Origin of the sequence: Nonomuraea sp. NPDC049607 (assembly GCF_040675375.1) — a bacterium.
Taxonomy (GTDB): domain Bacteria; phylum Actinomycetota; class Actinomycetes; order Streptosporangiales; family Streptosporangiaceae; genus Nonomuraea.
In genome coordinates, this window is the sequence record NZ_JBFAOV010000047.1 from 1 (window position 1) to 55,874 (window position 55,874).

53 protein-coding genes are annotated in these 55,874 nt (G+C 73.4%); 28 read left to right on the plus strand and 25 right to left on the minus strand.

All coding sequences use genetic code 11. The annotated features are described in order from the left end of the window. Window positions 1-1,668: response regulator (locus AB0J97_RS46090; protein ID WP_364102153.1), on the plus strand; the 1,668-nt coding region annotated here is incomplete at its 5' end. A gap of 19 nt (window positions 1,669-1,687) precedes the next feature. Next, a complete protein-coding gene (locus AB0J97_RS46095) occupies window positions 1,688-3,946 on the plus strand; it encodes a SpoIIE family protein phosphatase (RefSeq protein ID WP_364102156.1) in 2,259 nt (752 codons plus the stop codon). Between the two features lie 69 nt (window positions 3,947-4,015). Here the strand turns inward: AB0J97_RS46095 and AB0J97_RS46100 are convergent, their stop codons facing one another. Beyond that, on the minus strand, window positions 4,016-4,609 hold the full coding sequence (locus AB0J97_RS46100) for a TetR family transcriptional regulator (protein ID WP_364102159.1): 594 nt from the start codon (window positions 4,607-4,609) through the stop codon (window positions 4,016-4,018). Between the two features lie 78 nt (window positions 4,610-4,687). Between AB0J97_RS46100 and AB0J97_RS46105 the strand changes: the two genes are divergently transcribed. Beyond that, window positions 4,688-5,641: a zinc-binding dehydrogenase gene (locus AB0J97_RS46105; protein ID WP_357708744.1), complete on the plus strand. Its 954-nt coding sequence runs from the start codon at window positions 4,688-4,690 to the stop codon at window positions 5,639-5,641. 6 nt (window positions 5,642-5,647) lie between these two features. Here AB0J97_RS46105 and AB0J97_RS46110 read toward each other — a convergent pair whose 3' ends face one another. Further along, window positions 5,648-6,820 (minus strand): acyltransferase, encoded by a 1,173-nt coding sequence (locus AB0J97_RS46110; protein ID WP_364102163.1) that lies wholly within the window; start codon window positions 6,818-6,820, stop codon window positions 5,648-5,650. Between the two features lie 118 nt (window positions 6,821-6,938). Continuing rightward, entirely contained in the window at window positions 6,939-7,808 is an 870-nt protein-coding gene (locus tag AB0J97_RS46115; protein ID WP_364102166.1) for a class I SAM-dependent methyltransferase, read from the minus strand. Between the two features lie 47 nt (window positions 7,809-7,855). On the opposite strand from AB0J97_RS46115, the gene AB0J97_RS46120 reads away from it, so the two are divergent. Continuing rightward, window positions 7,856-8,425 carry a helix-turn-helix transcriptional regulator gene (locus AB0J97_RS46120; RefSeq protein WP_357708737.1) on the plus strand — a complete coding sequence of 190 codons (570 nt, stop codon included), beginning with the start codon at window positions 7,856-7,858 and terminating at the stop codon, window positions 8,423-8,425. 7 nt (window positions 8,426-8,432) lie between these two features. Here AB0J97_RS46120 and AB0J97_RS46125 read toward each other — a convergent pair whose 3' ends face one another. Both AB0J97_RS46125 and AB0J97_RS46130 read right to left on the minus strand, forming a co-directional pair. Continuing rightward, the gene (locus AB0J97_RS46125) at window positions 8,433-8,558 is read right to left on the minus strand and encodes a hypothetical protein (RefSeq protein ID WP_364102169.1); all 126 of its coding nucleotides are present in this window, start codon (window positions 8,556-8,558) and stop codon (window positions 8,433-8,435) included. A gap of 130 nt (window positions 8,559-8,688) precedes the next feature. Continuing rightward, window positions 8,689-9,033: a hypothetical protein gene (locus AB0J97_RS46130; protein WP_364102172.1), complete on the minus strand. Its 345-nt coding sequence runs from the start codon at window positions 9,031-9,033 to the stop codon at window positions 8,689-8,691. Window positions 9,034-9,220: 187 nt separating this feature from the next. Here AB0J97_RS46130 and AB0J97_RS46135 point away from each other — a divergent pair, with 187 nt between their 5' ends. From AB0J97_RS46135 to AB0J97_RS46145, 3 genes are all read left to right on the plus strand, one after another. Continuing rightward, window positions 9,221-9,649 (plus strand): ATP-binding protein, encoded by a 429-nt coding sequence (locus AB0J97_RS46135; protein WP_364102175.1) that lies wholly within the window; start codon window positions 9,221-9,223, stop codon window positions 9,647-9,649. Between the two features lie 101 nt (window positions 9,650-9,750). After that, on the plus strand, window positions 9,751-10,086 hold the full coding sequence (locus AB0J97_RS46140) for a YciI family protein (RefSeq protein ID WP_357708731.1): 336 nt from the start codon (window positions 9,751-9,753) through the stop codon (window positions 10,084-10,086). Then, window positions 10,083-11,294: a sigma-70 family RNA polymerase sigma factor gene (locus tag AB0J97_RS46145; protein ID WP_364102178.1), complete on the plus strand. Its 1,212-nt coding sequence runs from the start codon at window positions 10,083-10,085 to the stop codon at window positions 11,292-11,294. Before AB0J97_RS46140 ends, AB0J97_RS46145 begins: the two co-directional genes overlap by 4 nt. Before the next feature lie 69 nt (window positions 11,295-11,363). Here the strand turns inward: AB0J97_RS46145 and AB0J97_RS46150 are convergent, their stop codons facing one another. Next, entirely contained in the window at window positions 11,364-12,095 is a 732-nt protein-coding gene (locus AB0J97_RS46150; protein ID WP_364102181.1) for an ankyrin repeat domain-containing protein, read from the minus strand. 614 nt (window positions 12,096-12,709) lie between these two features. Here AB0J97_RS46150 and AB0J97_RS46155 point away from each other — a divergent pair. Then, the gene (locus AB0J97_RS46155; RefSeq protein ID WP_357708723.1) at window positions 12,710-13,051 is read left to right on the plus strand and encodes an Lsr2 family protein; all 342 of its coding nucleotides are present in this window, start codon (window positions 12,710-12,712) and stop codon (window positions 13,049-13,051) included. On the opposite strand, the gene AB0J97_RS46160 is transcribed toward AB0J97_RS46155, so the two are convergent. Both AB0J97_RS46160 and AB0J97_RS46165 read right to left on the minus strand, forming a co-directional pair. After that, window positions 13,048-13,494, minus strand: a complete 447-nt coding sequence (locus tag AB0J97_RS46160; RefSeq protein ID WP_364102184.1) for a hypothetical protein — start codon at window positions 13,492-13,494, stop codon at window positions 13,048-13,050. The two genes, AB0J97_RS46155 and AB0J97_RS46160, sit on opposite strands and share 4 nt — an antisense overlap. A 171-nt stretch (window positions 13,495-13,665) precedes the next feature. Then, window positions 13,666-16,926, minus strand: coding sequence for a S8 family serine peptidase (locus tag AB0J97_RS46165; RefSeq protein WP_364102187.1), 3,261 nt, complete (start codon window positions 16,924-16,926; stop codon window positions 13,666-13,668). A gap of 464 nt (window positions 16,927-17,390) precedes the next feature. Here AB0J97_RS46165 and AB0J97_RS46170 point away from each other — a divergent pair, with 464 nt between their 5' ends. Then, complete coding sequence (locus AB0J97_RS46170; RefSeq protein ID WP_364102190.1) at window positions 17,391-19,514, plus strand: SpoIIE family protein phosphatase; 2,124 nt, start codon at window positions 17,391-17,393, stop codon at window positions 19,512-19,514. Between the two features lie 7 nt (window positions 19,515-19,521). On the opposite strand, the gene AB0J97_RS46175 is transcribed toward AB0J97_RS46170, so the two are convergent. Continuing rightward, a complete protein-coding gene (locus AB0J97_RS46175; RefSeq protein ID WP_364102193.1) occupies window positions 19,522-19,671 on the minus strand; it encodes a hypothetical protein in 150 nt (49 codons plus the stop codon). 76 nt (window positions 19,672-19,747) lie between these two features. On the opposite strand from AB0J97_RS46175, the gene AB0J97_RS46180 reads away from it, so the two are divergent. The 3 genes from AB0J97_RS46180 to AB0J97_RS46190 all read left to right on the plus strand — a co-directional run bounded on the left by AB0J97_RS46180 (window position 19,748) and on the right by AB0J97_RS46190 (window position 22,059). After that, complete coding sequence (locus AB0J97_RS46180) at window positions 19,748-20,617, plus strand: LysR family transcriptional regulator (RefSeq protein ID WP_357708714.1); 870 nt, start codon at window positions 19,748-19,750, stop codon at window positions 20,615-20,617. Window positions 20,618-20,666: 49 nt separating this feature from the next. Then, a complete protein-coding gene (locus tag AB0J97_RS46185; protein WP_364102197.1) occupies window positions 20,667-21,416 on the plus strand; it encodes a methyltransferase domain-containing protein in 750 nt (249 codons plus the stop codon). Window positions 21,417-21,558: 142 nt separating this feature from the next. After that, complete coding sequence (locus AB0J97_RS46190; protein ID WP_357708709.1) at window positions 21,559-22,059, plus strand: anthrone oxygenase family protein; 501 nt, start codon at window positions 21,559-21,561, stop codon at window positions 22,057-22,059. Here the strand turns inward: AB0J97_RS46190 and AB0J97_RS46195 are convergent. After that, complete coding sequence (locus AB0J97_RS46195) at window positions 22,037-22,591, minus strand: AAA family ATPase (RefSeq protein ID WP_364102200.1); 555 nt, start codon at window positions 22,589-22,591, stop codon at window positions 22,037-22,039. The genes AB0J97_RS46190 and AB0J97_RS46195 overlap by 23 nt on opposite strands. A gap of 172 nt (window positions 22,592-22,763) precedes the next feature. Between AB0J97_RS46195 and AB0J97_RS46200 the strand changes: the two genes are divergently transcribed. From AB0J97_RS46200 to AB0J97_RS46230, 7 genes are all read left to right on the plus strand, one after another. Continuing rightward, entirely contained in the window at window positions 22,764-23,561 is a 798-nt protein-coding gene (locus AB0J97_RS46200) for a hypothetical protein (protein WP_364102203.1), read from the plus strand. Further along, window positions 23,561-25,270, plus strand: a complete 1,710-nt coding sequence (locus tag AB0J97_RS46205; protein WP_364102206.1) for a peptidoglycan-binding protein — start codon at window positions 23,561-23,563, stop codon at window positions 25,268-25,270. The genes AB0J97_RS46200 and AB0J97_RS46205 overlap by 1 nt, the downstream gene beginning before the upstream one ends. Further along, the gene (locus AB0J97_RS46210) at window positions 25,263-25,937 is read left to right on the plus strand and encodes an ABC transporter ATP-binding protein (protein ID WP_357708701.1); all 675 of its coding nucleotides are present in this window, start codon (window positions 25,263-25,265) and stop codon (window positions 25,935-25,937) included. The genes AB0J97_RS46205 and AB0J97_RS46210 overlap by 8 nt, the downstream gene beginning before the upstream one ends. Before the next feature lie 2 nt (window positions 25,938-25,939). Then, entirely contained in the window at window positions 25,940-27,115 is a 1,176-nt protein-coding gene (locus AB0J97_RS46215) for an ABC transporter permease (protein WP_364102209.1), read from the plus strand. A gap of 15 nt (window positions 27,116-27,130) precedes the next feature. Continuing rightward, window positions 27,131-27,817 (plus strand): two-component system response regulator CseB, encoded by a 687-nt coding sequence (gene cseB, locus AB0J97_RS46220; protein WP_364102212.1) that lies wholly within the window; start codon window positions 27,131-27,133, stop codon window positions 27,815-27,817. Further along, entirely contained in the window at window positions 27,814-29,013 is a 1,200-nt protein-coding gene (locus AB0J97_RS46225; RefSeq protein ID WP_364102215.1) for a HAMP domain-containing sensor histidine kinase, read from the plus strand. The genes cseB and AB0J97_RS46225 overlap by 4 nt, the downstream gene beginning before the upstream one ends. A 220-nt stretch (window positions 29,014-29,233) precedes the next feature. After that, window positions 29,234-30,130 carry a serine hydrolase gene (locus tag AB0J97_RS46230; protein ID WP_364102267.1) on the plus strand — a complete coding sequence of 299 codons (897 nt, stop codon included), beginning with the start codon at window positions 29,234-29,236 and terminating at the stop codon, window positions 30,128-30,130. On the opposite strand, the gene AB0J97_RS46235 is transcribed toward AB0J97_RS46230, so the two are convergent. Further along, a complete protein-coding gene (locus AB0J97_RS46235) occupies window positions 30,099-30,707 on the minus strand; it encodes a TetR/AcrR family transcriptional regulator (protein WP_357708690.1) in 609 nt (202 codons plus the stop codon). The two genes, AB0J97_RS46230 and AB0J97_RS46235, sit on opposite strands and share 32 nt — an antisense overlap. Window positions 30,708-30,780: 73 nt before the next feature. On the opposite strand from AB0J97_RS46235, the gene AB0J97_RS46240 reads away from it, so the two are divergent. Together AB0J97_RS46240 and AB0J97_RS46245 are read left to right on the plus strand one after the other, a co-directional pair. Next, the gene (locus AB0J97_RS46240; RefSeq protein WP_364102218.1) at window positions 30,781-31,968 is read left to right on the plus strand and encodes a cytochrome P450; all 1,188 of its coding nucleotides are present in this window, start codon (window positions 30,781-30,783) and stop codon (window positions 31,966-31,968) included. A gap of 75 nt (window positions 31,969-32,043) precedes the next feature. Beyond that, window positions 32,044-32,481 carry a VOC family protein gene (locus tag AB0J97_RS46245; RefSeq protein WP_357708685.1) on the plus strand — a complete coding sequence of 146 codons (438 nt, stop codon included), beginning with the start codon at window positions 32,044-32,046 and terminating at the stop codon, window positions 32,479-32,481. A 17-nt stretch (window positions 32,482-32,498) separates the two neighbouring features. Here the strand turns inward: AB0J97_RS46245 and AB0J97_RS46250 are convergent, their stop codons facing one another. The 6 genes from AB0J97_RS46250 to AB0J97_RS46275 all read right to left on the minus strand — a co-directional run bounded on the left by AB0J97_RS46250 (window position 32,499) and on the right by AB0J97_RS46275 (window position 38,633). Next, complete coding sequence (locus AB0J97_RS46250) at window positions 32,499-33,722, minus strand: beta-ketoacyl-[acyl-carrier-protein] synthase family protein (protein WP_364102221.1); 1,224 nt, start codon at window positions 33,720-33,722, stop codon at window positions 32,499-32,501. Further along, window positions 33,722-33,973, minus strand: a complete 252-nt coding sequence (locus AB0J97_RS46255; RefSeq protein ID WP_357708679.1) for an acyl carrier protein — start codon at window positions 33,971-33,973, stop codon at window positions 33,722-33,724. The genes AB0J97_RS46250 and AB0J97_RS46255 overlap by 1 nt, the downstream gene beginning before the upstream one ends. Before the next feature lie 90 nt (window positions 33,974-34,063). Continuing rightward, window positions 34,064-34,918: a lysophospholipid acyltransferase family protein gene (locus AB0J97_RS46260; RefSeq protein ID WP_364102224.1), complete on the minus strand. Its 855-nt coding sequence runs from the start codon at window positions 34,916-34,918 to the stop codon at window positions 34,064-34,066. Beyond that, window positions 34,918-37,245, minus strand: a complete 2,328-nt coding sequence (locus AB0J97_RS46265) for an MMPL family transporter (protein ID WP_364102227.1) — start codon at window positions 37,243-37,245, stop codon at window positions 34,918-34,920. Before AB0J97_RS46265 ends, AB0J97_RS46260 begins: the two co-directional genes overlap by 1 nt. A gap of 77 nt (window positions 37,246-37,322) precedes the next feature. After that, window positions 37,323-38,192 (minus strand): lysophospholipid acyltransferase family protein, encoded by an 870-nt coding sequence (locus AB0J97_RS46270; protein ID WP_364102230.1) that lies wholly within the window; start codon window positions 38,190-38,192, stop codon window positions 37,323-37,325. A 144-nt stretch (window positions 38,193-38,336) separates the two neighbouring features. Continuing rightward, on the minus strand, window positions 38,337-38,633 hold the full coding sequence (locus tag AB0J97_RS46275; protein WP_364102233.1) for a hypothetical protein: 297 nt from the start codon (window positions 38,631-38,633) through the stop codon (window positions 38,337-38,339). 196 nt (window positions 38,634-38,829) lie between these two features. Here AB0J97_RS46275 and AB0J97_RS46280 point away from each other — a divergent pair, with 196 nt between their 5' ends. After that, complete coding sequence (locus AB0J97_RS46280; RefSeq protein ID WP_364102236.1) at window positions 38,830-39,717, plus strand: phosphotransferase; 888 nt, start codon at window positions 38,830-38,832, stop codon at window positions 39,715-39,717. Between the two features lie 46 nt (window positions 39,718-39,763). On the opposite strand, the gene AB0J97_RS46285 is transcribed toward AB0J97_RS46280, so the two are convergent. Beyond that, window positions 39,764-41,047, minus strand: coding sequence for an ArsB/NhaD family transporter (locus tag AB0J97_RS46285; protein WP_357708665.1), 1,284 nt, complete (start codon window positions 41,045-41,047; stop codon window positions 39,764-39,766). A gap of 5 nt (window positions 41,048-41,052) precedes the next feature. Then, the gene (locus tag AB0J97_RS46290; protein ID WP_357708663.1) at window positions 41,053-41,511 is read right to left on the minus strand and encodes a CBS domain-containing protein; all 459 of its coding nucleotides are present in this window, start codon (window positions 41,509-41,511) and stop codon (window positions 41,053-41,055) included. A 440-nt stretch (window positions 41,512-41,951) separates the two neighbouring features. Here AB0J97_RS46290 and AB0J97_RS46295 point away from each other — a divergent pair, with 440 nt between their 5' ends. The 3 genes from AB0J97_RS46295 (at window position 41,952) to AB0J97_RS46305 (ending at window position 44,726) form a co-directional block, all read left to right on the plus strand. Further along, window positions 41,952-42,956, plus strand: a complete 1,005-nt coding sequence (locus AB0J97_RS46295; RefSeq protein ID WP_357708660.1) for a histidine kinase — start codon at window positions 41,952-41,954, stop codon at window positions 42,954-42,956. Next, window positions 42,953-43,597 carry a response regulator transcription factor gene (locus AB0J97_RS46300; RefSeq protein WP_364102240.1) on the plus strand — a complete coding sequence of 215 codons (645 nt, stop codon included), beginning with the start codon at window positions 42,953-42,955 and terminating at the stop codon, window positions 43,595-43,597. Before AB0J97_RS46295 ends, AB0J97_RS46300 begins: the two co-directional genes overlap by 4 nt. A 205-nt stretch (window positions 43,598-43,802) precedes the next feature. Next, complete coding sequence (locus AB0J97_RS46305) at window positions 43,803-44,726, plus strand: hypothetical protein (protein ID WP_364102243.1); 924 nt, start codon at window positions 43,803-43,805, stop codon at window positions 44,724-44,726. Between the two features lie 55 nt (window positions 44,727-44,781). Here AB0J97_RS46305 and cydB read toward each other — a convergent pair whose 3' ends face one another. Both cydB and AB0J97_RS46315 read right to left on the minus strand, forming a co-directional pair. Beyond that, a complete protein-coding gene (gene cydB / locus AB0J97_RS46310; RefSeq protein ID WP_364102246.1) occupies window positions 44,782-45,747 on the minus strand; it encodes a cytochrome d ubiquinol oxidase subunit II in 966 nt (321 codons plus the stop codon). A 7-nt stretch (window positions 45,748-45,754) separates the two neighbouring features. Beyond that, on the minus strand, window positions 45,755-47,128 hold the full coding sequence (locus AB0J97_RS46315) for a cytochrome ubiquinol oxidase subunit I (protein WP_364102249.1): 1,374 nt from the start codon (window positions 47,126-47,128) through the stop codon (window positions 45,755-45,757). Between the two features lie 156 nt (window positions 47,129-47,284). Here AB0J97_RS46315 and AB0J97_RS46320 point away from each other — a divergent pair, with 156 nt between their 5' ends. Further along, window positions 47,285-47,932, plus strand: a complete 648-nt coding sequence (locus tag AB0J97_RS46320; protein ID WP_364102252.1) for a pyridoxamine 5'-phosphate oxidase family protein — start codon at window positions 47,285-47,287, stop codon at window positions 47,930-47,932. Window positions 47,933-47,934: 2 nt separating this feature from the next. On the opposite strand, the gene narI is transcribed toward AB0J97_RS46320, so the two are convergent. From narI to AB0J97_RS46340, 4 genes are read right to left on the minus strand one after another with little or no spacing between them, the layout of a single operon-like run. Beyond that, the gene (narI, locus tag AB0J97_RS46325; RefSeq protein WP_364102255.1) at window positions 47,935-48,621 is read right to left on the minus strand and encodes a respiratory nitrate reductase subunit gamma; all 687 of its coding nucleotides are present in this window, start codon (window positions 48,619-48,621) and stop codon (window positions 47,935-47,937) included. Beyond that, on the minus strand, window positions 48,618-49,244 hold the full coding sequence (gene narJ / locus AB0J97_RS46330) for a nitrate reductase molybdenum cofactor assembly chaperone (RefSeq protein WP_364102258.1): 627 nt from the start codon (window positions 49,242-49,244) through the stop codon (window positions 48,618-48,620). The genes narI and narJ overlap by 4 nt, the downstream gene beginning before the upstream one ends. Continuing rightward, window positions 49,241-50,791 carry a nitrate reductase subunit beta gene (narH, locus tag AB0J97_RS46335; RefSeq protein WP_364102261.1) on the minus strand — a complete coding sequence of 517 codons (1,551 nt, stop codon included), beginning with the start codon at window positions 50,789-50,791 and terminating at the stop codon, window positions 49,241-49,243. Before narH ends, narJ begins: the two co-directional genes overlap by 4 nt. Continuing rightward, complete coding sequence (locus tag AB0J97_RS46340; RefSeq protein WP_364102270.1) at window positions 50,791-54,459, minus strand: nitrate reductase subunit alpha; 3,669 nt, start codon at window positions 54,457-54,459, stop codon at window positions 50,791-50,793. Before AB0J97_RS46340 ends, narH begins: the two co-directional genes overlap by 1 nt. 170 nt (window positions 54,460-54,629) lie before the next feature. On the opposite strand from AB0J97_RS46340, the gene AB0J97_RS46345 reads away from it, so the two are divergent. Both AB0J97_RS46345 and AB0J97_RS46350 read left to right on the plus strand, forming a co-directional pair. Beyond that, on the plus strand, window positions 54,630-55,271 hold the full coding sequence (locus tag AB0J97_RS46345) for a response regulator transcription factor (protein ID WP_357708648.1): 642 nt from the start codon (window positions 54,630-54,632) through the stop codon (window positions 55,269-55,271). A gap of 65 nt (window positions 55,272-55,336) precedes the next feature. After that, on the plus strand, window positions 55,337-55,744 hold the full coding sequence (locus AB0J97_RS46350; RefSeq protein WP_364102264.1) for a pyridoxamine 5'-phosphate oxidase family protein: 408 nt from the start codon (window positions 55,337-55,339) through the stop codon (window positions 55,742-55,744). Window positions 55,745-55,874: the final 130 nt, after the last annotated feature.

Below are 55,874 nucleotides of genomic sequence, written 5' to 3' on the forward strand. Positions count from 1 at the left end.
CTGGAGGACCGCGCCCACCAGCTCACGCTGGCCTCGACGTACAAGAGCGAGTTCCTGGCGAACATGAGCCACGAGCTGCGCACCCCGCTCAACTCGCTGCTCATTCTGGCCCAGCTGCTGGCCCAGAACCACACGCGCAACCTGACCCCCAAGCAGGTCGAGTACGCCGGGATCATCCACTCCGCGGGCTCGGACCTGCTCCAGCTGATCAACGACATCCTCGACCTGTCGAAGGTCGAGGCGGGCAAGATGGACGTCAATCCCGAATGGGTGCCGTTGCGGCAGCTGCTCGACTACGTCGAGGCCACGTTCCGGCCGATGACCTCGCAGAAGAACCTCGGCTTCCGGATCACCACGGCGCCGGGCGTGCCCGCCGACCTGCTCACCGACGACTCGCGGCTGCGCCAGGTGCTGCGCAACCTGCTGTCGAACGCGGTCAAGTTCACCGAGACCGGAGGCGTCGACCTGCGCATCGAACCGGCCGCGCACGGCGAGCTGCCCGCCGCGGTACGCCCCCACGCCCCCGCCATCGCGCTGCGCGTCATGGACACCGGCGTCGGCATCCCCGAACAGCAGCTCGAAGCCATCTTCGGCGCGTTCCAGCAGGCCGACGGCACCACCAGCCGCAAGTACGGCGGCACCGGCCTCGGCCTGTCCATCAGCCGGGAGATCGCCTACCTGCTCGGCGGCGCGATCACCGTCCAGAGCACGCCCGGCCGGGGCAGCGTCTTCACCCTCTACCTGCCGGTCGCCCAGCCCGGCGCCGAGGGGCACGCGACGGGCGGCGCGCCCGCCGGGGCCGTCGCCCCGCCGGTGGCCGGTCAGCCGCGGCGGCTGCTGGTGATCGAGGGACGCCCGCACGGGCTCTTGTCACTGGTGGCCGAGAGCGTGGTGAACGGCCTGGCCGGGTCGCCCGACCCGCTCGGCGGGACCGTCCAGGTGGTCGAGGCGGCGGGCGCGGAGGAGGCGGCTAGCCTGCTGGCCGCCGAGCCGTGCCACTGCGTCGTGCTCGACCTCGACCTGCCCGACCTGGCCGCCTACAGCCTGCTGGAGGCCATGGACGGCGATCCTGGGCTGCACGGCGTGCCGGTGCTGGCGTACAACAACTGGCGCTCCAGCCCGTTGCAGGAGGCGCGGATCGGCGACCGGCCGCTGGAGCTGCTGTCCAGCCTCGACGAGCTGCGCGAGCGCATCGCCCTGCACCTGACCGCCGACCAGCCCGGCGACGTGCTGCCCCTGGCCAGGTCCAGGTCGGTGGGGGCGGCGTCGGGCCGGGAGATCGACGACACGCTGTCCGGGCGCACGGTCCTGGTGGTGGACGACGACGCGCGCAACCTGTTCGCCCTGACCAGCATGCTGGAGATCCACGGCATCGACGTGCTGCACGCCGACAACGGCCGCAAGGGCATCGACACGCTCGTCGCCCACCCGGAGACGGACCTGATCCTGATGGACGTGATGATGCCCGAGATGGATGGCTACACGGCGATCGAGACGATCCGCGGGATGCCCGGCTACGCCGACCTGCCGATCATCGCGGTCACGGCCAAGGCCATGCCGGGCGATCAGGAGAAGTCGCTGGCGGCCGGGGCCAGCGACTACGTGACCAAACCGGTCGACCCCGACCAACTGATCGAACGCATCCAGCACTGGATGGATCCGGCCTGACCCGGTGAGGAGTCGCGCCATGGGGAGTTCAGCCGAGGAGACGGGCCTGGCCAGGCTGGCCGCGACCGTCGAACGCCTGCGCGCCGAGCTGCACGAGGTCCGCCGCGCGGCCGACGACCGCGCGCTGGTCGAGCTGGCGAAGGGCATCCTGGTCGAGCGCCTGCGCTGCGCCCCGGCGCAGGCCGCCGACCAACTCGCCACGCTCGCGGCCCGGACCGGGCGGTCGCCGGCCGAGCTGGCGGCCGACGTCGTCAACCGGGCCGCCGGCGACCCCATCGCCGACGTCTCGCTGACCGGCGCCGACGAGCTCGACGGCGCTCCGGAGCCGCCCGCCGGGCAGGCGGGGGCGGCCGTGCGGCTGCGGACGGCCGAGAGCGCCGCGCTGGGCGCCACGGACGCGCAGGCGGCGGCCCACGCCGTGCTGGAGACGGCCCTGCTGCCGATCGGCGCGACGGCGGTCGCGGTGTGGGCGGCCGGGCCGGACAGCTCGCTCACGCTGGCCGGGCAGGCCGGTTTCAGCGCCGAGGAGGCCGGCCTCTGGCGGCAGGTCCCGCCGGGGCTGATCACGCCCGCCACCAGCACGCTGGTCGAGCGCCGCACGCTGTGGCACACCACGCCGGGGCCGGCGTCGATCGGCCGCCACCAGCTCACCGGCGGCCGCGTCACCGCCGTGGCCCGGCTGGGCGGGCGGGTGCTCGGCGTCCTGGAGATCTGCTGGCCGGACGATCCTCCGCAGGCCACGCCCAGGATGGAACGCCAGATCGAGGCGCTGGCCGACCTGTGCGCCCTCACCCTCAACTCCCCCGGCCCGACGGTGCGCGCCGGGGCCGAGCTGGCCGAGCTGGCCGCCCTGGCCGACTCCCTGTCCGACCCGGCGCTCGTCCTCCTGCCGCAGCTCGACCCGCAGGGCCACGTCGCCGACTTCCGCGTCCATCACGCCAACGAGCCGTCGGCGGTGCGGGCGGGCGGGTTGCTGCTGGAGGCGTACCCGTTCGCGGCCGGGGAGCTGCTGGCCCGGATCGAGCACGTGCACGCCACCGGCGAGCCGTTCCGCGCCGCCGACGTGCCCTTCACCGCGACCTCCACGGCCGAGGTGAGCATCACCCGCCACGGCGCGAGCGTGCTGCTCGTCCGGCGCGACCACGACCAGGCGCGCCTGCTGGAGCACGCCCAGCGCCTGGGCCGCATCGGCGGCTTCGAGGAGAACGCCCTCACCGGCGAGATCATGTGGAACGCCCAGATGTTCTCCCTGTACGGCCTGCCGCCGGACGCCCGGCCGGTCCCGCTGGAACGCCTGCGCGATCACGTGCACCGCGACGACGAGGTGGCCGTGGGCCTCTTCCTGCGCACGGTGCTGCATCACCGGCGTCCGGCCGCGACGGCGTTCCGGCTCGAACGCCCCGACGGGGTGGCCCGGCATCTGCGCGTGGTGGCCGAGCCGGTGTTCGCCCCGGACGGCCGGCTGACGGCGCTGCGGGGGGCCTACCAGGACGTCTCGCCGCAACACTGGACGGAGGTCGCGCTGGCCGTGACCCGCGACAGGCTGGCCCGCACCGAACGCCAGTCCGCCGCCCGCAACCGGCTGGCCCTGCAGCTCCAGCACGCCATCATGCCGCCCTCGCACGGCCGCATGGACTCCTTCGGGCTGCGCATCGCGGTGCGCTACCGTCCGGCGCAGAAGGAGGACCTGGTCGGCGGCGACTGGTACGACGCGGTCGTCCTGCCGTCCGGGTGCATCCTGCTGTCGGTGGGCGACGTGGCAGGGCACGGCGTCGAGGCCGCCACGGGGATGGTGGTGCTGCGCAACGCCCTGCGCGGCCTGGCCACCACCGGCGCGGGCCCGGCCCGGCTGCTGAGCTGGCTCAACCTGGTCGCCCGCCACCTCGCCGACCGCATGACCGCGACCGCGATCTGCGGCCTGTACGACCCCGCCACCCGCGTCCTGCGCTGGGGCCGGGCCGGGCACCTGCCGCCGATCCTGCTGCGCGGTTCGCGGGGCACCGAGCTGCCGATGGTCAAGGGCCCGCTGCTGGGCGCGTTCGCCGACGCCGCCTACGAGGAGGGGCGGCTCCAGCTGGAGGCCGACGACACGCTGCTGCTCTACACCGACGGCCTGATCGAGCGACGCGACCACAACCTGCGCCACGCCCAGGACCGGCTGCTGGCCGTCGCCTCGCGTACGGCCTCGACCCTCGACCACCGGCTCGACGACCTGCTCACCCACTGCAACTCCGACACCGACGACGACACCTGCCTGATCGGCGTGCACGTGCACTGAGCGGGGCTCTGAACGGGGCCTGGCGCCAGGGTCGGGGGCCGGGTCAGGGGTGCGGGCTCAGGCGGCAGGTCAGGCGGTGGGTGGGAGGAGGCCGAGGCGGTCGAAGGCCGCGGCCACGCTCGGGGTCAGCGCCGCCGGGTCGTCGCCGGCGACCGCGCGGCCGGCGGTGTAGCAGGCCAGCGCGAGCTGCGGGGCCAGGGCCGCCGTCTCGGCGGAGGCGCCGTGCTCGCGCAGGATCTCGGCCATCGTCTCGGCGAAGCGGCGCTGCTTGCGCGCCGTACGGTCGCCGAGCTCGGGGTGGTCGGCGATCAGCCGTTCGCGCAGGACGTGGCGGCCGGGATCGAGGGTGGCCCTGGCGCACAGGGCGAGGGTCAGCTCGCGCACCTGGGCGAGCGCCTCGGACAGGCCGGGCGGGCCGTCGCCGCGCAGGTTGCGGTGGTGGGCGGCCAGGTCGTCGAGCCAGTCCTGCTCCCCCGCGAAGACGACCTCCTGCTTGTCGCCGAAGTAGCGGAAGAACGTGGTGCGGCCCACCTCGGCGCGCTCGGCGATGTCGGCGACCGTCACCTCGTCGTAGCCGCGCTCGGCGAAGAGCCGGTAGGCGGCCTCGATGATCTCGTCACGGGCTCGCTGTCGCTTGCGGGCGCGCAGGGAGGGCTGGGTCACGCGCCCAGTCTAGCGCTTCTGGACTCCGTCCCTTATGGTACCGAGTACCAATTGGAACCAGATGCCATAGGAGTTGTCATGCGAGCCGTGCAGATCACCGAGTTCGGCGGTCCCGAGGTCGTGCGCGTCCGTGAGGTGGAGGAGCCGCGGCCCGGCCCGGGCCAGGTCGTCGTGGACGTCTCGCGCTGCGGCGTGAACTTCGCCGACACGCTGATGCGCGAGAACGCCTACCTGGCCGCGACCACGCTGCCGGTGATCCCGGGTGGCGAGGTCGTCGGCAGGACCGCCGACGGCCGCCGCCTGGCCGCCCTGGTGCAGCGGGGCGGGTACGCCGAGAGGGCGGCGATCCCGGAGGCGAGCGCCTTCACGGTGCCTGAGGATCTCGACGACGTCGCGGCGGTGGCCCTGCTGGCCCAGGGGCTGACCGCGTGGTGGCTGGTCCGTCACACCGGTCGCGTCCAGGCCGGGGAGAGCGTGGTCGTGCACGCGGCGGCGGGCGGCGTCGGCTCGCTGGCGGTGCAGCTCGCCAAGGCGGCGGGGGCCGGCCGGGTGATCGCCACGGCGAGCACGCCCGCCAAGCGGGAGCTGGCCCTGTCGCTGGGCGCGGACGCCGCCGTCGATCCGGCCGCCGACGACCTCACCGCGGAGCTGCGCGCGGCCAACGGCGGCGAGCCCGTGGACGTGGTCCTGGAGATGACCGGCGGCCGGGTCACCGACCAGAGCCTGGCGGCGCTGGCGCCGTTCGGCCGGCTCGCCTTCTACGGGATGGCGGGCGGCGTCGAGCCTCAGCCGGTCTCGCCGCGCGCCCTCCAGCCCCGCTCGGCGACCGTCAGCGGCTTCTGGCTGCTCAACGCCTTCGACCGGTTCGACGTCCTGGCCGGGGCGTACGCGGAGCTGGCGGCGCGGGTGACCGCGGGCGAGCTGCGGGTGGTCTCCGGCGGGGACCGTCCGATGTCGGAGGTGCGGCAGGTGCACGCGGAGCTGCGGGAGCGGCGTACGACCGGCAAGCTCGTCCTGGACCCGCGCCGGTAGGGCCCATTAGGCGGTCAGGCGGCGGCCGAGCCGCTGCATCGGGCGTTCGAGGAAGCGGTAGGTCAGCCGGCTGCCCGGCAGCACGACGGCCAGGAAGAGCACGCTGACGCCGATCTGGAGGGGGAGCGGCGACCAGCGCATCTCCCCCGCCACCTCCATCAGCACGATGAGCACCGGCAGGTGCACCAGGTAGAGGGAGTAGCTCATCAGCCCGAGCCAGGTGAGCACGGCGGGCACCCGGCGGCCCCGCCAGGCCAGACCGGCCGCGAACGTGAGCCCCGCCAGGGCGACGGTCGTGCCCCACACGTCCGGCTGCACCCACCACCATCCGGCGCTGAGCGCCCAGAAGGGGGCGACCGTCACCAGCGACCCGGCCAGGGCCACCGGCCACAGGGAGCCCTGGCCGCCCTCCCAGCGGCGGATCGCCGTGCCGGTGAACATGACCGCGAGGATCGCCGCCCCGAACCAGGGGACGCGGCTGCTCAGCAGGAGCAGGACCAGGGCCATGACGCCGAGCGCGCACGCCGCCGTGTTGCGCAGCCGTCCGGAGAGGAGACAGGCCAGCCCGGCGGCGAACACCGCGAACGACACCCACGCCAGCCAGCCGCCGGTCAGCGGCGCCGCGCTCAGTGCCAGGCCGGCCACGACCGCGGTCACGCCGAAGGCGACGGCGACCAGGCCGCGCCGGTCGCGTACGCCGGTCACGAACAGGGCGGTGACCATCAGGTAGAAGACCATCTCGTAGGAGAGCGTCCACATCGTGTTCATGACCCCGGCGACGCCGACGACGTCCAGCAGCATCGTGGCGTGCGCCGCGGCCGAGGAGGCGTCCCTGGGCACTTCCGCGCGTACCGGGATCCACCAGGACAGGGCCAGGACCACGGCGATGACGGCGAGGTAGAGCGGGTAGAGGCGGAAGGCGCGGCCGATCCAGAAGGCGCGCACGTCGCCGTGCCGTTCCAGTGACGACGGGATGATGTAGCCGCTGACCAGGAAGAACACCAGGACGCCGTACACGCCCAGGTTGAAGAAGGTCGGGCGCAGCCAGGGCATCGCCCAGGTCGTCAGGTGTTCGCCGACGACGGCGAGCGCGCCGATGCCGCGCAGGGCGTCCAGCCAGGCGAGCCTGGACGCCCCCGAACGAACGACCTGGGGGGTGCCAAACGGAACAGTCGTCACGCACCCCAACGTATCGGCCTGACGGGCAGGACCTGGGCACCTCACCCTCATTCGGGCGGGGCGGCGGCTCAGATGGGCGGCCGCCGGATCAGGGCCCGCGGGCCAGGTGGGCGGTGGGTCAGGGGCGGCGGGCGGCCCAGGCGGTCCGGGTGCCGCGTACGACGAGGTCGCGGCGCCCGAGGGACTCCGGGGAGTCGGCGGAGAGCAGCCGGTCGAGGGCCGCGAGGTCGGCGGCGGCCAGCTCCCCGTCGAGCCGCGACCGGTAACCGCCCAGCACGGCCTGCGCGTAGCGGACGGCGTTCGGCGGCGCCGGCCTCACCTCGATCGGGAAGTCACGCCGCGCGGCCACCTCGAACCCGGCCTCCTCCAGGAACGGCCCCCAGTCGGGGTACGGGTCCGGGCCCGTGGCCGCCACCGCCGCCCGGCAGCGCGCCTCCAGCGCCGCCCCGGCCTCGTCGGGCAGGAAGCGCGGCATGCCGTCCATCTCGACGACCGCCAGCGTCCCGCCGGGGTCCAGCGCGGCGTGGATCTCGCCGAGCAGCCGCGCCGGGTCCTTGACGTGGTGCAGCGACGCGGCCGCCCACACCAGGTCGGCCGCACCGATCGGGGGCAGGGCCTCGTCCAGGTCGGCCCGGACGACGCGCACCCGCTCCCCCAGCCCCTGGCCGAGCGCCGCCGAGCGCAGCCGGTCGAGCATCACCGGCGACTGGTCGACCGCGACGATCTCGGCGTCGGGGAACCGGCGGGCGAGGGCCAGCGTGCCGGTGCCGGTTCCGGCGCCCAGGTCGGCGACCGTCCGCGGGGTCCGTACGGCCTGTTCGGCGATCCAGGCGGTCAGCTCGTCCAGGTACGTCCCGAGCACGTCGGCGTCCAGGTCGAGCAGGTCCGCCAGCCGGGACTCGTCACCGTGGTGAGGAGAGCCGTGGTGAGAAGAGCCGTGGTGAGGAGAGCCGTGGTGATGGTGTCCGTGGTGGGAGTGTCCTTGCATGCCTTCACCGTAAGGCTCTCCTGCGCGTGAGACATACACTCTTGCTCATGACGCAAGAAGTCGACCTGGACGCCGTGGTCCGCCGGCGCATCCGCGGCCTGCGGCTGGCCCGCGGCTGGTCCCTCGACGCCCTGGCCGCGCGGTGCCGGCTGAGCCCGTCCAACCTGAGCCGCATCGAGACCGGCCACCGCCGGATCGCCCTCGACCAGCTCGTCCCCATCGCGCGGGCCCTCGGCACGACGCTCGACCAGCTCGTCGAGTCCACCGAGGACGAGGACGTGGTGATCCGGCCGCTCCCCTGCGACCATCCGGGGATGACCGTGTGGCTGCTGTCCCGGGAGCGTTCGCTGCACGGTGTCACGGTCGCCAAGATGCGCATCACCCCCGACCGTCCGCTCGACCTCCAGGTGCATCCTGGGCGCGAGTGGTTCACCGTCCTGTCCGGGACGGCCCGCCTGCTGCTGGGCGAGCGGACCGTCCTGGTGCCGGCGGGCGACGCGGCCGAGTTCTCGACCATGACCCCGCACGCCATCGGCGCCCACGAGGGGCCGGTGGAGCTCCTCACCATCTTCGACCACGACGGCGAGCGCTCCCACCTGCACGCGGGCCAGGCGTAGCCGCAGCTCAGGCGCAGGTGTACCCGGACGGGAGCGCGGTGTCGCCGTCCGGGCGGGTCGCCTGGAAGCCGAAGCCGGTGGTGGCGGCTCCGGGGGCCGTGCGCAAGGGGTACGTCGGCAAGCGCCCCCGCACGTAGCTCTTCCCTGACGCAGGAGGGGCGGCGTGCGCTGGCCGGGCACCTGGACGCGCTTTAGGCAATCGCCGAGACCGCCCGCCGCACCGCGGCCGCCCCCGGGGGGCCGGGATGACCCGGGCCGCCGGGTCAGCCGCCGCCGGTGCCGGCCGGGCCCATGCGGCCGCCGGGCCATGAGGTCTCCGGATGGGCCTGTCGCCAGGTCAGGAGTTGCCGGTCCAGCCGCTCCCGGTCGGTGAGGCGCGGCCTGGCGGGGCGCACGCCCGTACGTTCGAGCAGCCCGTGCGCGGCCTCCGCCAGCCGCAGCCGGGCCGGTGCGAACCGGCGTCGCAGCAGGTCGGCGGTCACCGCCGCGGTCAGCACCGAGGCCGGCCACAGCGCGGCCCTGCCCAAGCCGCCCCCGCTTCCCGTGATCTGCCCGTTCCCCTTGCGAAGGTCGATGCCCGTGCTCTGGTCGCCGTCGCCATGCCGCATTCGTCAGCCTCCGGGTTCGTCTCGGGACCGTGGGCGTGCCGGAAGATTCTGCACTTATGGCGCTACCCGGTCCGGCGTCCGTCATGCCGCCGACTTGCGAACCGCGACGGTACACGTTTGAGTGACCGCCGACGGGAAAGCTGGAGGAAGGCCCGCCACCCCACCCGACCCCGTACACGAGACGATCATGACCCTTCAGTTCGAGTTGCAGTGCCCCATCAGCACTGACCTTGCCCTCATCAGGGATCTGATCCGCGCGCACGGCCGCCACTGCGGACTGTCCGGCGACCGGCTCGAGGACCTGGTGGTGGCGGTCAACGAGGCCGTCACCAACGTGCTGGACCACGGCGGCAGCACGGGCATGGTGACCTCCCGCGCCGGCGCCGACGGCGTGATCGTCGAGGTCCTCGACCTCGCCGGCCGGCTCACCCACGAGCACCTGGCCGCGGCCCGCCTCGACCCGACCGCCTCCCACGGGTACGGCCTGTGGGTCATCCAGCAGCTCTGCGACGAGGTCGTCCTGGAGCAGACCGCGCTCGGCTCGCTGCTGACCCTGGACCTGCGCAGCCACCCCCGTCCCGCTTTCCTGGACGCGCGCCGCGTCATGTCCGCCTGACGCTTCTCCCGCCGCCCGGAAAGAATTTCCCGGGACGTTGTCCGGTTTCGTCGGTCCCGTTCGTCACCATGGTGAAACGCCGTCCGACCGAGGAGCGCGAGATGAAGTACATGATGTTCGTCTGCACCGACACCGAGCCCGACACCGACCAGGAGAACCTGCCCGACGTCGAGGCGTGGGTGGCCGAGAACGACGCCCGCGGGCGGCGGGTGCGCGGCGCGGTGCTGGCGCCGCAGTCGGCCGCGACCACCGTGCGCGTGCGGCGCGGCGAGCTGGTCCTGTCCGACGGGCCGTTCGCCGAGACCAAAGAGGTGATCGTGGGCTTCGACCTGCTCGAATGCGCCGACCTGGACGAGGCCGTCGAGGTCGCCCGCACCCACCCGATGGCCAGGCACGGACGGCTGGAGCTGCGGCCGTTCGCCGATTTCGAGCAGTGAGGCGACACCTGGAGGAGGCGGCGGCGGAGGCGTACCCGCGGATCGTCGCCGCCCTGATCCGGGTCACCGGCGACTGGACGCTGGCCGAGGACTGCGCGCAGGAGGCGCTGGCGCTGGCCGTGCGGCGGTGGCCGCAGGAAGGGGTGCCGTCCAACCCGGGCGGCTGGCTCATGACGGTGGCGCGCAACCGCGCCGTCGACGCGCTGCGCCGCGTCTCGGTGGAGCGCCGCAAGCTGGCCGAGCTGGCGGCGCTCGCCCTGACCGTCCAGGACGGGCCCGGCGACGGGCGGGAGGAGGAGGTCGTGGACGACCGGCTGCGGCTCGTCTTCACGTGCTGCCATCCGGCGCTGGCGCTGGAGTCGCGGGTGGCGCTGACCCTGCGGACGATCTGCGGGGTGCCGGCCGCCGACCTCGCTCGCGCCTTCCTGGTCACCGAGTCGGCGATGACCCGGCGGCTGACCAGGGCCAAGCGGAAGATCGCCGAGGCGGGCATCCCGTACCGGGTGCCGCGGGGGCCGGCGCTGGCCGAGCGGCTGCCGGGGGTGCTGGCCGTGCTCTACGTGCTGTTCACGCAGGGGTACGACGCCGGCGGCGAGCCCGCGTTCGCCGAGGAGGCGATCCGGCTGGCGCGGCTGCTCCGGCGGCTCATGCCGGAGCAGGAGGAGGTGACGGCGCTGCTGGCGCTGTTCCTCCTGCAGCACTCCCGCCGGGACGCCCGCCGCGACGCCGCCGGCGACCTGGTCCCCCTCGACCGGCAGGACCGCTCCCGCTGGGACCGGGCCGCGATCGGCGAAGGGCTCGCCCTGCTGGCCGCGATCGAGGGCGACGGCCCGTACGGGCTCCAGGCCCGCATCGCCGCCTGCCACGCCACGGCGTCCTCGCTGCCCGGCACGGACTGGTCGCGGATCGCCCGCTGCTACGACGAGCTGGCCCGGCTCCACCCCACACCGGTGGTGGAGCTGAACCGAGCGGTCGCGCACGGGTACGCCCACGGGCCGCGGGCCGGGCTCGCGCTGCTGGAGCGCTCCCGCGCCGAGCTCGACGGCCATCCGCTGGCCCTGGCCGCCGAGGCCGACCTCGTCGCCCGTGACGGCGACCGGGCCCGCGCGGCGGCCCTGTTCCGCCAGGCCGCCGCCGTCGCCCACAGCGCCCCGGAACGCCGCGCCCTCCTCACCCGCGCCACCGAAACCGCCGCCGACGACGCCTAGGCCGTCACTCGGGCACCCCACTGGAGACCGTGAACCGGACTGGGGCGCGGCGCGGGGGCCCGCGCGAAATCAGCCGGCGGGGTGGCGGGGGCCGGGTTCGGCGCCGCGGGACGTGAGCCAGGATGCCAACTCGTCGGCTCCGGCGCGGCGGGCGGCGTCCAGCGGGGTGAGATCGTCGTAGCCCACCCAGGTGAGGTCGCCGCCGCGCTCCAGGAGGAACGCGGCGGCCTCCGGCTGCCCGCCGTGGCAGGCCGCCCACAACCCCTGCGTCACCTCCGCGCGTGACGGCGTCCCGGCCGCGAACGCCGCCGCGACCCGGTCCATCAGCCCGAGGGCGGCGGCCTCCCACAGTTCGGCGGACGCGCCGCGCTCGACGAGGCGGCGGGCGGCGTGCCATTGGGCGAACGCGCACGCGTCCGACAGCGCCGTGCCGCCGCCGATCACCGCGCCGGTGGCCTCGACGTCGGCTCCGGCGTCCAGCAGGGCGTCGAGCACGGGGACGTCGTCGCAGCTCGCGGCCCACATCAGCGGCGTCTCGGCGTGCGGGCCGGCGAAGCGGGCGTCCACCTCGGCCCCGGCCGCCACCATCTCGCGTACGAGCGCCGGACCGCTCGGCACATGACCGGGCCAGTCGGTGAGGACGTGCAGCAGGGTGCGGGACACCCCGCCCGCCTCGCCCAGCCGTACGCGGGCCAGCTCGGGATGCCCGGCCAGCAGACGCCGTACGCCGTCGAGGTCGCCGAGCCGCACGGCCTCCGCCGCGCGCACCGCCAGCGGGTCCGCCGCGTCGAGGTAGTCCATCGGCTCATTGTCGCGGGACCCGGTCGGTCCCGCCAGGAACTCCCGGCGGGTCGCCGGAGTGGTTCGGCCGCCGCCGCCGATAAATCCGCCGGAAATAAAGGGACAGAACGCGGCGGGGCCCGTCCCATTCGCACTTGCACTTCTGCGGCCCGCCCGGAGTTGACGCCATAGGGCCCGGCCGGACCACCGCTGCCGCGGCGCCGGAAAACCGTGTGCCGCCGCGGGGAAGCGACGGCGGCGCGCACCCGGGACCCGCGCGCACACATTGAAGCACACCTTTGAATTCATCTTCGATAAGATGTGCGCCGCCGCGGCGTCCGCCTTCCCGCCCCTCCCCCGTCCGCGTGCGCACGCCCGGTGGCCCGCCGCGCACCCTGCCCGTCCGCCCGTGCCGCGACCAGGAACGTGACATGGTCATTCCCAGGTGAGAAACGCAAGGCGGCCTCCGTGACAGCCCGGGCACACGCGGTGCGGGCCGCGTTTGAAATGCCTTTGACAGTCGGTGCGCCCGGCGAGTTCTCCTCGTTCACCGGCGCCGGGCCGAGGTAAGTTGCCCGCACGCTACTGAAGAGCGCTACAGTACGCAACAACCGTATCGAACATGGAGTGCCACCATGGCTAAGCAGATTCAAGAGATTCTCATCGACGATGTAGACGGTGGGGAGGCTCATGAGACCGTCGTCTTTGCACTCGATGGCAGCAGCTACGAGATTGACCTTCATGAGGAGAAGGCGGACTCGCTGCGGAAAGCACTGGCGCCCTTCATCGTGAAGGCGCGTCCTGTTCGCGTGGATCGCGGTGGGCGCGGGCGCCGGGCGGCCGTCGGCGGCAGCCGCGCGTTGAGCCGGGAGAAGTCTTCGGAGATCCGGCAGTGGGCCAAGTCCAATGGTCTGCCGGTCAGCGAGCGCGGCCGGATCGCGGCCTCCGTGGTCGAGAAGTACGAGGCGGCCCACTAGGAGTGTCGTGAGGCGCGCGCGGGCCGGCGGAGCAGTCCGGCGAGCCTGGGCGCCGCCATGACGGCCACCGCGAGGTGCGCCGAGACCAGGGCGATCTGGTAGATCCGCTGCCCGGCCGTGAGCTCGGCGGCGTACCCGCCGTCGTAGAACCCCGACACGAAGGCCAGCACCCCCGCGACCGCCAGCAGCACGGCGGACGGGACCGCGACGCCACGGCGGCTCCGGGTCGCCCCCACAGCCAGCACGACCTGCGCGACCATCATCGGGATCGGCGCGGACAACCGCGCCTGGGGGCCGAGGGCGTCCAGGAACGTCGGGTTCAGCCCGGCGGCCACCGCCATGAGGGCGCCGATCACGTCCATGGCGAGCAGTACGCCGACCCCGCCGAGCAGCGCCGAGTTGAGCGCCCGGCCGGCGGGGACCGCGGTGGTGGATGACGACATGTCCGTCTCCTGTCAGAGTCGTCCGAGATCGGGTGGTGTCTTCGATACTCGGCGAACGCCCTTGGCGACGACCTGGGAACGACTTGGCGCCGACCTGGACCACCGCGGCCGTCCCGCGGTAAGCCCCCCTGTGGCCGCGGATGACCTACGCCACCCGCGGCCACCGGCGGATCACTGGACGGTGATCTTGTCCACTTCGACGGTGATGCCCTTCACCTGCGGGGTCGAGGTGGCGGTCGTGATCCTGCCGACCCCCGCGCTGACCCCCTTGACCTTCATCGAGTACGTCAGGCTGCCGCCGGGCGCCCCCGGCGTGCTGCTGACGACCAGGTCCTGGGTGGGCGGCCCGGAGATCTGGGCGCCCGCGGTGCCCTCGGCGTTCTCGGCGCCGACCGTCAGGCCGTAGACGGCGGGCGGCGCGCCGGGCAGGTTGCCCGGGTCATAGGCGTAGCTGATGTCCTCCACGCCGTTGAGGCCGATCCACTGCTGGAACACCTTCAGGTCGGTGGTGCCGTAGAGGTTCAGCCGCCACTCCACCACCAGCCAGTCGTTGACCCCGTCGGTGAGGATCGTGGCCAGGACGCCCGGCGCGGCGGTGCCGTCGAGGTCGGTCCAGTAGGGGGCGAGCACGCCGTTGGGCCGAGCCGGGTCGGGCAGCGTCTGCGGCGTCGGTGAGACGTCGCCCCCGGTGGCCCCGCCCGCGACGCTGTAGCCGTCGGAGGTCACGCCGAGCCTGGTGTAGGCGCGTCCGGCGAACTGGAAGGCGGGCACGGTGAAGTTGAGCGCCTGCTCGTCGCCGATCGGGGTGGGCGTGACGCCGAAGGCGTCCAGCGGGATGTAGCCGGCCGGTCCGGCGCCGGGCGCGATCGCCGGGCGGGCGGGCTGGGTGGCGGCCAGCGTCGCCTTGGTGGTGGCGATCTGGGTGCCGACCTTGGTCGCGCCCGTGACGCTGTTCAGGCGCAGGCGGGCGTCGAGGGTGCTGAGCGCGGTGACCTCGGCGTCCTCGAAGGTGGTGTTGCGTACGGTGACCGTGCAGGTGGACTCGCCGGTGTTCCTGGCGATCGTGTCCGGGGCGCAGGTCTGGTCGACCGGCACCGAGCCCTGCTTGCGGTAGAAGGCCACCGGCAGGTGCAGCGCGCGGGAGCCGCCGGCCTGCTTCAGGTCGACCTGGCCGAAGTACTGGCCCTCGGGCAGTTCCGGCGCGGTGATGACGATGCTCAGCTTGACGCTCTTGCCGGCCGCGACGGTGAACACCGGCGGCAGCACGGTGACACTGGCCCCGTTCACGGTCGTGCCGGAGGCGGTGAAGGTGAGCGACGAGCCGGTGGTGTTGGTGACGGTGCGCTTGGCGGTGATGACGCCGGGCATGGTGGGCGCGTTCACCGAGGGCAGGTTGAGGTCGATCCGGTTGAGCGGGTCGGTGGCCGAGGCGACGAAGCCGGCGGCGTCCTGGTCCAGGGTCAGTCCGGGGTCACCGGCCTTGGTCAGGTCGATGCGCCCGCCGCCCATGTCGAACGGGTCGGCCTGGGTGGTCCTGTCCTGCTTGGTGACCGCGGTCTTGGCCGTGGTCTCCAGGGCCGACTTGACCTGGCCGGGCGTCCAGGTGGGGTGCAGGGCGAAGACCAGCGCGGCCGAGCCCGTCACATGCGGCGCCGACATCGAGGTGCCGGAGATGACCTGGTAGAGGTTGCCGGGCGGGCCTTCCAGCGGCGACTCGGGGGTCGGCGTCATGCCCGCCAGGATGTGCTGGCCGGGTGCGGTGACGTCCGGCTTGAGGAAGTCGCCGCCGGGGCCGCGCGAGGAGAAGTGCGCCATCGCGTCGCCCTGCCAGGTGGACTTGGCGCCCTGCGTGAAGGAGGCGGTGGCGCCGGGGTGGGCGGCGAGGAAGGCCAGCAGAGTGTCGGCCTCGGGCTTGTCGACGTGCACGGACGGCAGCCAGTGGGCGTCGGTGAAGACGTCGAACGGGACGGTGTTGTAGAGGATCATCCCGGCCGCGCCGCCCTGCCGGACGTTGAAGCTCTTCAGCACGCGGTTGGGGGTGCGCTCACAGGCGACGATCTTCCCGGTGAAGATCCCGGGAGGCGCCGGGACGTCGCACGCGGCGCGCGAGTACGGCGGCGCCGAGGCCAGGACGACGGGCAGCGGCGAGGCCAGGCCCGCGGTGATGGAGGCGCCCTTGATCGTCGCCGTGGCGCCGCCGCCGGACAGCGTGACCGTGGACTGGTAGGTCCGGGACTGCGAGGAGGCGGCCACGGTGGTCACCCAGGGGCCGCGGTGGTCGGTGGTGCCAGCGCCGGGCCCGGAGTTGCCGGCCGAGGCCGAGACCAGCACGCCGGCGGCGTAGGCGTCGAGGAAGGCCAGCTCGACCGGGTCGCTGTAGGGGTCGCTGCCGCCGGAGACGGAGAAGTTGATCACGCGTACGCCGTCCAGGACGGCCCGCGCCACGGCCTGCGCCGAGTCGGACGGGAAGCAGCCCTGCGCGCCGCACACCTTGTAGACCGAGACCTCGGCGGCCGGGGCGATCCCGTGGATGGGGCCGCGGCTGATGCCCAGCGGGTTGGCGTCGGCGACCGGGCCGCCGGCGGAGGTGCCGGCGGTGTGGGTGCCGTGGCCGTTGGAGTCGCGGGCGCTGTCGCCGTAGACCTCGCCGCCGTAGACGGCGTTGTAGGTCTCCATGAACGGCTGCCCGCCGATCAGCTTGTTGTTGCAGGCGAACGGGTCGCTGGCCGGGGTCAGCGGGTTGTCGCCGAAGTTGCACACGCGGGGCGTGCCGTCCTTGGTGGGCCCGGGGGCGGGCAGGCCGGGAGCGGCGGCGAAGGAGGGGTGCTCGGGCCAGGCGCCGGTGTCGAGCACGCCGACGATCACGCCCTTGCCCGAGGAGGAGCTGCCGCCGAGCTTGCCGTAGATCGTGTCGGCGCCGATGAACGCGGGGCTGGAGTCGGTCAGCAGCTGCTGCGGCTTGTCCTCCTGGACGGCGACCGCGCCGGGCAGCCGCAGCACGTCGGCCACCTTGTCACCCGGGACGCGCAGCGCGATGCCGCCGTAGACGGTCCGGACGCGCTGGCCGACGACGGCTCCGGGGACCTTCTTGGCCAGCTCGCCCAGGAAGGCGTTCTCGACGTCCTGGATGTGGGTGCCGTACTTCTTGGCCTCGGCGCTTCTGGTGTCGAGGGACTTGCCGGTGACGGCGGGGCTGGTGGCCGGGAGCCCGGTCAGCCCGCCCTGGTAGGCGGCCAGGGAGTCGTAGTCCAGTTTGACCATGATGTTGACGGGCGCCGGCGAGGTGACCTTCAGCAGCGCCGCGTCGCTCTTGGCGAGCTTGCCTGTGGGGGACTTGGCGCCCTCGACCACCTCGGCGCCGGTGAGCGGCACGGACCGCCATTTCGCGGGCGGGGTCGGCGTGGCCCTCGCCACGGCCGGGCTCAGGGCCATCACGACACCGAGCCCGACGGCTACCGATGTCAACCGGCGTAAACGGGATGAGAACGAACGGGACAACACAAGACCTCCTGGCCGCTGAGCTGCACGAACCCGCCAGCCCGGCCGAAGACGTCATGTCACCCCCACGCGCGCATGCCGGAGAGATCAATGACCCTCCCCGGTGGGTGACGAGCTGGACGCCTCCCCTCCCCGACGGCGGGGCGGCTTGGCATCCGAACCGGAGTGTAGACAGCGATCAACGGACCGAGAACCCCGCCGCTTTGTCACAATCCGGCCATCTGCCTCAGCGGCACCGCCGCCCGCATCCGGCCGTCGCAAAGCTCATATTCCTCCCACCACTTCGCCAGAATCCAGCAACGGTGACCTTCACCCCCAATACGGATATCTACAGTTGTCCTATGGGCGATCAACGGGACACGGCGCCGACGTCAGCGCGGGGCGGAGCGAGGTAGTCCGTGGGGGGCCACGCCGACGAGGGGACCCTGCCGTACATCTCGGCGCTGGACGAGGAGCTCGCCCAGGCCGCCCGTGACACCGGCGCGCACATCGGCGCGCTGTACCTGCTGACGGGCTCCCCGCAGGTCCTGGTGATGGAGGCGGAGATCGGGCTGCCCACGCAGCTCGTCAAGCCGTGGACCACCGTCAGGCTGGACGCCGGGGCGCCCGTGGCCGCGGCCGTGCGGCAGGGGCGGCTGGTCTGGGTGCCGACCGCGCAGGAGCTGGCCGGCCGCTTCCCGGGCACGGCCCTGGCCTTCCCGTACGTCTTCGCCTCGGCCTCCGCGCCTTTGCACAGCGACTCGCGCATGTGGGGCTCGTGGATCCTGCTCTGGCCGGAGGGGCGGCCGTCCGAGCTGAGCGGGCCGGAGCTGGAGGTGATCGAGGCCACGAGCGAACGCATGACCGCCGTCCTGGAGCAGGCCGCCGACAGCGGGTACCCGGTGTGTCCGGGAGGCGAGCCGCGCGTGCTGACCCCGGTGCCGCCGCCGATGCCCGACCCGTACGAGGCCGTGGCCGCGGCCGGCTACCTGGAGCGGCTGCGTGACGGCTCCGTCGCGCTCGACCTGGACGGCGTCGTCACCTTCGCCAGCCCCGCCGCCGCCGACCTGCTCGGCACCACCGTCTCCGAGCTGCTGGGCACGCCGCTGTGGGAGACGGCGACGTGGCTGAAGGACCCGGCGTTCCAGGACCGCTGCCGCGCGGCGGTGGTGGGCCAGCAGGTCGCCTCCTGCACGGCGCGCCGGCCGGATGGGCACGAGCTGGAGTTCGTCCTGCACCCGGACCCGACCGGCCTGAGCCTGCGCATCACGCCCTCGGAGGCCGACCTGCCCGCGCGGCGGCCCTCGCGCGCCAGGGCGCCGGGCGAGTCCGGGCTGCCGAGGACCGACGTCTTCTACAACTTCCTGCACATGGCCTCGGCGATGACCCGGGCGCTGAACGTCCGGGAGGTCGTCGATCTCATCGCCGACCACGTCATGCCGGTGTTCAAGGCGCGGGCGATGACGATCATGAGGGCGGAGAGCGGCCGGATGAGGATCGTCGGCTCGCACGGCTACGTCCCGGAGATCCTGGACCGGTTCGACGGTCAGACGCTGGCCGCGCCCAGCCCTGCCGAGCAGGTCGTCCGCACGGGCGAGCCGGCCTTCTTCGCCGACCGGGCCGAGCTGCGCCGGGCCTTTCCCGACACCGCCCAGGACGACGGCATGTCCGCCTGGGCCTTCCTGCCGCTGACCGTCGCCGACGACACCTTCGGCGTCTGCCTGCTGGCCTTCGACCATCCGCGGCCGTTCACCGACGAGCAGCGCGCGACGCTGACCACGCTGGCCGGGCTGATGGGCCAGGCCCTGGACCGCGCGCTCCTCTACGACACCAAGGACCGGCTGGCCCACAGCCTGCAGACCTCGCTGCTGCCCGGCAGCCTGCCCGACATGCCGGGCCTGGAGGTGGCCGCCCGGTACGTGCCCGCCACCCGCGGCGTCGGCATCGGCGGCGACTTCTACGACCTGATCCGCCTCAACGAGACCACCGCCGCCGCCGTCATCGGGGACGTCCAGGGACACAACATGACGGCCGCCGCGCTCATGGGCCAGGTGCGCACCGCCATCCACGCCCACGCCGCCGTCGGCGCCAGCCCCGGCGACGTCCTCCAGCACACCAACCGGCTGCTCATGGACCTGGACACCGACCTGTTCACGAGCTGCCTGCTCATCTACTTCGACCTGCGTCTGCGCACGCTGCGCGCGGCCAACGCCGGGCATCCCCTGCCGCTCCTGCGCCCGCCCAACATGCCGGCCGAGATCATCGACATCCCCGCGGGCCTGCTGCTCGGCATCGACGCCGACGCCGAGTACGCCACGGTGGAGGTGCCGTTCCCGCCGGGCGCCGTCCTGGCCCTCTACACCGACGGGCTGGTCGAGGCGCCGGGCGTGGACCTGGACGAGGCCATCGGGGGGCTGGCGGCGTACCTGACCAGCGCCCCGCGCGAGCAGCTCCAGCAGGTCGCCGGGACCCTGCTCGACCACGCCCCGCACACCGACGACATCGCGCTGCTCCTCCTGCGGCACCGCGAGAACGCGGGCTGACGGCCCGTCAGTGCGAGACGAACGTCCGGTGGTCGGCCAGGGCGAGCATCCGGACGAAGTCGAGCACCTTCAGCAGCCCGCGCCCCGCGAGCCGGACCGGGACGGGACGGCGCGAGCCATAGGCGGCCGACCACAGGGCGGGTACGTGTCGTTCCATGCCGACCAGGATGTCCCCGCGCGCACCGATCCATCCAACACATCGTCTCGCTGGCTGCCATCGCTAATGTAGATGGATGGAACTGCGCCAGCTCCGTCACTTCGTCGCCGTCACCACGCACGGCAGCTTCACCGCCGCCGCCAGGGCCGAGCTGATCGTCCAGTCGGCGCTCAGCACGTCCGTCCGCAAGCTCGAACGCGAGCTCGGCGCCGACCTGTTCGAGCGCACCGGGCGGCGGCCGGTCCTCACCCCGGCCGGTCACGCCTTCCTGCCGGCCGCGCGGGCGCTGCTGGCCGACGCCGCGGCGGCCACCGACGCCGTGTCCGCCGTGTCCGGGCTGACCACCGGCCGGGTGGCGATCGGCACCATCCAGACGCTCACCAGCGTCGACCTGCCCGCCGAGCTGGCCGCCTTCCACCGCCTGTGGCCCGGCATCCAGATCTCGGTCCGCGACGCCCCGGTGGCCGGGCTGCTCGACGCCCTGCTCGCCCGCGAGCTCGACCTCGCCTATCTGGCGCTCGACGGCGCCGACCTGCCTGCGGGCCTGGCCGTGTTCTCCTCCTGGGAGGAGGAGCTGGTGCTGATGACCTCGCCCGGCCACCGGCTGGCCGGGGCCGAGCGGGCGCTGCTGTCGGAGCTGACGGAGGAGCCGTTCGTCGACTTCAAGGCCGGCACCGGGCTGGAGACCGCGGTGCGCCGGCTGGCCGCCGGGTGCGGGCTGCACCGGCAGATCACCTGCGAGGTCACCCAGATCCGGATGCTGGTCGACCTGGTGCGCGCCGGGATCGGCGTGGCGATCGTCCCGCGGCGGGTGGCCGAAGGGGAGGGGCTGCCCACCGTGCGGATCCGCCAGCCCGATCCGGCCAGGACGGTCGTGCTGGCCGGCCGCGCCCCCGTCCCCGCCAACCCGGCCGCCGGAGCCCTGCTGTCGCACCTCACCAGGTGACGAAATAAACGGTTGAACGGGTGGAGCCTTCGTGGTGGGATGACCCGCTGTGTCAGCGATCCAGGACCTCGTACGTCCCGACGTCTATCCGCTCTCCTCGAAGTACGACCCGGAATGGGTGCTCGGGCTGGACATGGGCCCCCATCCGCTGTGGCTGCTGGAGGACCTCGCCCGCGACCTCGACCTGAGACCCGGCATGCGGGTGCTCGACCTGGGCTCGGGCCTGGGCGCCACCTCGGTCTTCCTGGCCCGCGAGTTCGGGGTGGAGGTCGTGGCCGCCGACCTGTGGGTCGCGCCCGAGCGGGCGGCGGCCGTCTTCGCCGAGGCGGGCGTGGCCGGCCGCGTCCGGGCCGTACGGGCGGAGGCGCACGCGCTGCCGTTCGAGAAGGAGTCCTTCGACGCGATCGTCAGCGTGGACGCCTTCGAGTACTTCGGCACCGCCGACTCCTACCTGCCCTACCTCGTCCGGTTCGTGAAGCCCGGCGGGCAGCTCGGCGTCGCCACGCCCGGCATGACCCGCGAGGTCCGCGACCTCGGGCACATCCCCGCCCACGTCAAGGCCCTGGTCGGCTGGGAGGCGATCGCCTGGCACACCGCCGAGTGGTGGCGCTTCCAGTGGGAGATCACCGAGCTGGTCACGGTGACGTCCGCGCGCCTGCAGGACGGCGGCTGGCACGACTGGCTGCTGTGGGCGCGCGCCCGGCGGGAGACGGCGACGATCGCCATGCTGGAGGCCGATCAGGGCGAGTATCTGTCCTTCGCTATGATCACCGCGCGCCGGATTGCGTCCGCGTCGTGACCGCGCGCCCGCGCCCGGGACGGCCTGGATCCTGGCGTATGGGCGGGAGAGTCTCGGCCATGGCCGCGCTCCCCCGCTCTGGCGTTGACTTGTCCTCGCGCGTCCGGGAGGTCGGGCGCGGGACGAGTAGGGGGAAACACTGATGTCGGTTCTGCGCACCGTCGTGCTCATCGTGGCGACCATGGCGATGGGGCTCGCGGCGGGCGTCTTCGGGCTCTACACGCACACCATCATGCGTGGCCTCGGCGCGACGGACGACCGCACGTTCGTCGGGGCGTTCCAGGCCATCGACCGGGCGATCCTCAATCCCTGGTTCATGCTCAGCTTCATCGGCGCGCTGTTCTTCACGGGCCTGGCGGCGGCGCTGCACCTCGGCCAGGGCGTGCGCGCGGTGCTGCCGTGGATCATCGTCGCGCTGGTGCTCTACCTGATCGCCTTCGTGCTCACGGTGGCCGTGAACGTGCCGCTCAACGACGCCATCAAGGCGGCCGGCGACCCGGACCGGATCGCCGACCTGGCCGCCGTGCGCCGCGCGTTCGACGAGGCCAAGTGGTCGGCCTACAACCTGGTCCGCACGATCACCAGCACCGGGGCGTTCGCCTCGCTGTGCTGGGCGCTGGTCAAGAGCGGCCGGGTGGGCTGACCCCCGCGTCGCGCTCGACCAGCGCGACCCGGTCGGCCAGCGGCGCGGCGGGGATCTCGACGAGGTCGAACCCGAGGTCGCGGTAGGTCCGCTCGTGCAGGCGCTCGAAGTCGAGCGAGTCCGCGTAGCTGATCCGCCTGGCGGAGGTGGCGCGGACGAACCCCTGGTTGCGGACGAAGAACACCTTCCCGTCGTACGTGCCCCGCGCCACCACCCGCTCGACCTCGCGGGCGAGCAGCGGCGACGTGGGGAACCCCAGGTAGCGGCTCAGCGCCAGCGTGCAGACCGGCGAGCGGTCGAAGAAGACGGCCGCCTCGCCCGCGGGCACGGATTCCTGGCGTCGCCGCTGGAGCGTGACGACCTCGTCGACGAAGGCGGGCTCGCGCCAGGGCTCCTCGCGGCCGAGCGCTTCGCCGAGGGCGATGACGTCCGTCGCCGCCTCCTCGACGACGGTGTGCCCGTTGACCTCCAGCAGGCGCAGGACGGCCGTCTTCCCGGCGCCCGGGGCGCCGGTGAGAACGTGTCGTGGCACGACTTCTCTCCGATCTCGTGGGGGTTGATGTCAACCTAGGGGCGTTGATACGCGGCCGATACACGGCCGAGCGCCCGGTGATACCCGGCCAAGGCCGGGCGGACGGATAAGGGCTCCAAAGTGGCCGAGGCGTCGCGAAGGGCGGCGCGTCCCCACCTCGAAGGAGCCCTTGATGCGTGTGCTGGTGTGCGGTCTGCTCGGTCTGGCGGTGCTGACCGGCTGCGGAGGGGCTCCGGCGGGAGAGGCGGCCCCGGCGCCCGGCGGGGGCGGCGGCGGGGCGGACAAGGTCCGTGAGCGGGAGACCGTCCTCGCCACCTGCATGAAGCAGAAGGGGTTCGCGTACACGCCCTCGGTCAGCCGGCCGAAGGCGCCCGACGCCGAACCCGCCGATTACGACGCGATCAAGGCCGAGCGTAGCAGGAACGGTTTCGGCGTCTTCTCCGCCATCGTCTATCCCAAGCCCCGCGAGACGCGGGCGCCGGACCCCAACCAGGCGACGATCGACGGGCTCTCCGGCGCCCGCCGGGACGCCTACCTCAAGACCATGAACGAGTGCCGCGTGGACGCCCTGCGGCAGGTGAACGGCCTGAAGGTCACCTCGCTCGCCGACTACCAGGACCAGATGAGCACCGAGATCGAGAACATCGACAAGATGCTCGACGGCGATCAGAAGCTGGTGGAGCTGGCCGGGCCGTTCGCCGAGTGCCTGAAGTCGAAGGGCGAGCGGGTGGCCTCCGCCCGGCCGCTGGCGCTGAGCGCGCGCGGGATGATGCTGTGGGCCGAGCAGGCCGACCGGCTCGGAAAGGCGGGCAAGGTCACGGCCGCAGTGGCCCGGCCTTACCTGGCCAAGGAGATCAGGTCGGCGCTGGTCGACCTGGAGTGCGGCAAGGACTTCTACGCGGCCTTCGTCCCCCTGCAACGGCGGCTCACCAACGAGGCCCGGGTGAAGTACGGGTTCCAAGAGCGGTGATGCGCACTCCTCGCGGCAAGCTGCTGCTCGTGCTGAGCGGAGTCCTGGTGGTCGCCGGGACCGGCTGGGGGGTGGGCACCCTGCTGCGCTCCCCGGCCGACGAGGCGGCGGCGCGCAGACCGCCCGTGCCGTCGCTGGTCACCGTCGAGGTCGAGCGGCGGGAACTGGTCGCCACCGTCGTCGTCAGCGGCACGCTGGAGTACGGCTCTCCCCGTCCGGTGACGCTGGCCGGGGTGGTGGGCGGGAGCGAGACCGTCCAGCGCGCCACCCGAGCCCCGCGGCGGGGGACGCTCGTGGAGGGCACGGTGCTGATGGAGGTGAACGGCCGGCCGGTGTTCGTCTTCGCCGGGCGGGTGCCGATGCACCGCGGCCTCGTCCCCGGCGCCGAGGGGGACGACGTCCGGCAGTTGCAGAAGGCGCTGCGCCGGCTCGGTCACCGCGTGCCCGTGACCGGCGTGTTCGACGCGGCGACCGTCGCCGCCGTGTCGCGCCTCTACGCCGGGCGCGGCTACGAGGCCCAGCAGCCCACCCTGGAACTGCGGCAGCGGCGCGACGAGCTGACGCGGGCCGTACGGACCGCGCGGGAAGTGCTCGTGACCGAGACCAAGGCCCTCGACCAGGGCAGGGACGTGCTCCCGCTGAAGCTGCGGGTGACCGGCGCCCGCCGCGACCTGCGGGAGGCGGAACAGGCGCTGAAGAGCGCGCGGGCGCAGGAGCACACCGCCGAGGACGAGGCCAGGGTGGAGACCGCCGAGAGCGCCGTGCGGGCCGCCGAGGAGAAACTGCTGGCGGCGCAGCAGGAGCTCACCCAGGCCGGGGAGACGCCCACAGCGGCGCCCACGGCGACGCCGACGACAACCGCCATCGGAACACCCCCGCCCCCGGCCGACACCCGTCTGCTCGAACTCCGGGTCGCCAACGCCCGCGCGGACCTGGCCGCCGCCCGGTCGGCGCTGGACCGCGTAGGGGAGGAGGCCGGCGCGGCGCGCGCGAAGCGGCTGACCGACCTGGAGAAGGCCGTACGGTCGGCGCGAGAGGCCCTGGCCACCGCCGAGCAGGCGCTCAGGCAGGCCAGGCAGCTCTCCCCCGCCGAGCTGAAGGTCGCCAACGCGCGCAGCGACCTGGCGGCGGCCCAAGCGCTGCTGGCCGAGTTCTCCCGGACCTACGGCACCACCGTGCCGCCGGGAGAGGTCGTCTTCCTGCCCAGGCTGCCCGCCCGCCTGCACAAGCCGTCCGTCAAGGCGGGCGAGCCGGTCGACCAGGCGGTCGCCACGGTCACCGACTCCGCCTTCGTGGTGTCCGGCTCGGTGGACGCGGCCGAGGCCGAGCGGGTGAAGGCGGGTCTGGAGGCGAGCATCGAGACCGAGTCCGGGGCGACCGTCCCGGGCACGGTGACAGCCGTCGCGGGGCGCGACACGCAGGGGGCCGTGCCGGTGACGGTCACGCCCGACTCGATGAAGGGGCTGCGCAAGCTGGCCGGCGGGCCCGTCACGGTCCGCGTCACGATCGGCGCCACCGGCCGGCAGGTGCTCGTGGTCCCCGTCGCGGCGGTCGTCACGGCGGCGGACGGCAGGGCCAGGGTGCAGGTGGAGACCGCGCCCGGCCGGACCAAGGAGGTCGAGGTGCGCACCGGCCTGTCCGCCGACGGCGCCGTGGAGGTGACCGGCGACCTCGGGCCGGGCGAGCGGGTGGTGGTCAACAGTGGCTGAGCCGGTCATCCTGCTCCAGGAGCTGACCAAGGAGTTCCCCGCCGATCCGCCCGTCCGGGCGCTGGCCGCCGTCGACCTGCGGGTCGAGCGGTCGGACTACGTGGCCGTCGTCGGCCCGTCCGGGTCGGGGAAGTCGACCCTGCTCAACACCCTGGGCCTGCTCGACCGGCCGACCCGCGGCAGCTACCGGCTCGACGGCATCGAGACCACCACGCTCAAGGACGGCGCGCGCACCGCCGTCCGGGGCAGCCGGATCGGTTTCGTCTTCCAGTCCTTCCACCTGCTGCCGCACCGCAGCGTCCTGGAGAACGTCATGCTGGCCGAGGTCTACGGCAGGACCCCGCGCGCCGGACGGCGGGAGCGCGCGACGCGGGCCCTGGAGCGGGTGGGCCTGTCGCACCGGGTGGGCTTCCTGCCCGGCCGGCTGTCCGGCGGCGAACGGCAGCGCGCCGCCATCGCCCGCGCCCTGCTGGGCGAACCGTCGCTGCTGCTGTGCGACGAGCCCACCGGCAACCTCGACAGCAGGAACACCGGCGCCGTGCTCGACCTGTTCGACGACCTGCGCGCCCAAGGGATGACCATCGTCGTCATCACCCACGAGACCGAGGTGAGCGACCGGGCCGGACGCCGGGTGCGCATCACCGACGGCGTCCTCACGGAGGAGTAGACGTGCACCCGCGCGACCTGCTGAACGAGGCCCTGGCGGGCCTGCTGGCCCGCCCGGTGCGCTCGGCCCTGACCACGCTGGGCACCGTGCTCGGCATCACCACGCTCGTGGTCACCCTGGGCGTCGCCGCGACGGCCGGCAACCAGATCGTCGGCCGCTTCGACGAGCTGACCGCCACCTCCGTCACCGTCGAGGTCCCGGCGCACACGTTCCCGCTGGTCGAGTGGGCCGACGTGAGCCGGGTGACCCGGCTGCGCGGGGTGGTCGCCGCCGCCGCGCTGGCCGAGTCGGACCTGGGCGCCAACCTCGTCATCCGCTCCAACGACGTCGTGGACCCGGCCCGCGTCACCGACCAGACGCTGACCGTGGTCTCCAGCAGTCCCGGCCTGCCCGCGGCGGTCAGGGGACGGATGGTCGAGGGCCGCTACTTCGACGCCGGGCACGTCGCCCGCGGTGACCGGGTCGTCGTGCTGGGCCAGCAGGCGGCCCGGCTGCTGGGCATCACCGGGCTGACCCGGGCCCCGGCGGTCTTCATCGGCACCCGGGCGTACACGGTGATCGGGGTGCTCGGGGATCTGCGGCGGGAGAAGAGCCTGGCGAGCGCGGTCATCCTGCCGCCGACGGCCGGCCGGCCCTACGGCCTGGGCACCGTGACCCGCGTCCTGGTCGACACCGCCCTGGGGGCCGCCGACCTGATCGCGCGGCAGGCGCCGGCCGCGCTCAGCCCCGGCAACGAGGCGCTCCTCCAGGTCCTCTCGCCGCCCAGCCCCACCAGGGCCCGCGACGCGGTGCAGAGCGACGTCAACGCGCTCTTCCTGATCCTCGGGCTGGTCTCCCTGGTCGTCGGCGCGGTCGGCATCGCCAACGTCACGCTGGTGACCGTGATGGAACGCGTCGCCGAGATCGGGCTGCGCCGGGCGCTGGGCGCGGCGCGCCGCCACATCGCCGGGCAGTTCCTGGTGGAGTCCACCCTGACGGGGCTGATCGGCGGGGTGCTGGGCGCTTCCGTGGGGATCCTGGTGATCGTCGGGGTCTGCGCCGTCAAGCAGTGGACGCCCGTCCTCGACGTACGGCTGGCCTTCATGGCCCCCGCGGCCGGGGCCGTCGTCGGGCTGCTCGCGGGCCTCTATCCGGCGCTGCGCGCCGCCCGCATGGAACCAGTCAATGCACTTCGCTAGGTATGGTGCGATTTCATGACATCCCTGCTGCTCGTCGAGGACGACACCGTGATCCGCACGTCGCTGGGCATGGCCCTGGAACGTTACGGCTATCAGGTGACCACGGCCGCCGACGGGCTCGACGGGCTGGAGGCCGCCCGCACCGGCGACCACGACCTGCTGCTGCTGGACGTGATGCTGCCCGGCCTGGACGGCATCAGCGTGTGCCGCAGCATCAGGGAGACCAGCCAGGTGCCGATCCTGATGATGTCGGCCCGCGGCGACGGGCTGGACATCGTCGCCGGGCTGGAGGGCGGCGCCGACGACTACGTGGTCAAACCGGTCGACCTGCCGGTGCTGGTGGCCCGGATCCGGTCGCTGCTGCGCCGGGCCACCTTCGCCCGTACGCCGGCCGCCGAGGCGGGGGCGGGCCAGGCCGTGCTGGAGTTCGGCGAGCTGAGCGTCGACACCGGCGCGCTGGAGGTGCGGCGGTCCGGCCGGCGCGTCGAGCTGTCGCCGACCGAGCTGCGGCTGCTGCTGGAGTTCGCCGCCCATCCCGGCATCGTCCTGGAACGGGCGACGCTGCTGCGCAACGTGTGGGACTACGGATGGGACGGCGACAGCCGCGTGGTCGACCTGTGCGTGCAGCGGCTGCGCAGGAAGATCGGCACCGAGCGCATCGAGACCGTGCGCGGGTTCGGCTACAAGCTGGCCGTCACGTGAACCCGGCCTCGCTGCGCTGGAAGATCGCCGCTCTCGTCACGCTCGCCGCGACCGTCGTCGCCGCCGTGGTCGGGCTGCTGGTGCACCGGGCGACCTGGCAGCAGGCGCTCGACATGGGCCAGGCGCGGGCCGAGGTGGCCCTGGACGAGACGCTGGCCTCCGGGAGCGCCGAGGACGTGGTGCCCGTCGACGAGCTCCCCGACGAGCTGGCCGGCCTGCTGCGGCCCGGCCGCCGGGTGGTCTGGTACGGGCTCGACCACCGGGACGAGCCGTGGGTGTGGGCGGTCCAGCCGTACGGCGGCGACGGCGCCGAGGTGGTGAGCGTGCAGATCTCGATGGGCTCCGACGTGCGCGGCCTCCAGGCGCTCGACCGGAACATGGCCAAGGCCGGGCTGCTCGCCCTGGCCGGGGTGGTGCCGGTGTCGATGCTGGCGGCCGAGCTCCCCAACCGGCGGCTGCGGCGGGTCGCGCGCACCGCCCGCCGGATCGCCGGGGGCGACCTCGCGGCCCGTACGGGCGCGCGCGGCCGGGACGAGATCGCCCGCATCTCCGCCGCCGTGGACTCCATGGCGGCGAGCCTCCAGCACCGGCTGCTGGCCGAGCAGCGCTTCACCGCCGACGTCGCGCACGACCTGCGCACCCCGCTGATGGGCCTGGTCGCCGTGGTCGAGCTGCTGGACGAGGGCGAGGTCACCGACCTGGTACGCGACCGGGTGCGGGTGCTGCGGACGCTGGTGGAGGACCTGCTGGAGGTGTCCCGGCTGGACGCGGGCGCCGAGGTCGCCGAGCGGGTCCGGGTTCCCCTCGCCGCGCTGGCCGGGGAGTCGGCGGCCCGGGTGGGGGTCGAGGCGCGGGTGCTGGCCGACGGTGAGCCGGTGGCCGGGACCGACCCGCGGCGCCTGGACCGGATCCTCGCCAACCTCGTGCTCAACGCCCACCGGCACGGCGCGGCGCCGGTGGAGATCACGGTCGGCGACCGCGTGATCGAGGTGCGCGACCGGGGGCCCGGGTTCCCACCGGAGCTGCTGGCCGACGGGCCGCGCCGGTTCCGTACGGGGGCCGCCGAGCGGGGCCGCGGTCACGGCCTGGGGCTGACGATCGCGCTGGGCCAGGCGCGGGTCATCGGCGCCGAGCTGACCCTGGCCAACGCCCCGGACGGCGGCGCGGTCGCCGTCGTCCGCCTTCCGGCGGATTGACGCCGGACACGGCTCATCGACGCCGGGCCGACGCGCGCATCGATGACGCCGGGCCGATGCGCGGACCATCGACGCCAGGCCGAGACGCGGATCACTGACGCCGGGCCGATACGCGGATCTTTGATGCCGGGCTGATACACGGCCGAGCGCGGGTGGATGCGCGGCCACGGCCGGACGGACACGCGCGCCGCGCACGCTGTCCGGTATGCGACGTTCCTTGATGTTTCTACTGCTGGCGGGCGTGCTGTCGGGCTGTTCCGGCGCCCCCTCGGTCACCGGGGACGCGTCCCTGCCGTGGCCGTCCGAGGGGCAGGCGGCGGTCGAGGTGGAGGACGTGGGCAGCCTCGGCGTCAGCGGCGACCCGCGGCCGGTGCCGATCGCCAGCGTGACGAAGGTGATGACCGCGTACGTGATCCTGCGCCGCCACCCGCTCCGGCCCGGCGACGACGGCCCCCTGATCACCGTGGACCGCACGGCGGCCGAGGAGTCGTTCTCCCGGCTGGAGTCCACCGTGCCGCTCACGCAGGGCCGGACCGTGCCGCTGCGGCGCCTGCTGGAGCTGATGATGGTGCCCTCGGGCAACAACGTGGCCCGGCTGCTGGCCCGCTGGGACTCCGGCTCCCAGGAGCGCTTCGTGGCCCGGATGAACGCCGCGGCACGGCGTCTGGGCATGACGGGCAGCACGTACACGGGGGCCAGCGGCAACGAGGACACCACCGTCAGCACCGCCGCCGACCAGCTCAGGCTGGCCAGGGAGGCGATGCGCGACCCGGTGCTGCGGGCGGTGGTGGCGCAGACCGACACCTCCGTCCCGGGTGACGCCAGGCGGCTGCACAACACCAACACGCTGCTGAACAGGCACGGCGTCATCGGCATCAAGACCGGCTCGGGCACGGCCGCGGGCGGCAACCTGATGTGGGCCTCCCGCGTACGGGGTCACCTGGTGCTGGGCGTGATCCTCGGCCAGGCCGCGCACACCGACCCGGCCTCCGCCAAGGCCGCGGCGCTGGAGGCGGGCGGCCGGATGAGCGCGGCGGTCGAGCGGTGGCTGCTCGACCGGCCCGCGACCGGCGGGCAGGCTCAGGTCACGGACGGTCCAGGCTCGACAGGCCGTTGACGGCGACCTCGATCCCGCGCCGCCCGGCGGCCAGGACGTCGTCGTCGGAGCCGCCCTGCTGCTGGGCGACCAGCCCGGCCACGGCCAGCGCCCCCATGAAGCCGCCGACCGCCGCCCCCGCCTCCACCGGGTCCAGCTCCGGGCAGACCTCGCACAACGCCCAGGCCAGCCGGGGCTGGGTCTCCATCATGAGCGTCAGCCCGCGGGCGCGCAGCGCGGGCTCGGTCACCATCAGCCGCGCCCGCAGCGGCGACAGCGCGAAGTCGAGCTCGTCGTCGGCGGCCAGGCTGCGCACCAGGGCCTCGAACATCCGGCTCAGCAGCTCCCCCAGCGGCTCCCCCGGCCGCCGGCCGGCGATCACCTCCAGCATGGCCCGCTCGCGATCCTCGGCCTGGAGGAAGAGCACGTCCTCCTTGCTCGCGAAGTACGCGAAGAAGGTGCGGGGCGCCACGTCGGCGGCGGCGGCGATGTCGGCGACGGTGGTCTGCTCGTACCCCCGCTCGGCGAACAGCCGGACGGCGGCCTCCAGCAGCGCGCGGCGGGTGCGGGCCTTCTTGCGTTCGCGATGACCTTCCACGGCGCCACCCTACTGCATGCCCTGCTTTTATGCACAGGTTGCAATTTCGCAGCCTCTGCGCTTTTCTGAGGACATGGACATCCTTCAGAGCCTGCCGCTCGAACGCGAGGACCCGTTCGAGCCGCCCGCCGAACTGCCCCGGCTGCACGGCCCGCTGCACCCGATGATCTACGCCGACGGCCGCCCCGGCTGGCTGGTCACCGGCCACGCCGAGGCCCGCGCGGTGCTCGACGACCCGCGCTTCAGCAACACCTCCCAGGGCGCCGCGCCGCCGATCAAGGAGCTGGCGCCGCCCGAGGGCCTGGCCGACCTGGTGATCCCGCCGGGCTTCTTCATCGCCATGGACGACCCCGAGCACGCCCGCTACCGCAAGCTGCTCACGGGCCGGTTCAGCATGCGCAGGATGCGGCTGCTGGAGCCCAGGATCCAGGAGATCATCGACGGCCGGCTCGACGAGATGGACCGCGCGGGAGCGCCGGCGGACCTGGTGAGCGCGTTCGCGCTGCCGATCCCGTCGCTGGTGATCTGCGAGCTGCTCGGCGTCCCGTACGGGGAGCGCTCGCGCTTCCAGGACACCACCGCGCGGGCGGTGAACCTGGACAACACCACCGAGGAGCGTGGCGCGGCGGGCGCCGAGCTGATGGGCTACCTGTCGGAGCTGGTCTCCCGCAAGCGGGCCGAGCCCGGCCAGGATCTGCTCAGCGAGCTGGTCTCCGGCGGCGAGCTGAACCACGAGGAGCTGACCGGGGTGGCCACCCTGCTGCTGACCGCCGGTCACGAGACCACCGCGAACATGCTGGGCCTGGGCACGTTCCTGCTCCTGTGCCGTCCCGAGCAGGCCGAGCTGGTGCGCACCGACCCCGGCGTCGCGGCGACCGCCGTCGAGGAGCTGATGCGCTACCTCAGCATCGTGCACATCGGCCCGATCCGGGTCGCCAGGGCCGACGTGCCGCTCGCCGGGCGGACGATCAGGGCCGGGGAGACCGTGACCCTCTCCCTCCCGGCCGTCAACCGCGACCCGGCCCGCTTCCCCGACCCCCACCGCTTCGACGTCACCCGCGAGGCCGGGCAGCAGCTCGGCTTCGGCCACGGCATCCACCAGTGCCTGGGCCAGCAGCTCGCCCGGCTGGAGATGCGGCTGGCCTACCCGGCGCTGCTGCGCCGCTTCCCCGGTCTGCGGCTGGCCGTGCCCGCCGGGGAGGTGCCGATGCGGCCGCGCGCCACCATCTACGGTGTGGCCGCCCTGCCGGTCACCTGGTGAACCCGCCGCCGCGTTTGAGCCGCCGCCGTCCCGTGCAGAGAGCATGACGACGAGACGATCACGGGAGGCGCGCGCATGGCCGGTCAGGACGGCGGGATCAGGTTGTGTCAGGTGGTGCTCGACTGCACCGACGCCAGGGCGCTGGCGGAGTTCTACCGGTCCCTGCTGGATCTGGTCTACCGGCCCGGCGACGAGCCGCCCGAGGCGGGGGCCGACGACGAGCGCGGCCGCGACTGGCTCGTGCTGAGAACCGCGGACGGCGCCCCACGACTCGCCTTCCAGCAGGTCGAGACGTTCCCGGAGGCGACCTGGCCGGACCCGCGGGTGCCCCAGCAGCTCCACCTGGACCTGACCGTGTCGTCCGTCGAGAGCCTGCTGGAGCAGCACGAACGCGTCCTGCGCCTGGGCGGCCGACTGCTGCTGGACCGGATCGACGACGACGAGGAGCCCCTGCGGGTCTACGCCGACCCGGCCGGCCATCCGTTCTGCGTGTTCGTCTCCGCGCGGGGATGACCGTCCGGCGGGAGCGGTCAGGGCGCGGGTGAGAAGACCAGCGTGGCGTTGTGGCCGCCGAAGCCGAACGAGTTCGACATCACCGGCCCCCTCGCGATCGGGCGGGGCACGGGTGAGGCGTCGATGTCGCAGCGCGGGTCGAGCCGCTCCAGGTTGGCGGTCGGCGGCGCGGTGCACTCGGCGATCGCCAGCACGCACGCCACCGCCTCGATCGCCCCGGACGCGCCGAGGGCGTGGCCGGTCACCCCCTTGGTCGCGCTCACCGGCACGGCGGCGGGCCCGAAGACGCGGCCGATCGCCTGCGCCTCGGCCAGGTCGTTCAGCTCGGTCCCGGTGCCGTGGGCGTTGACGTGCACGATGTCCTCGGGCGCGAGACCGGCGTCGGCGAGCGCGGCGTCCATGCACCTGCGGGCGCCCTCGCCGCCGGGCGCGGGGGCCGTCAGGTCGTGGGCGTCGCTGGTGCGGCCGTAGCCGGACACCTCGGCATGGACGCGGGCCCCGCGGCGCACGGCCTCGTCGAGGCGTTCCAGCACGACGAAGGCGGCCCCCTCGGCCAGCACGAACCCGTCGCGGTCGGCCTCGAACGGGCGGCAGGCGGCCTCGGGGTCGTCGTTGCGGCCGGACAGGGCGCGGCACCGGCTGAAGCCGTGCAGCATGCCCGGGGTGACGTTGGCGTCCCCCGCGCCGGCCACGACCAGGTCGGCCGAGCCGTCGCGGATCAGCCGGACGCCCTCGCCGATCGCGTGCGCCCCGGAGGCACAGGCGGTGACCACGGACATGCTCGGCCCGCGGATCTCGTACCGCATGCCGATGGCGGCGGCGCCGGCGTTGGGCATGATCTTCGGGATGAAGATCGGCGACAGGCGCAACGCCCCGGCGCCCGGCGTGTCGAGCAGCGCCGACTCGTACGTCTCGGTGCCGCAGAAGGAGCTGCCCGCCACCACCGCCCGCCGCTCGGGCGGGACCCTCGGATGGCCGGCGTCGGCCAGCGCGTCGCCCGCCGCGCACACCGCCAGCAGCGACGCCCGGTCCAGCCGCCGCGCCTGCCGGTCCGTCAGGTACGCCGACACGTCCAGGTCCGGGACCTGGCAGGCGAAGCGCACCGCCAGCGTGGACACGTCGAACGACGTGATGGTCCGTGCCGTCGAGCGTCCGGCCAGCAGCGCGTTCCACAGCTCCTTGGGGCCGGCTCCGGCGGGCGTGCGCAGGCCGAGCCCGGTCACCGCGACCCGGGGTCGCATCAGCCGCCCACCGCCGTCAGGTGGCGGCGGATGACGGCGGCCATGTCGGCGACGGTCCTTACCCGCTGGAGGGTCTCGTCGGCGAAGGTGCCCCATTCGTCCTCGACGGCGGCGTACAGCTCGGCGAAGTCCAGGCTGTCGGCGTCCAGTTCCTCGCGCAGGTCGGTGTGCGGGTTGATCTGGGCCGTGCTGACGCCCAGGACCCGGGCGCAGTGGCCGCGGAGCACGTCTGTTATCTGGTCGTCGGTCATGGTGCCGTCCGTTCTCTCGGCGGATGGGTGGCGTGTCCGAGTGTGCTGCAGGAGGGCGGGCGGGTCCGGGTATGACACCTCAAATGTCGATCAAGCCGGGCCGAGGGCGTCCCTGACCCGTGACTCGGTCAGCGCGGCGAGGGCAGCCCGGTCCTCGCGCGGGCGTCCGGTGAGCTCGGGGCGTACGGGGGGCAGGAACGTCACCTCGGCCACCAGGTGCCGGGTCGCGACCACCCGCAGCAGCGAGGCCGGCAGGGAGTCCTCCCCGATCCAGGCGGCGCGGGTGGAGGGCGCGCCGCCTTCGCGGTAGCGCAGCGCCACCGGCCGCACGGTCGCGCCCGCCTCGACGGCGGCCTGGAACAGGGCCGGGTGGAAGGCCCCCATGGCCCGTCCGCACCAGGTGGTGCCCTCGGGGTAGGCGAGCACGGCGTCCCCGTCGCGCAGGGCGCCGGCGACGGCCGTGATCGCGGCGGGCAGCGCGGCCGGCCGGTCCTTGTCGATGAACAGGGTGCGATGGGCCGCGGCCAGCGACCGGACGAGCGGCCAGCGCCCGATCTCCCGCTTGGCGAGCTGGCGGGCCGGGGTGACGGCCGCCATGATCAGCGGGTCGGCCCACGAGATGTGGTTGCTCACCAGCAGGGTGCCGTGCCCGGCCAGGACGGGGACGCCGTCCGGCACCCGCACCGTGATGCCGAGGGCGCGCACGATCAGCCCCATGGCCCCCCGCGCCAGGCGCCCGCGCAGGGGTCCGGGGCGACGGCGGAGCATCGGCGACAGCGTCAGGGCCGCCGCCAGGGCCAGCGCGCAGCCCAGCAGGCGGGCGGCCCGGCGGACCGGCCCGGCGGCGGTGACCGGCGGCCGGACGCAGGTCTCCGGCGTGCACGGCGACACCCCCGGCCGGGACGGCGGCCGTCCGTGGCGGTGGTCCTGGGCGCGGACGGTCATCACGGTGTGCCCGCCGGCGGTCCCACGGGCTCGGCCCCCTCCGGGCCGCCCGCGGCAGTGCCCGAGCCCATGCCCGGGCCCATGCCCGGACCCATGCCCGTGCCCGCGCCGACGGGGACGCGCGGCGGGTCCCCCGCCGTGCCGTCGCCGGTCCTCCGCCTGCCGAGCAGGAGCCGGGGAGCCCACCAGTTGGCGGGCCCGGCCAGGCGCATCACGGCGGGCACGAGCAGCGTGCGGATCAGCGTGCAGTCGACCAGGACGGCCACCGCGATCCCCACCCCGATCATCTTCAGCACGGCCAGCCCGGACGTCGCCACGGCGGCCATGACGACGGCGAAGATGACGGCGGCCGAGGTGAACAGCCGCCCGGTGTGCTGGAGCCCGGTGGCGACCGCGGTGACGGTGTCGCCGCGGTCGCGGTACTCCTCGGTGATGCGGGACAGCAGGAAGATCTCGTAGTCCATGGACAGGCCGAACGCGACGCAGAAGATCAGCGTGGGCATGAGGGCGTCGATGCTGCCGGTGGCGGTGAAGTCGCCGACCAGCCCGCGCAGGTGGCCGTTCTGGAAGACGTGGACCAGGGCGCCGAAGGTGGCGGTGAGGCTGAGCACGTTCATCACCAGGGCCTTGACGGCCAGCACGACGCTGCGGGTCAGCAGCGTCACCATCGCCAGGGTGGTCAGCGCGATCAGCGTCAGGGCCAGGGGCAGCGTGCCGGCGATGCTCTGCCTGACGTCGTCCAGCTCGGCGCCCGGCCCGGCGAAGAGCGCCTGGCCGGGGGCCGGGATCGCGCGCAGGCGCCGGACGAGCTCGCTGTTGGCCACCGAGTACGGCTCGTGCGCGGTGGTGACGAGCAGCCAGCTGCCCGCCTCGCCGGTGAACCGGCGGTTCGTCCCGGGGACGACGGCGGCCCCGCTGTAGGAGCCGCCGGCCGTGTCCACGCGCAGCACGCCGTCGGTGGCGGCCAGGCGCCTGGCGTAGCCGTCCAGCGGGCCGGTGGCGCCCTGGCCGGTCGGGCGCAGGTCCGGCAGCAGGATCATGGTGCCGCCGACGACCTGCTGGCCGCCGAAGTCCGCGCGCAGCGCCTGGGCCGCCAGCGCGGCGGGTGCCTGCGGCGGCAGGATGCGGTCGTCCAGGGTGCCGAAGCTGGCGCCCAGGAACGGCGCGCCCATGGCCAGCAGCAGCGCGGTGGTGGGCACGGCCACCGCCAGCGGGCGGCGCATGACGGCGACCGCCAGGCGGTACCAGGGCCCTTGCTCCACCGGCGGCGCGGACCGCCGGGCGGCGTTCCACGGGCCGGGCACGGGAAGCCGGTTGACCCGGTCGCCGAGCAGGGTCAGCACGGCCGGGAGCACCACGAGGCTGGCCACCGCCGCCATCAGGCTGATCGTCATCCCGCCCACGGCCAGCGAGCGCAGGATGGTGAACGGGAACAGCAGCAGCGCGGACATGGACAGCGCCACGGTCGCCGCCGAGCAGGCCATGGCCCGGCCGGTGGTGCGCATGGTGACGGCGATGGCCTGCGGGGCCTCCTGGCCCTGGGCGAGTTGCTCGCGGAAGCGGGTGACGATGAACAGGCTGAAGTCGACGGCCAGGGCGAAGCCCAGCGCGCTGGAGATGCTCAGCGCGAACACCGAGATCTCCATGACCTCGCTCATCAGCCGCAGCACGGCCATCGTGGCGACCACCGCCAGCGCGCCGATCAGCACCGGCAGCAGGGCGGCGACCAGGCTGCCGAACACCAGGCACAGGATGGCCAGGGTCAGCGGCGCGGCGATCAGCTCGGCGGTGCGCAGGTCGGCCTCGCTGCGGTCCTGGGCCTCGACGCGTACCTGGGCCTCGCCCGTGGCGGTCAGCGACAGGGGGCCGTAGCGGCCGTTCAGCGATTCCATGATCCGGCGGGCGGCGGCGTTGCGGGCGGCGTTGTCGCCGCTCAGGTTCGCCAGGACGACCGCCGCGCGCCCGTCGCCGCTGCGCAGCCTGGACGCGTGGCCGCGCCAGTACGAGGTGACCCGCCACACCCCCGGGTCGGCCGAGATCCGTTCGGTCAGGCGCGTCCCGGCGGCGTCGATCTCGGGGTCGTCGACCGGCCGCGCGGCGCGGGCGATCACGACCAGGTCGGCGTTGCCCACGCGGAAGGCGTCCTGCAGGATGTCGTCCGCCCGCACGGATTGTGACCCGAGCGGCACGATGTCGCCCAGCACGAGCCGATCGTGCACGTCCAGGCCGGCCAAGAGCGACACGGCGAACGTCACGGCCGCGCCCCAGAGCACGACCCGTCGCGGCCACCTCCGCCCATGGCCGGACGGCGGCGAATTGCCCCACATCGGTAGTTCCTTACGTCGAGTATCGGTCGGTCGGGGCCGGTGCGCACGCGCTCCTCCGCGGCGCGGGCCCTGGATGGTCAGTCGAGGCCGGTGCGCACGCGTTCCTCGGCGGCGCGGGCCAGGGCGGCCCGTCCGCGCTGCCCGCGGTCGGGCGCGGCGGGCCGCAGGGGCGCGGTGAGCCGGACCTCGGCCCGCAGCCGCCGCGTCCCGGCCACCCGGACGACGGACCCGATCACCGAGTCCTCGCCCACCCAGCTCCCGCGGCTCGACGGGCTCTTGTCCTCGTAGTAGCGCAGGACGGCCGGGCACACCGCCGCCCCGGCGTCGATCGCCGCCTGGAAGACCGCGGGCCGGAACGTGCCGACCTCGCGCCCGCAGGACGTGGTGCCCTCGGGGAAGGCGGTCACCGCCTCCCCCGCCAGCAGGGCGTCGCGGATCAGGCCCACCGCGGCGGGCAGCGTGGACAGGCGTTCCCGGTCGATGAACAGCGCCCCGCAGGCCGCGCCGAGCGTCCCGATGAGCGGCCACCGGCGCACCTCGCGCTTGGCCAGCAGGCGGCAGGGCAGCGCGGCCAGCATGACCACCGGGTCGAGCAGCGAGACGTGGTTGGCCACGACGAGCACCCCGGCCGCCGCCCGCACGGATTCCACCGGACCGGCGACCTCGACCCGGACGCCGAGCGCGCGCAACAGCAGCCTGGCCAGCGCCTGGACCGTCCTGGCCCGCCACGGCCGCGGCGCGGCGCCCATGACGAGGAAGGCCGGCACGGCGGTCAGCAGGACCAGCAGCGCGGCGCACAGCCGGGCCGCGCGGCGGGCCCGCCCGGCGGCGACGGCCTCCTCGGGCAAGCACGCGCGCACCGAGCACGGCGCCCGCACCAGCCACGGGTTGATCTCCACACGCCGGCCCACGCCGGCGAAGTGCCGCCACGTCGCGGACGCCCGCACAGACGTGACGGACGTCCCGGCGGACGGCCCGGTGGTAGGCAGGGCAGATGGTGTGACGAGTGGTACGGCGGGCGGCGTGGCGGGCGGAGTCGGACAGGACACGCGGGACTCCCAGACGGTGATCGGCGGGCGGCCCGAGCGGCGCTAACGGCAGCGCAGGACGACGGCGGGCGGCAGGTTGCGCCGGATCGGCCCCGGAATGTGGACCGTTCCCAACATCTCGCGCACCTGGCGCGGAAGGGCCCGGCACGGCGGCGTGGGCCAGGCGGCGAGCATGGTGAGCTTGGTGAGCGCGTCGGGCCGGGCGTCGAGCGCCGGGCGGGTCCGCGCGGCGGGCCGCGGATCGAGCTGCGCGGCGGGCAGCGGCGTTCGGAGGTCCCGGTGCCGGGACGGGCGTGTATGCGGCGGATGTGAGCTTTCCGGGATTTCCTGCGACTGCACGATCATGAGCGTCCCGACTTCGGAGCGGGCTCGGCACCGGTGGGCCTGACGGCGGGGTGACAAGCGGATGATGATCCTGTTAGTGCAGGTTAAGCGCTATGCGGCCGAGAGCGCCGAATTTGCGGCACGTGTCGCCCGACCTTGCCCGACCTTGGCCGAATGCTCGACAACCCGTCCGAGCCCATAGCCTGGCGAGGTGATCTACGTGAAGACGCCCCTCACCCCCGAGATCCGCGCGGCCGCCTCCCGGGCCTGGGGCGCCGAGGGAGAGGGCGAGCGGCTGTACGGCGGGGAGGAGTCGGCCGCCTACCGCCTCGGCGGCCACGTCCTGCGGGTCGGCCCGGCCGGGCGCGGGGTGGCCGAGTCGGAGTGGTGCCACGCCGTCGCCCGGCACGCCGCCGTCACGCTGCCCGAGGCGGTGGCCCCGCTGGCGACCGACGGCGGGGCGACCGTGGTCGTCGTGGACGGGCGGCCGATCTCCTGCTGGCCCTATGTCGAGGGCTCCTGGCCGGACTCCGACGTCCCGGCGCAGCGCGAGGCCGGCGCGCGGCTGCTGGCCCGGCTCCACCGCGCCCTGGCCGGTCTGCGTCCCGGCCCGCGTCCCGTGCCCGCCTTCCAGGAGTCCGGCCTGTACGGCGACCCGCACCCGGACGCCGCCGACCTGGCCGACCCCGTCCTGGACCGCTGGCTGGCCGGCTTCCACGCCGGTCATCCCGTGCGCCACCCGCTGCACGGCGACTACTACACCGGCAACACGCTGGCCACCGACGACGGCCGGATCGTCGCGGTCCTCGACTGGGACGAGACCTTCGTCGGCGCCCCCGAACTGGAACTGGCCGCCGCCGCGCTGGAGTGGGGCGACGACCTGATCGGGCCGAGCAAGGAGTTCGTGGCCGCCTACCACGAGGAGGGCGGCACGGCGGCCCCGCTCGACGAGGAGTCGCTCGCCCAGCTCGTCCGGCACAAGCTGCGCAGGGAGCACGCCTACTTCCGCAAGGCCGCCGCGTCGGGTGTGCGGCACGACGAGGAGGACCTCGAATACCACCGGGCCCGGGTCGAGCTGTTCCACCGGCTGCGGCCCTGACGCCGGCGTCCCGGGGGCGGGACCGGCCCGCCCCCGGAGCGTCGGGTCAGAAGTAGCGCAGCCACACGTACACCCAGGCCAGGGCCGTGCTGCCCAGGGTGACGACGATGCCGTACCGGGTGAACTGCCAGAACGAGATCGGGTTGCCCGTGCGGGCGGCGATCCCGAGGGCCACCACGTTGGCGCTGGCGGCGACCGCGGTGCCGTTGCCGCCGAAGTCGGCGCCGAAGGCGAAGGCCCACCACAGCGCCTGCCCGGTGGACGCGTCCGGTGCGGCGGCGGCCAGTTCCTCCACCACCGGCGCCATCGTCGCCACGTACGGGATGTTGTCGAAGAACGCCCCCAGCACGCTGGAGCCGAACAGCAGCGAGGTGGCCGCGGCGAAGTAGTTGTCGCCGAACAGGTCGATGGTGGCCCGCCCGATGGTCTCCATGGTCCCGGTGTGCACCAGGCCCGCGACCATGACGAACAGCCCGGCGAAGAACACCAGCGTGGGCCATTCGACCTCGCGCAGCACGTCCCCGAGCTCGACCCGGCACACCAGCAGCATGACCCCCGCGCCGACCAGGGCGATGATCGAGGGCGCCAGGTGCAGGACGGAGTGCAGCGCGAACGCCGTCACCACCCCGGCCAGCACCGTCAGCGACCGCGCCAGCAGCGCGGGGTCGGTGATGGCCCGCCGCTCCTGCAACGCCATCACCTTGGCCACGTGGTCGGCGTTGTAGTGGAACGAGCGGCGGAACAGCGGGTAGGTGAGCAGCACGAACACCCCGAAGATCACCACGACCGCCGGGGCCATGTGCACGAGGAAGTCGTTGAACGTCAGCCCCGCCCGGCTGCCGATGATGATGTTCGGCGGGTCGCCGATCAGCGTCGCGGCCCCGCCGATGTTGGAGGCCAGCACCTCGGCGATCAGGTACGGCGCCGCCGGGATGCGCAGCCGCCCGCACACCATCACCGTCACCGGCGCGACCAGCATGATCGTCGTGACGTTGTCCAGGAAGGGCGAGGCCACGGCGGTGATGGCCATCAGCATGACCATCAGCCGGTACGGCCGTCCCCGTGAACGTTTGGCCGCCCAGATCGCCAGGTAGTCGAACAGCCCGGTCTGTTTGATCACGCCCACGATGATCATCATGCCGAGCAGCAGGAAGATGACGTTCCAGTCGATGCCCGCGTGCCCTGAGGAGAACACCTCCTCCCCCGGTGTCAGCCCGAGCACGGTCATCAGCCCGGCCGCCACGAGGACGACCTTGACCTTGTCGGCCTTCTCGGTGGCGATGAAGAAGAACGCCACCACGAAAATGGCCATGGCCAGGATCGCGCTCATCCGGATCAGTCCGGAAGGCTCGTGATGGCCAGGCTGGTCAGCAGGCGTTCCAGTGTGATCGCCCCGCTGAGGGTGCCGTCGGCGCCGAGCATGGCGACGAGCGGACTGCGGGTGCGGGCCATCAGCGCCGCCACCTCCAGCAGCGTCGCCTCCGGCGGCACGGTGACGGGCCGCGCGGGCGGCTTGGGCAGGCAGTCACCGACCGTCAGGTGGGCGAGCTCCTGCCAGAACACCTCGGCGTCGCTCTCGTCGAGGGTGCGGACCAGGGCCGGGTCCTCCTGGTAGGTGCCGGGGATGGCCAGCCGCAGCACCTGCGTGCCCGGCAGCACGGTCGCGGGCCTGCCGTGCTCGTCCACCACGATGAGCCCGGGGAGCCGGTTGACGACCATCAGGCGCACCGCGCGGACCACGGAGTCGCGGGCGGTCACGGTCGGCAGGGTGACGGCGATATCGTGTGCTCGCATGGCACCGTCCATGGTGGTCGGAGTGGTCTGGGAACGGCGTGCCGCGCCGGTTCCGGGCGCGGCCGCATGGCGGATCTTGATGGGGTACCTCCAGCGGGGGCGAACGTCAGAAGGGCGGCCAGGGGGCTCAGACGCCCTGCCCCGGCCACGGGACGGCGGCCGGCCCCCGGCGCGGCCCGCCCGTCAGATGGCCCCGGGGGACGGACCGCGACCCGCGGGCGGGCAGGAGGAGAAGCGGTCCTGCCGCCGCGGCCCAGAGAAGGTCCGTGCCACGCATCGCCCACCTCCTTACGGTCCGTCCCTGTTTTCCGGGGAGACCCATGTCATCACCGGGCGGGGGGCCGCGCCCATCGGGTCCGGCCCCCATATCGGGTGGGGGCGGAGCCGTATCCGGGCGAGGTAAGTGGACAGGGCGGGCGGAATACGCCCAGGCTGGAGGCATGAGAGACGCCGTCGCCACCGCGCCGGAGCCGCCAGGCCGCACCCCGGCCCAGGCGTTGTTCCGCCGCCTGTTCGTCATCAACGCGCTGGTCTTCGCCGCGGGCACGTTCGTGCTGGCGCTGTCTCCGGCGACGGTCTCCTCACCGGTGCTCCTGACCGAGGTCCCGGTGCTGCTGATCGGCCTGGCGCTGATCCTGGCGGCGAACGCGTTCCTGGTGCGGGCCAGCCTCGCCCCGCTGACCTCGCTGACCGCCCTGATGCGGCGCGTGGACCTGCTGCACACCCACGACCGGCTGCCCGCCGGCAACCGGGACCTCAGGAGCGTCACCGACACCTTCAACCAGATGCTCGACCGCCTGGAGGAGGAGCGCAGCGTGGCCAGCGCCCAGGCCCTGGCCGCCCAGGAGGCCGAACGCGGCCGCATCGCCCGCGAGCTGCACGACGAGATCGGCCAGAGCCTGACCGTCGCGCTGCTGGCCCTCAAGCGGGTGCGCGACCGGGCGCCCGCGGAGCTGGCCGAGGAGCTGGGACACGCCCAGGAGGCGATCAGGACCAGCCTGGACGAGGTGCGCCAGGTCGCCCATCGGCTGCGTCCCGGCGTCCTGGAGGACCTGGGGCTGATCAGCGCCCTCACCGCGCTGGCCACCGACCTGTCGCAGACCGGCACGGTCGAGGTCGGCCGCCGGCTGGCCCCGGGGCTGCCGCCGCTGACCTCCGAGGTCGAGCTCGTCCTCTACCGCATCGCCCAGGAGAGCCTGACCAACGTCGCCCGCCACGCCGAGGCCACCCGGGCGACGCTCACGCTGACGCCCGACGGCGGCGACCTGGTCCTGCGCGTCGCCGACAACGGCCGGGGCGGCATCGGCGAGCCGGGCGCCGGCATCCGCGGCATGCACGAGCGCGCCCTGCTCATCGGGGCCCGCCTGAGCGTGCACTCGCCGCCCGGTGGCGGCACCGAGATCGTCCTCACCGTCCCCGGCGCGGCCAAGGAGAACGCCCGATGACCCGCATCCTGCTCGCCGACGACCACGCGCTCGTCCGCCAGGGCGTCCGTCTCATCCTCGACGCGGAGCCCGACCTGACCGTGGTCGCCGAGGCCGCCGACGGGGCCGAGGCGGTCGAGGCCGTCCGCACCCACGACATCGACCTGGTCATCCTGGACATCGCCATGCCGCGCATGACCGGGTTGCAGGCCGCGCGCGAGATCGCCCGCCGCCGGCCGGGCGTGCGCATGCTGATGTTGTCCATGTACGACAACGAGCAGTACTTCTTCGCCGCGCTGAAGGCCGGGGCCTGCGGCTACGTGCTGAAGTCGGTGGCCGACCGCGATCTCATCGAGGCGTGCCGGGCGGCGATGCGCGGCGAGCCGTTCCTCTACCCCGGGGCGGTCACCGCGCTGATCCGCGACTACCTCCACCGCCACCGGCACGGCGACCCGCTGCCCGACAGCCTGCTGACGGCCCGCGAGGAGGAGATCGTCAAGCTCATCGCCGAGGGCCACTCCACCAAGGCCATCGCCGACACCCTGGTCATCAGCCCCAAGACCGTCGACCGCCACCGCAGCAACATCCTGGCCAAGCTCGGCCTCAACGACCGCCTCGACCTGACCCGCTACGCCATCCGCGCCGGCCTGATCGAACCCTGACCTCGGCGGACGGCCTCGCCGCCGGGTCCCGTGGGCCCCGCGGCCCGTCCGGATGGAGCCCGCGGGCGCAGTTCCATGAGACGATCGAGATCATGATGGGTCCGTTGGGCGCGAGCAGTCACGTCCTCCACGCCTCGCTTTCGTCCTGCCATGCCCCGGCACGGGCCGCCGCCGGTCCCGTCGCCGTGCCGGTCGCGTGCTGAGCATGGCCGACGACACCGTCGCGTCCTGGGACGCGCTCACCGGTCAGGAGGCCCGCGGCCTCGTCGCCCGCATCGAGGGGCTGCGCCCGCGGCGCGGTCCCGGCGACGGGGGCGAGGTGCCGTCGGCCGACGTCGACGTCGTCGAAGGGCTCGTTCCGGTGGCGGCCGGCGTGGCGGCGGCCTGGCTGCGCGAGCGGCCGTCCCCGGCCCTGCGGCGTACCCGGCTGCGGGTCCTGGCCTCCTACCTGCGGTGGCTGCGGGCGCAGGATCTCGCCGGCGACGTGCTGGGCAGCGGGTCGCAGGTCGACGCCTACTGCCTGGCCGCCCTCACCACCGGGCTGGCGCCGTCCGGCCGGCCGCTGGCCAAGGCGACGGTGGTCCGCAGGCGGGCCGTCCTGGCCTCGTTCTACGCCTTCGCCGGGCGCCACGGGCGGGCTCTGCCCGCGCCGGCCGCCCATCCGCCCACCCCGGCCGAGCGGCGGCTGCTGCGCGGCGGGATCGCCACGCTGGCCGAGGAAGGGCGCTTAGCCGAGGCCGTGGCGGTCGGGCTGCTGGAGTCCACCGGCGCGTCCGTCGACGCGCTGGCCCGGCTGACCGCGTGCGACGTGCACCTGGTGGGCGGCGGCGACCCCGTGTTGATCACCCTGCACGACGGCCGGGGCGACATCGTCGCCTTCCCGCTCGCGCCCTACCTGCGCCGCCCGCTGCGCCGCCTGTGCGGCGACCGGCCCGCCGACCATCCGCTGCTCAGCGGCGGCGACGCGGGCCGGCGTGTCGACCTGGCGTGGACGCGGGCCGCGCTCATCGACGCCGCGCTCGCCGCCGGTCTGCCCCGGTGGCGGGCCGAGGGCCTGCACCCGCACCTGATGCGCGCCCTGACCGTGACCGAACTCGGCGGGTCCCCGGCGGACGTCCGGGCGCGCTGAGCCCCTGACTCTCGGCGGCCGGGGCGAGCCCCCTGCCGCCGCGGGGCGGGCCGGTTCAGACGGCGCCGGTGAGCCGGCGGCGGAACACCCAGTACGTCCACGCCTGGTAGCCCAGCACCAGCGGCGTGAAGATGGCCGCGACCCAGGTCATCACCGTCAGCGTGTACGGGCTGGAGGCCGCGTTGGTCACGGTGAGGCTGTTGGCCGGGTCCAGAGCGGGCATGACGTTCGGGAACAGGCCGCTGAAGATCGCGCAGACCAGCGCGACCACGGCGACCGCGCTGGCGGTGAAGGCCCACCCGTCACGGCCGCGCACGGTCGCGGCCACCGCGCCGATCAGGCCGAGCGCGACCAGCGCCACGGCGGCCCACCGGACCGGCCCGGCGCCGTCGTTCGAGAGCAGCAGGAACGCCATCACCGCCAGGAACGCCGCCGGGGAGATGCTCTTGGCCATCCGGGCGGCGGCCAGGCGCAGGTCGCCGGTGGTGCGCAGGGCCAGGAAGACCGCGCCGTGCAGGGTGAACAGCAGCAGCGTGGCCAGCCCGCCGAGCAGCGCGAACGGGTTGAGCAGGGTCAGCAGCGTGCCGGTGTACTCGTGCTCGGCGTTCAGCGGGACACCGCGCACGATGTTGGCGAACGCGACCCCCCAAAGGAAGGCGGGGACGAGGGACCCCCAGAACAGCGCCCGGTCCCAGCCGCGCGTGCTGTCGCTCTTGCTGCGGTACTCCAGGGCCACGCCGCGGGCGATGAGCGCCAGCAGGATGAGGAACAGCGGCAGGTAGAAGCCGCTGAACAGGGTGGCGTACCACTCGGGGAAGGCGGCGAACGTCGCGCCGCCGGCCACCAGCAGCCACACCTCGTTGCCGTCCCAGACCGGGCCGATCGTCTTGAGCACGGCTCGCCGGTCGGCCTCCTCGCGGCTCAGGACGGGCATCAGGATGCCGACGCCGAAGTCGAAGCCCTCCAGCAGGAAGTAGCCGGTCCACAGCACGGCGATCAGTACGAACCAGACGTTTTCCATGATTTCCTCAGTAGCTCAGCGCGGGGACGGCGGTCTCGGGCTCGTCCTGCTCGTTCGGCCCGATCCGGATGAACTTGACCAGCAGCCGGATCTCGATGATCGCGAGCACGGCGTAGGCCAGGGTGAAGCCGACCAGCGTGATGGCCACCGAGGGCACGTCCGCCGTGGGCGAGACGGCGTAGGCGGTGCGCATCAGCCCGAAGACGGTCCACGGCTGGCGGCCCATCTCGGTGAAGATCCAGCCCATGCTGTTGGCCAGGAACGGCAGGCCGATGCCGGCGACGGCCAGCCGGTAGGCCCAGCGGCCCGCGGGCAGCCGGCCGCGCCTGGTCAGCCAGAGCCCGGCCAGGGCGAGCAGCGCCGACAGCATGCCGAATCCGATCATGAGCCGGAAGGACCAGTAGGCCAGGCCGACGACCGGCCGGTAGTCGCCGGGGCCGTACAGGGCCTCGTAGCGGGCCTGGATGTCGTTGATGCCCTCGACCTCGCCGTCCAGGGTGTTGGTGGACAGCAGGCTCAGGCCGTACGGGATCTGGAGGTTGACGTGGTTGCGGCCGTTCTCGACGTCGCCGATGGCGAACAGGGAGAAGCCGGCGGAGGTCTCGTCCTCCCACAGGGCCTCGGCGGCGGCCATCTTCATCGGCTGCTGCTCGGTCATGATCTGGGCCTGCCAGTGGCCGGAGAACGACACCCCGACCGCCGAGACCAGGCTGACGGCCAGCGCCAGCCGGGCCGAGGTGCGGAAGAGGGAGACGTCCCGCTTGCGCAGCAGGAACCAGGCGCTGACGCCCAGCACGAACGCGGCCGCCGTCAGGAACGCCCCGAACAGGACGTGCGGGAAGGTGACCAGCGTGGTCGAGTTGGTCAGGACGGCCCAGATGTCGGTCAGCTCGGCGCGGCCGTTGTTGATCCGGTAGCCGACGGGGTGCTGCATCCAGGAGTTGGCCGCCAGGATGAAGTAGGCCGAGATGTTGGTGCCGATGGCGGCCAGCCAGATCGTGGCCAGGTGCAGCCGGGGCGACAGCCGGTCCCATCCGAAGATCCACAGGCCGAGGAACGTGGACTCCAGGAAGAAGGCCATCAGCCCCTCCATGGCCAGGGGCGCCCCGAACACGTCGCCAACGAACCGGGAATAGTCACTCCAGTTCATCCCGAACTGGAACTCCTGCACGATGCCCGTCACGACGCCCATGGCGAAGTTGATCAGGAACAGCCGGCCCCAGAACCGGGTCAGCCGCAGGTACTCCGGCTTCTTCGTCCGGTGCCACGCCGTCTGCAACCCGGCCACGATGATCGACAGGCCGATCGTGAGCGGCACGAAGAGGAAGTGGTAGACGGTCGTGATGCCGAACTGCCACCGGGAGAGATCCAGGACATCCATGCAGGCCAGGCTCCTCTTCCCGGCCGTCGCGCCGTAGGGCCGTGCGTCCCTGGGACGAGGGACGTTGGTCCCATGGAGGGGCGAAGGACCCTGTCCGGGGTACGGGGTGCCTGGACGGCTTCACCACGCATGGGGACGCAGAGGCAGGAGGAGACAGTGACACGGACCGGCGACTTCGGCCACCGCATCCAGTACCACCGGCAACGGCTCGGGCTCACCGTCGAGCAGGTGGCGGAACGGGCGGACATGTCCGCCGGCTACCTCCGGTACATGGAGGAGCACGTGGACATCCCGGACAGGGGCACCCTGAACCGCCTGGCCGACGCGCTGGGGACCACCGGCGAGGACCTGCTGGGCGGCGGGCGCGACCGGCCGCCGGGCGTGGGGCCGGCGATGGCCGAACCCGTCCTGGAGGTGCTCGAACGTGACGAATGCCTGAGCCTGATCGCGCCCGGCGGCATCGGCCGGATCGCGTTCAACGGCTCGCACGGGCCGACGGTGCTGCCCGTCAACTACCGCGTGCACGACGGCGCCATCGTCTTCCGCACCGCCTCGGGCGGCCCCATGGACCAGGACCTGCGGACCGGGCTGGAGGGCGTCGAGGTCATGGTGGGCTTCGAGGTGGACCGCATCGACGAGGCCCGGCGGCAGGGCTGGAGCGTGCTCGTCCAGGGGCCCGCGCACCACGTGACGCCGGACGAGCAGGCCGGCGACGACATCACCCCGTGGGCGGGCGGCGACCGGTCGCTGCACATCCGGATCGTCCCCCACCACGTCACCGGCCGCCGCATCCACGCGATGTAGGGTCAGCGCGACCGGACGGGCACCCGTCGCCGATAGACGACGTAGGGCCGCCACAGGTACGCCACCGGCGCCGACCACACGTGCACCAGCCGGGTGAACGGCCAGATCGCGGCCAGCAGCCAGGCCGACATCGCGTGCAGCTGGAACAGCAGCGGCACGTCGGCCATCAGGCGGGGGTCGGGACGGAAGGTCAGGACGCCCCGGAACCAGACCGCGATCGTGGCTCGGTAGTCGTAGCCGCCGCCGAGCAGGTTGCTGCCGACGGTCGCGGCCATGCCGAGCACGATCACCGCGGTCAGCACGGTGAACAGCACCTTGTCGGCGCGGGTGGTGGTCCGCCGCACCCGCGGGCTGGTGAGGCGGCGGGCCAGCAGCAGTCCCAGGCCCGCGACGACCATGACCCCGGCCACGGTCCCGGCGCTCACCGACACCAGGTGGTAGAGGTGCTCGTCCACGCCCGCCGCCTCGGTCCAGCTCTTGGGGACGAGCAGGCCGAGCACGTGACCGCCGATGGCCGCGAAGGCGCCGAGGTGGAACAGCGGCGAGCCGAGCCGCAGCAGCCTGCTCTCCAGCACCTGCGTGGTATGCGTGGTCCAGCCGAACTGGTCCACCCGCCAGCGCCAGACGTGCCCGGCGACGAAGATCGTCAAAGCGACATAGGGGACGATCGCCCACAGCACGACGCTCACGGCCGTACCTCACTCTCGTTCAGCGGCGGGCCGGCCAGGGCGAGGTCGGCCACCGCGGCCCGTTCGGCCGCCGACATGCCGGGCAGCACCGCGCACAGGGCGTCCAGCACGAGCGCGTACGGCGAGCCGGACTCGTGCAGGGCGGTGCGGATGAGCTCCAGCCCCTTGCGGTGCTGGCGCAGCGGCGCCTCCCCCGCGTCCGGCCCGGCCAGGGCGGCGAACTCGCACACCACCGGCAGGAAGTCGGGCAGCTCGCCCTCGGGCGGGGTGAGCCCGGCCACCCGGTAGCGCTGCTTGAGCGTCAGCAGCGCCATGCCGCGGCGGCGGGTGTCGCCGTGCAGGTAGTAGGTGAGGTAGAGGCTGGACCTGCGGCGCAGGTCGAACGTCTCGACGTAGTGGCGGGCCAGCGGCATCGGCTGCCGGTCGCCGAACCACCACAGGAACTGCTCCAGCGCCTGGCGCGGATGCCCGTCGGGCAGCGCGGCGACGGCCCGGCGCAGCTCGGCGCGGGCGGCCAGCAGCCCGGCGTCGGGGTACTGCAGCAGCAGCGAGACCAGCCGGAGCAGCGCGGCGCGCTCCTGCGGCCGCTCGACGACGGTGTCGGGGGCGGGGAGCAGTCTCATGACGCCGGTTCCTTCCCGGTGAACAGTTTCAGGCCCAGGCGTCCGTCGCCGCGGCGGCCGGTCACGCCGGCCGGGTGGAACTCGCTCATCCCCGGGCCGCCGTCGCCGTCCAGGCTGCATCCGGCGGCCTGGGACGACAGCGCGGCGGCGTCCTCGCGGTGGGCGGCGGGCACGACGTAGCGCTCGTCGTACTTGGCGACGGCCAGCAGGCGGTACATCTCCTCCATGTCCCGCGCCGTCATCCCGGCCGACTCCAGCAGGTCCCCGGCCACGGTGCCGTCGACCGTGCGGGCCCGCATGTAGCCGCGCATCGCCGACAACTTCATCAGCACCCCGGCCACCACCTCGGTGTCCCCTGCGCCGAACAGCCCGGCCAGGTACTCCAGCGGGATGCGCAGGTCGGTGATGGCGTGGAAGACGTTGTCGGGGTCGTCGGCGTCCGCGCCGACGCCGGTCACGGCGTCGAGCACCGGCGACAGCGGCGGGATGTACCAGACCATCGGCAGCGTGCGGTACTCCGGATGCAGCGGCAGCGCCACCCGGTAGCGCATGGCCAGCCGGTAGACCGGCGAGCGCCGCGCGGCCTCGATCCAGTCCTCGGCGATCCCGGAGGCCCGCGCGGCGGCGGCCACCTCGGGGTCGTCGGGGTCGAGGAAGACCTTGCGCTGGGCCTCCAGCAGGTCACGCGGGTCGGGTACGCGGGCCGCGGGCAGCACGGCGTCGGCGTCGTACAGGACCAGGCCGATGTAGCGCAGCCGGCCCACGCAGGTCTCGGCGCACACGGTCGGCTGCCCCGCCTCGATCCGGGGGAAGCAGAACGTGCACTTCTCGGCCTTGCCGGTCTTGTGGTTGACGTACACCTTCTTGTACGGGCACGACGAGACGCACATGCGCCAGCCGCGGCAGCGGTCCTGGTCCACCAGGACGATGCCGTCCTCCTCCCGCTTGTACATCGCGCCGGAGGGGCAGGCGGCCACGCACGCCGGGTTGAGGCAGTGCTCGCAGATGCGCGGCAGGTGGAACATGAAGGTCTGGTCGAACTCCATGCGCACCTTCTCGGCCATGGCCGCGAGGTTGGGGTCGCCGTGGGCGTGCTCGGGGGCGCCGCCGAGGTCGTCCTCCCAGTTCGCGCCCCAGGTGATGTTCAGGTCCTTGCCGGTGATGGCCGACTTGGGGCGGATGACCGGCACGTGCGGCCCGGCGGGGGCGTTCAGCAGGGTGTCGTAGTCGTAGGTGGCCGGCTCGTAGTAGTCGTCCAGGTCCGGCAGGTCGGGGTTGGAGAACAGGTTGAGCAGCCGCTTGACCCGGCCGCCGGCGCGGAGCTTGAGCCGGCCGCGCCCGTCGAGCTGCCAGCCGCCGTGCCAGCGATCCTGGTCCTCGTAGCGCTTGGGGTAGCCGACGCCGGGCTTGGTCTCGACGTTGTTGAACCAGACGTACTCGACGCCGTCCCGGTTGGTCCAGGTCTGCTTGCAGGTGACCGAGCAGGTGTGGCAGCCGATGCACTTGTCCAGGTTCATCACCATGGCGACCTGTGCCATGACGCGCATCAGTAGGTCACCTCCTGGCCGCGGCGGCGGATCACCGTGATCTCGTCACGCTGGTTGCCGGTCGGCCCGTAGTAGTTGAAGGCGTAGGTGAACTGCGCGTACCCGCCGATGAGGTGGCTGGGCTTGAGCAGCAGCCGGGTGAGGGAGTTGTGCACGCCGCCGCGCCGGCCCGACCGCTCGGTGAGCGGGACGTTCACGTTGCGGTCCTTGGCGTGGTACATGTACACGGTCCCGGCCGGCATGCGGTGGGAGACGACCGCCCTGGCCACGACCACGCCGTTGCGGTTGTACGCCTCGATCCAGTCGTTGTCGGCGGCCCCGATCGAGGCGGCGTCCTCGACGCTCATCCAGATCGTGGGGCCGCCCCGCGACAGGGCCAGCATGTACGCGTTGTCCTGGTACTCCGAGTGGATCGACCACTTCGAGTGCGGCGTCAGGTACCGCACGGTGACCTCGGCGCCCTGCCCGTCGCCCTGCCTGTCGCGCTGGTCGCCGTGGTGGCGGCGCAGGTCCAGCGGCGGCCGGTAGGCGGGCAGCTGCTCGCCCAGCTCGATGATCCAATCGTGGTCGAGGAAGAACTGCTGCCGCCCGGTCAGGGTGTGCCAGGGTTTGTCGCGTTCGACGTTGATGACGAAGGCGGAGTAGCGCCGACCGCCGGTCTCCGAGCCGGACCACTCGGGCGAGGTGATCACCGGCTGCGGCCTCGACCGCGTGTCGGCGAACGTGATGCGCTTGCCCTCGTGCTCGGCGGCCAGGTCGGCGAGCCTGGTCCCGGTGCGCTTCTCCATGGTCTCGAAGCCCTGGGTGGCCAGGCGGCCGTTGGTGGTGCCGGACAGCGTGAGGATGGCCTCGCACATCCGGTCGGCGGTGCCGAGGGAGATGTGGCCCTCGGGGGTCTCGCCGTTCTGCTCGCGCAGGTGGTCCAGCTCGGGGCCCACCTGGTAGGTGATGCCCTTGGTGGTCAGGCCCAGGCCGGCGAACAGCGGCCCGATCCCGCGCACCCGCTCGGCGACGGCGCCGTAGTCGCGCTCGATCGTGACGATCTTGGGCATCGTCTTCCCCGGCACGGGCTCGCACTCGCCGTGCTTCCAGTCGCGTACCCGGCCGCCCGGCTGGGCCAGCTCGTCCGGGGTGTCGTGGGTGAGCGGGACGGCCAGCACGTCGGTGCGCCGGCCCAGGTGGCGGGCGGCCAGCTCGGAGAAGGCGTCGGCCAGCCCGAGGAAGGCGTCGTGGTCGGAGCGGGTCTGCCACGGCGGGGCGATGGCCGGGTTGAAGGCGTGCACGAACGGGTGCATGTCGGTGCTGGACAGGTCGTGCTTCTCGTACCAGGTGGCGGCGGGCAGGACCACGTCGGAGAACAGCGCCGTGGACGTCATCCTGAAGTCGATCGTCGTCAGCAGGTCGAGCTTGCCCTCGGCGGCGTTCTCCCGCCAGGTCACCTCGGCCGGGCGCAGGCCCTCGGGCGTCTCCTCGTTGCGGGCCTCGGCGTCGGCGCCGAGCAGGTGGCGCAGGAAGTACTCGTTGCCCTTGCCGGAGGAGCCGAGCAGGTTGGCCCGCCACACGGTCAGCACCCGCGGGAAGTTGGCCGGGTCGCCCGGGTCCTCGGCGGCGAAGCGCAGCCGTCCCGCCTTCAGCTCCGCCACCACGTGCTCGGCCACCGGGACGCCGCGCTCGGCGGCCTCGTCGGCGAGTTCGAGCGGGTTGCGGTCGAACGTCGGGTGCGAGGGCAGCCAGCCCAGCCGGGCCGCCTGGGCGTTGCAGTCGGCGAACGAGCGGCCCGCGAACCTGCCCTCGCCCAGCGGGCTGGCCAGCTCGCCGGCCCCGATGCGTTCGTAACGCCACTGGTCGGTGGCCAGGTACCAGAACGCGGTGCCGGCCATGTGCCGGGTCGGGCGCTGCCAGTCGAAGCCGAAGGCCAGGTGCTGGAAGCCGGTGACCGGGCGGACCTTCTCCTGGCCCACGTAGTGCGCCCAGCCGCCGCCGTTGACGCCCTGGCAGCCGGTCAGCAGCACCAGCGTCAGGAACGAGCGGTAGATCTGGTCGGAGTGGAACCAGTGGTTGGTGCCCGCGCCCATCGCGATCATCGACCGGCCCTTGGTGCGCTCGGCGTTGCGGGCGAACTCGCGGGCGATCCTGGCGATCGTGGCGGCCGGGACCGAGGTGATCTCCTCCGCCCAGGCCGGGGTGTAGGGCCGGCCGGCGTCCTCGTAGCTCTCCGGCCAGTCGCCGGGCAGGTCGCGCTTGACGCCGTACTGGGCCATGAGCAGGTCGAACACCGTCGTCACGAGCTTGCCGGCCATCTCGGTCACCGGGACGCCGCGGCGCATGACCGTGCCGCCCTCGGTGGGCCCCTCGTCGAAGCGCGGCAGGTCCACCTCGACCGCCCGCCCGGACCGTCCGAGCAGGGTCAGCGCGGGGACGGCGCCGTCCAGGTCGAGGTTCCAGCGGCCCTCGCCCTCCTGGCCCCAGCGGTGGCCGAGCGTGCCGTTCGGCACCTGCGCCGCGCCGGTCGTCTCGTCCAGGAAGACGGTCTTGAACTCGGCGTTCTCGCTCTCCTGGCCCAGGTCGGCGGCGGTCAGGAAGCGGCGCGGCACGTACGCGTCGCCGCGCGGCTCCAGTGTCACCAGGAACGGCAGGTCGGTGTACTTGCGCACGTAGTCGGTGAAGTACGGGACCTGGCGGTCGCGGAAGAACTCGGTCAGCGTGACGTGGCCCATCGCCATGGCCAGGGCGCCGTCGGTGCCCGGGTGCGGCGCGAGCCAGTCGTCGGCGAACTTGACGTTGTCGGCGTAGTCGGGGCTGACCGCGACGACCTTGGTGCCCTGGTAGCGGGCCTCGGTCATGAAGTGGGCGTCCGGGGTGCGGGTGACCGGGATGTTGGAGCCCCACATGATCAGGTAGCGGGAGTTCCACCAGTCGGCCGCCTCGGGCACGTCGGTCTGGTCGCCCCACACCTGCGGCGAGGCGATCGGCAGGTCGGCGTACCAGTCGTAGAACGACAGCAGCGTGCCGCCGATCATCGACAGGAAGCGGGTGCCGGCCGCGAACGAGGCCATCGACATCGCAGGGATCGGCGAGAAGCCCACCACCCGGTCGGGGCCGTGGTCCTTGATGGTGTGCACGTGGGCGGCGGCCATCAGTTCGAGGACCTCCTCCCAGCTCGACCGGACGAACCCGCCCTTGCCGCGCGCCCGCTTGTAGGCCCGCGCGCGCTCCGGGTCGCCGGTCAGCTCGGCCCACGCCAGCACGGGGTCGCCCAGCCTGGCCTTGGCCTCGCGCCACATCTCCAGCAGCACGCCGCGCACGTACGGGTAGCGCACCCGCGAGGGAGAGTAGGTGTACCAGGAGAAGGAGGCGCCACGGGGACAGCCGCGCGGCTCGTACTCGGGCGACTCCGGGCCGACCGACGGGTAGTCGGTGGCCTGGTGCTCCCAGGTGATCAGGCCGTCCTTGACGAACACCTGCCAGGAGCACGAGCCCGTGCAGTTCACGCCGTGAGTCGAGCGCACCACCTTGTCGTGCGCCCACCGGTCCCGGTAGAAGCGGTCCCAGGCGCCGGGGTCGACCTGGTGCAGGGTGCGGCCGTCCGCCGACACCTCCGCCCTGGTGAAGAACTTCCTGGCGGCCAGCAACGGCCCCATGCCCGGGACCGCGTCCATGTCGCTCATGTCGCTCACAACTTTTCCCCTGCCACAACGGTCATGGCCCCAGGCTGGCGGGTGGGCGCCCGGTCCCGGCAGGGACCAAAGTCCCTTCGTACGGGCCCGATGGGCCCGCCGCCGGCGCCCGGGACCTTGGTCCCTACTGCCGGGTGACGGGAGGCGGTAGCGTCGAGGACATGATTCGTGTGTTCCTTCTCGACGATCACGAGGTCGTGCGGCGCGGCGTCGCCGCCCTGCTCGACTCCGAGGACGACATCGAGGTGATCGGCGAGGCCGGGACCGCCGAGTCGGCGATCGCCCGCATCCAGGCCCTGAAGCCGGACGTCGCCGTGCTCGACGTGCGCCTGCCCGACGGCAACGGCGTCGACGTGTGCCGCGAGGTGCGCTCCAAGCTGCCGGGGCTGGCCTGCCTCATGCTGACGTCGTTCGCCGACGACGACGCCCTGTTCGACGCGGTGATGGCCGGCGCCTCGGGCTACGTGCTCAAGCAGATCCACGGCTCCGACCTGGTCGGCGCGGTGCGCACGGTGGCCTCCGGGCAGTCGCTGCTCGACCCGCAGACCACCGCCGCCATGTTGCAGCGGCTGCGCGACCAGGCGGTCCGGCAGGACCCGCTGGCGGCACTGTCGGAGCAGGAGCGGCACATCCTCGACCTGATCGGCGAGGGGCTGACCAACCGGCAGATCGGCGAGCGCATGTTCCTGGCCGAGAAGACGGTCAAGAACTACGTGTCCAACCTGCTGGCCAAACTCAACATGCAGCGCCGTACGCAGGCGGCGGCGCTGTCGGCGCGGTTGCGGGCCGACCGGCGCGACTGAACGTCCCCCGGGATGGGACTTTCGCCTCTGACATCGGGAACGGTCCTGGTGGGAGGCTGAGAAGCATGCAACTCGATTCGTCCGGGCTCCAGGTGCTCTCCCGTGAGGAGTGCCTGCGCCTGTTGTCGTCCACGCCGATCGGGCGGATCGTCTTCACCGATCGCGCCCTGCCGGCGGTGCAGCCGGTCAACTTCTGCCTCGACGGCGAGAGCGTCGTCATCCGCACCTCGATCGGGTCGAAGCTGGCCGCGGCCACCCGGCACGCCGTGGTGGCGTTCGAGGCCGACGAGTTCGACCCGTCGATGCGCACCGGCTGGTCGGTGACGGCGGTCGGGCACGCGCGGGCGGTGACCGATCCCGCCGAGATGGCCCGGTTGTCCGCGCTGCCCCTGTCCCCGTGGGCTCCGGGGAGCCGCGACCACTACATCGTGGTGGACGCCGAGGAGGTGTCCGGCCGCCGGATCGCTGAGTGACGTACCGTTCAGACGCTTTCGTGCGGGGGCCGGGCGCCGGCCGGGCCCCCCCCGGTGGTGGGGGGGGGGGAGCGGGTGGCGGCCCCAAAGGAAGAGCGGGGGGGTGGGAAAAAGTGTTTTAAACAGAGTG

Bases quoted from the DNA above. Each gene is read 5' to 3' on its own strand.
- AB0J97_RS46095 (WP_364102156.1), top strand. From the start codon at position 1,688: ATGGGGAGTTCAGCCGAGGAGACGGGCCTGGCCAGGCTGGCCGCGACC.
- AB0J97_RS46105 (WP_357708744.1), top strand. From the start codon at position 4,688: ATGCGAGCCGTGCAGATCACCGAGTTCGGCGGTCCCGAGGTCGTGCGC.
- AB0J97_RS46115 (WP_364102166.1), bottom strand. From the start codon at position 7,808: ATGCAAGGACACTCCCACCACGGACACCATCACCACGGCTCTCCTCAC.
- AB0J97_RS46120 (WP_357708737.1), top strand. From the start codon at position 7,856: ATGACGCAAGAAGTCGACCTGGACGCCGTGGTCCGCCGGCGCATCCGC.
- AB0J97_RS46130 (WP_364102172.1), bottom strand. From the start codon at position 9,033: ATGCGGCATGGCGACGGCGACCAGAGCACGGGCATCGACCTTCGCAAG.
- AB0J97_RS46135 (WP_364102175.1), top strand. From the start codon at position 9,221: ATGACCCTTCAGTTCGAGTTGCAGTGCCCCATCAGCACTGACCTTGCC.
- AB0J97_RS46140 (WP_357708731.1), top strand. From the start codon at position 9,751: ATGAAGTACATGATGTTCGTCTGCACCGACACCGAGCCCGACACCGAC.
- AB0J97_RS46150 (WP_364102181.1), bottom strand. From the start codon at position 12,095: ATGGACTACCTCGACGCGGCGGACCCGCTGGCGGTGCGCGCGGCGGAG.
- AB0J97_RS46155 (WP_357708723.1), top strand. From the start codon at position 12,710: ATGGCTAAGCAGATTCAAGAGATTCTCATCGACGATGTAGACGGTGGG.
- AB0J97_RS46160 (WP_364102184.1), bottom strand. From the start codon at position 13,494: ATGTCGTCATCCACCACCGCGGTCCCCGCCGGCCGGGCGCTCAACTCG.
- AB0J97_RS46165 (WP_364102187.1), bottom strand. From the start codon at position 16,926: ATGGCCCTGAGCCCGGCCGTGGCGAGGGCCACGCCGACCCCGCCCGCG.
- AB0J97_RS46175 (WP_364102193.1), bottom strand. From the start codon at position 19,671: ATGGAACGACACGTACCCGCCCTGTGGTCGGCCGCCTATGGCTCGCGC.
- AB0J97_RS46180 (WP_357708714.1), top strand. From the start codon at position 19,748: ATGGAACTGCGCCAGCTCCGTCACTTCGTCGCCGTCACCACGCACGGC.
- AB0J97_RS46190 (WP_357708709.1), top strand. From the start codon at position 21,559: ATGTCGGTTCTGCGCACCGTCGTGCTCATCGTGGCGACCATGGCGATG.
- AB0J97_RS46200 (WP_364102203.1), top strand. From the start codon at position 22,764: ATGCGTGTGCTGGTGTGCGGTCTGCTCGGTCTGGCGGTGCTGACCGGC.
- AB0J97_RS46205 (WP_364102206.1), top strand. From the start codon at position 23,561: ATGCGCACTCCTCGCGGCAAGCTGCTGCTCGTGCTGAGCGGAGTCCTG.
- cseB (WP_364102212.1), top strand. From the start codon at position 27,131: ATGACATCCCTGCTGCTCGTCGAGGACGACACCGTGATCCGCACGTCG.
- AB0J97_RS46230 (WP_364102267.1), top strand. From the start codon at position 29,234: ATGTTTCTACTGCTGGCGGGCGTGCTGTCGGGCTGTTCCGGCGCCCCC.
- AB0J97_RS46240 (WP_364102218.1), top strand. From the start codon at position 30,781: ATGGACATCCTTCAGAGCCTGCCGCTCGAACGCGAGGACCCGTTCGAG.
- AB0J97_RS46245 (WP_357708685.1), top strand. From the start codon at position 32,044: ATGGCCGGTCAGGACGGCGGGATCAGGTTGTGTCAGGTGGTGCTCGAC.
- AB0J97_RS46250 (WP_364102221.1), bottom strand. From the start codon at position 33,722: ATGCGACCCCGGGTCGCGGTGACCGGGCTCGGCCTGCGCACGCCCGCC.
- AB0J97_RS46255 (WP_357708679.1), bottom strand. From the start codon at position 33,973: ATGACCGACGACCAGATAACAGACGTGCTCCGCGGCCACTGCGCCCGG.
- AB0J97_RS46260 (WP_364102224.1), bottom strand. From the start codon at position 34,918: ATGACCGTCCGCGCCCAGGACCACCGCCACGGACGGCCGCCGTCCCGG.
- AB0J97_RS46265 (WP_364102227.1), bottom strand. From the start codon at position 37,245: ATGTGGGGCAATTCGCCGCCGTCCGGCCATGGGCGGAGGTGGCCGCGA.
- AB0J97_RS46285 (WP_357708665.1), bottom strand. From the start codon at position 41,047: ATGAGCGCGATCCTGGCCATGGCCATTTTCGTGGTGGCGTTCTTCTTC.
- AB0J97_RS46290 (WP_357708663.1), bottom strand. From the start codon at position 41,511: ATGCGAGCACACGATATCGCCGTCACCCTGCCGACCGTGACCGCCCGC.
- AB0J97_RS46295 (WP_357708660.1), top strand. From the start codon at position 41,952: ATGAGAGACGCCGTCGCCACCGCGCCGGAGCCGCCAGGCCGCACCCCG.
- AB0J97_RS46300 (WP_364102240.1), top strand. From the start codon at position 42,953: ATGACCCGCATCCTGCTCGCCGACGACCACGCGCTCGTCCGCCAGGGC.
- AB0J97_RS46305 (WP_364102243.1), top strand. From the start codon at position 43,803: ATGGCCGACGACACCGTCGCGTCCTGGGACGCGCTCACCGGTCAGGAG.
- cydB (WP_364102246.1), bottom strand. From the start codon at position 45,747: ATGGAAAACGTCTGGTTCGTACTGATCGCCGTGCTGTGGACCGGCTAC.
- AB0J97_RS46315 (WP_364102249.1), bottom strand. From the start codon at position 47,128: ATGGATGTCCTGGATCTCTCCCGGTGGCAGTTCGGCATCACGACCGTC.
- narJ (WP_364102258.1), bottom strand. From the start codon at position 49,244: ATGAGACTGCTCCCCGCCCCCGACACCGTCGTCGAGCGGCCGCAGGAG.
- narH (WP_364102261.1), bottom strand. From the start codon at position 50,791: ATGCGCGTCATGGCACAGGTCGCCATGGTGATGAACCTGGACAAGTGC.
- AB0J97_RS46340 (WP_364102270.1), bottom strand. From the start codon at position 54,459: ATGAGCGACATGGACGCGGTCCCGGGCATGGGGCCGTTGCTGGCCGCC.
- AB0J97_RS46345 (WP_357708648.1), top strand. From the start codon at position 54,630: ATGATTCGTGTGTTCCTTCTCGACGATCACGAGGTCGTGCGGCGCGGC.
- AB0J97_RS46350 (WP_364102264.1), top strand. From the start codon at position 55,337: ATGCAACTCGATTCGTCCGGGCTCCAGGTGCTCTCCCGTGAGGAGTGC.